At 41.1% G+C, this 57,671-nt stretch carries 53 protein-coding genes (1 of these 53 running past the window's edge); 27 read left to right on the top strand and 26 right to left on the bottom strand.

What is annotated here, in order from left to right; all coding sequences use genetic code 11:
* On the bottom strand, positions 1-1,236 hold the 5' portion of the coding sequence (locus RMY32_RS25470) for a hypothetical protein (protein WP_322710988.1). 81 nt of this gene lie to the left of the window's left edge; only the first 1,236 of its 1,317 coding nucleotides appear in the window; the start codon lies at positions 1,234-1,236; its stop codon lies off the left edge, out of view.
* Between the two features lie 465 nt (positions 1,237-1,701).
* Here RMY32_RS25470 and RMY32_RS25465 point away from each other — a divergent pair, with 465 nt between their 5' ends.
* A complete protein-coding gene (locus RMY32_RS25465) occupies positions 1,702-1,926 on the top strand; it encodes a hypothetical protein (RefSeq protein WP_322710987.1) in 225 nt (74 codons plus the stop codon).
* Between the two features lie 766 nt (positions 1,927-2,692).
* A complete protein-coding gene (locus tag RMY32_RS25460; RefSeq protein ID WP_322710986.1) occupies positions 2,693-2,839 on the top strand; it encodes a hypothetical protein in 147 nt (48 codons plus the stop codon).
* 92 nt (positions 2,840-2,931) lie between these two features.
* Here the strand turns inward: RMY32_RS25460 and RMY32_RS25455 are convergent, their stop codons facing one another.
* A complete protein-coding gene (locus RMY32_RS25455; RefSeq protein WP_322693734.1) occupies positions 2,932-3,267 on the bottom strand; it encodes a hypothetical protein in 336 nt (111 codons plus the stop codon).
* Between the two features lie 439 nt (positions 3,268-3,706).
* Between RMY32_RS25455 and RMY32_RS25450 the strand changes: the two genes are divergently transcribed.
* Positions 3,707-3,844 (top strand): DUF29 family protein, encoded by a 138-nt coding sequence (locus RMY32_RS25450; protein WP_322711004.1) that lies wholly within the window; start codon positions 3,707-3,709, stop codon positions 3,842-3,844.
* A 616-nt stretch (positions 3,845-4,460) separates the two neighbouring features.
* Positions 4,461-6,128, top strand: coding sequence for an MBL fold metallo-hydrolase (locus RMY32_RS25445; RefSeq protein ID WP_322710985.1), 1,668 nt, complete (start codon positions 4,461-4,463; stop codon positions 6,126-6,128).
* 99 nt (positions 6,129-6,227) lie between these two features.
* On the opposite strand, the gene RMY32_RS25440 is transcribed toward RMY32_RS25445, so the two are convergent.
* From RMY32_RS25440 to RMY32_RS25400, 9 genes are all read right to left on the bottom strand, one after another.
* Positions 6,228-6,539: a DUF6679 family protein gene (locus tag RMY32_RS25440; RefSeq protein WP_012408115.1), complete on the bottom strand. Its 312-nt coding sequence runs from the start codon at positions 6,537-6,539 to the stop codon at positions 6,228-6,230.
* A 573-nt stretch (positions 6,540-7,112) separates the two neighbouring features.
* Positions 7,113-7,331, bottom strand: a complete 219-nt coding sequence (locus RMY32_RS25435) for a hypothetical protein (RefSeq protein ID WP_322693731.1) — start codon at positions 7,329-7,331, stop codon at positions 7,113-7,115.
* 269 nt (positions 7,332-7,600) lie between these two features.
* Positions 7,601-8,389, bottom strand: coding sequence for a Nif3-like dinuclear metal center hexameric protein (locus tag RMY32_RS25430; RefSeq protein ID WP_322710984.1), 789 nt, complete (start codon positions 8,387-8,389; stop codon positions 7,601-7,603).
* Between the two features lie 39 nt (positions 8,390-8,428).
* Entirely contained in the window at positions 8,429-9,178 is a 750-nt protein-coding gene (locus tag RMY32_RS25425) for a hypothetical protein (RefSeq protein WP_322710983.1), read from the bottom strand.
* Positions 9,179-9,472: 294 nt separating this feature from the next.
* A complete protein-coding gene (locus tag RMY32_RS25420; RefSeq protein ID WP_322693728.1) occupies positions 9,473-9,886 on the bottom strand; it encodes a secondary thiamine-phosphate synthase enzyme YjbQ in 414 nt (137 codons plus the stop codon).
* 141 nt (positions 9,887-10,027) lie between these two features.
* Entirely contained in the window at positions 10,028-10,213 is a 186-nt protein-coding gene (locus RMY32_RS25415) for a hypothetical protein (protein WP_322710982.1), read from the bottom strand.
* 13 nt (positions 10,214-10,226) lie between these two features.
* Positions 10,227-10,532 (bottom strand): class I SAM-dependent methyltransferase, encoded by a 306-nt coding sequence (locus RMY32_RS25410; RefSeq protein WP_322710981.1) that lies wholly within the window; start codon positions 10,530-10,532, stop codon positions 10,227-10,229.
* A 183-nt stretch (positions 10,533-10,715) separates the two neighbouring features.
* Positions 10,716-11,807 (bottom strand): glycosyl transferase, encoded by a 1,092-nt coding sequence (locus tag RMY32_RS25405; RefSeq protein WP_322710980.1) that lies wholly within the window; start codon positions 11,805-11,807, stop codon positions 10,716-10,718.
* Positions 11,808-11,878: 71 nt separating this feature from the next.
* On the bottom strand, positions 11,879-13,072 hold the full coding sequence (locus tag RMY32_RS25400; protein WP_322710979.1) for an aminotransferase class V-fold PLP-dependent enzyme: 1,194 nt from the start codon (positions 13,070-13,072) through the stop codon (positions 11,879-11,881).
* Positions 13,073-13,095: 23 nt separating this feature from the next.
* On the opposite strand from RMY32_RS25400, the gene RMY32_RS25395 reads away from it, so the two are divergent.
* From RMY32_RS25395 to RMY32_RS25380, 4 genes are all read left to right on the top strand, one after another.
* The gene (locus RMY32_RS25395; protein WP_322710978.1) at positions 13,096-13,284 is read left to right on the top strand and encodes a hypothetical protein; all 189 of its coding nucleotides are present in this window, start codon (positions 13,096-13,098) and stop codon (positions 13,282-13,284) included.
* 274 nt (positions 13,285-13,558) lie between these two features.
* A complete protein-coding gene (locus tag RMY32_RS25390; protein ID WP_322710977.1) occupies positions 13,559-14,923 on the top strand; it encodes a histidine phosphatase family protein in 1,365 nt (454 codons plus the stop codon).
* A 467-nt stretch (positions 14,924-15,390) separates the two neighbouring features.
* Positions 15,391-16,698: a dihydroorotase gene (locus RMY32_RS25385; RefSeq protein ID WP_322710976.1), complete on the top strand. Its 1,308-nt coding sequence runs from the start codon at positions 15,391-15,393 to the stop codon at positions 16,696-16,698.
* A gap of 177 nt (positions 16,699-16,875) precedes the next feature.
* Positions 16,876-16,974, top strand: coding sequence for a hypothetical protein (locus RMY32_RS25380; protein WP_322710975.1), 99 nt, complete (start codon positions 16,876-16,878; stop codon positions 16,972-16,974).
* Between the two features lie 145 nt (positions 16,975-17,119).
* Here RMY32_RS25380 and RMY32_RS25375 read toward each other — a convergent pair whose 3' ends face one another.
* Entirely contained in the window at positions 17,120-18,217 is a 1,098-nt protein-coding gene (locus tag RMY32_RS25375; protein ID WP_322710974.1) for a DUF6745 domain-containing protein, read from the bottom strand.
* Positions 18,204-18,497 carry a hypothetical protein gene (locus tag RMY32_RS25370; RefSeq protein ID WP_322710973.1) on the bottom strand — a complete coding sequence of 98 codons (294 nt, stop codon included), beginning with the start codon at positions 18,495-18,497 and terminating at the stop codon, positions 18,204-18,206. Before RMY32_RS25370 ends, RMY32_RS25375 begins: the two co-directional genes overlap by 14 nt.
* A gap of 514 nt (positions 18,498-19,011) precedes the next feature.
* On the opposite strand from RMY32_RS25370, the gene topA reads away from it, so the two are divergent.
* The 4 genes from topA (at position 19,012) to RMY32_RS25350 (ending at position 23,786) form a co-directional block, all read left to right on the top strand.
* A complete protein-coding gene (topA, locus tag RMY32_RS25365) occupies positions 19,012-21,663 on the top strand; it encodes a type I DNA topoisomerase (RefSeq protein WP_322710972.1) in 2,652 nt (883 codons plus the stop codon).
* A 413-nt stretch (positions 21,664-22,076) separates the two neighbouring features.
* Complete coding sequence (locus RMY32_RS25360; RefSeq protein ID WP_322693718.1) at positions 22,077-22,217, top strand: hypothetical protein; 141 nt, start codon at positions 22,077-22,079, stop codon at positions 22,215-22,217.
* A 19-nt stretch (positions 22,218-22,236) separates the two neighbouring features.
* Positions 22,237-22,686 carry a type II 3-dehydroquinate dehydratase gene (gene aroQ / locus RMY32_RS25355; RefSeq protein WP_322710971.1) on the top strand — a complete coding sequence of 150 codons (450 nt, stop codon included), beginning with the start codon at positions 22,237-22,239 and terminating at the stop codon, positions 22,684-22,686.
* Positions 22,687-22,844: 158 nt separating this feature from the next.
* Positions 22,845-23,786: an ADP-ribosylglycohydrolase family protein gene (locus tag RMY32_RS25350; protein ID WP_322710970.1), complete on the top strand. Its 942-nt coding sequence runs from the start codon at positions 22,845-22,847 to the stop codon at positions 23,784-23,786.
* A gap of 106 nt (positions 23,787-23,892) precedes the next feature.
* On the opposite strand, the gene RMY32_RS25345 is transcribed toward RMY32_RS25350, so the two are convergent.
* A complete protein-coding gene (locus RMY32_RS25345; protein ID WP_409883965.1) occupies positions 23,893-24,027 on the bottom strand; it encodes a hypothetical protein in 135 nt (44 codons plus the stop codon).
* Here RMY32_RS25345 and RMY32_RS25340 point away from each other — a divergent pair.
* The gene (locus RMY32_RS25340; protein WP_322710969.1) at positions 24,016-26,712 is read left to right on the top strand and encodes an HD family phosphohydrolase; all 2,697 of its coding nucleotides are present in this window, start codon (positions 24,016-24,018) and stop codon (positions 26,710-26,712) included. The genes RMY32_RS25345 and RMY32_RS25340 overlap by 12 nt on opposite strands.
* Before the next feature lie 101 nt (positions 26,713-26,813).
* Here the strand turns inward: RMY32_RS25340 and RMY32_RS25335 are convergent, their stop codons facing one another.
* Positions 26,814-27,470, bottom strand: a complete 657-nt coding sequence (locus RMY32_RS25335; RefSeq protein WP_322710968.1) for a TetR/AcrR family transcriptional regulator — start codon at positions 27,468-27,470, stop codon at positions 26,814-26,816.
* A 332-nt stretch (positions 27,471-27,802) separates the two neighbouring features.
* On the opposite strand from RMY32_RS25335, the gene RMY32_RS25330 reads away from it, so the two are divergent.
* Positions 27,803-28,756, top strand: coding sequence for a Rieske (2Fe-2S) protein (locus RMY32_RS25330; RefSeq protein WP_322710967.1), 954 nt, complete (start codon positions 27,803-27,805; stop codon positions 28,754-28,756).
* Between the two features lie 70 nt (positions 28,757-28,826).
* Complete coding sequence (locus RMY32_RS25325) at positions 28,827-30,188, top strand: cytochrome P450 (protein ID WP_322710966.1); 1,362 nt, start codon at positions 28,827-28,829, stop codon at positions 30,186-30,188.
* Here the strand turns inward: RMY32_RS25325 and RMY32_RS25320 are convergent.
* On the bottom strand, positions 30,179-31,210 hold the full coding sequence (locus RMY32_RS25320) for a hypothetical protein (protein ID WP_322710965.1): 1,032 nt from the start codon (positions 31,208-31,210) through the stop codon (positions 30,179-30,181). The genes RMY32_RS25325 and RMY32_RS25320 overlap by 10 nt on opposite strands.
* 240 nt (positions 31,211-31,450) lie before the next feature.
* Here RMY32_RS25320 and RMY32_RS25315 point away from each other — a divergent pair, with 240 nt between their 5' ends.
* Entirely contained in the window at positions 31,451-32,026 is a 576-nt protein-coding gene (locus tag RMY32_RS25315) for a Uma2 family endonuclease (protein ID WP_322710964.1), read from the top strand.
* A 117-nt stretch (positions 32,027-32,143) separates the two neighbouring features.
* Here the strand turns inward: RMY32_RS25315 and RMY32_RS25310 are convergent, their stop codons facing one another.
* The 3 genes from RMY32_RS25310 to RMY32_RS25300 form a co-directional block, all read right to left on the bottom strand.
* Positions 32,144-33,379, bottom strand: a complete 1,236-nt coding sequence (locus RMY32_RS25310) for a DUF445 domain-containing protein (RefSeq protein ID WP_322710963.1) — start codon at positions 33,377-33,379, stop codon at positions 32,144-32,146.
* 145 nt (positions 33,380-33,524) lie between these two features.
* Positions 33,525-34,229, bottom strand: coding sequence for a bifunctional demethylmenaquinone methyltransferase/2-methoxy-6-polyprenyl-1,4-benzoquinol methylase UbiE (ubiE, locus tag RMY32_RS25305; protein ID WP_322710962.1), 705 nt, complete (start codon positions 34,227-34,229; stop codon positions 33,525-33,527).
* 84 nt (positions 34,230-34,313) lie between these two features.
* The gene (locus RMY32_RS25300) at positions 34,314-35,270 is read right to left on the bottom strand and encodes a response regulator (RefSeq protein WP_322710961.1); all 957 of its coding nucleotides are present in this window, start codon (positions 35,268-35,270) and stop codon (positions 34,314-34,316) included.
* Positions 35,271-35,575: 305 nt separating this feature from the next.
* On the opposite strand from RMY32_RS25300, the gene RMY32_RS25295 reads away from it, so the two are divergent.
* The 4 genes from RMY32_RS25295 (at position 35,576) to RMY32_RS25280 (ending at position 41,714) form a co-directional block, all read left to right on the top strand.
* Positions 35,576-36,664 (top strand): RuBisCO accumulation factor 1, encoded by a 1,089-nt coding sequence (locus RMY32_RS25295; RefSeq protein ID WP_322710960.1) that lies wholly within the window; start codon positions 35,576-35,578, stop codon positions 36,662-36,664.
* Positions 36,665-37,270: 606 nt separating this feature from the next.
* The gene (gene aqpZ / locus RMY32_RS25290; RefSeq protein ID WP_322710959.1) at positions 37,271-38,044 is read left to right on the top strand and encodes an aquaporin Z; all 774 of its coding nucleotides are present in this window, start codon (positions 37,271-37,273) and stop codon (positions 38,042-38,044) included.
* Between the two features lie 240 nt (positions 38,045-38,284).
* A complete protein-coding gene (locus RMY32_RS25285; protein WP_322710958.1) occupies positions 38,285-40,738 on the top strand; it encodes an ATP-dependent helicase in 2,454 nt (817 codons plus the stop codon).
* A gap of 253 nt (positions 40,739-40,991) precedes the next feature.
* The gene (locus tag RMY32_RS25280; protein ID WP_322710957.1) at positions 40,992-41,714 is read left to right on the top strand and encodes a hypothetical protein; all 723 of its coding nucleotides are present in this window, start codon (positions 40,992-40,994) and stop codon (positions 41,712-41,714) included.
* Between the two features lie 184 nt (positions 41,715-41,898).
* On the opposite strand, the gene RMY32_RS25275 is transcribed toward RMY32_RS25280, so the two are convergent.
* Together RMY32_RS25275 and RMY32_RS25270 are read right to left on the bottom strand one after the other, a co-directional pair.
* Positions 41,899-42,066: a transposase gene (locus RMY32_RS25275; protein WP_322711003.1), complete on the bottom strand. Its 168-nt coding sequence runs from the start codon at positions 42,064-42,066 to the stop codon at positions 41,899-41,901.
* Between the two features lie 102 nt (positions 42,067-42,168).
* Entirely contained in the window at positions 42,169-44,910 is a 2,742-nt protein-coding gene (locus RMY32_RS25270; RefSeq protein WP_322710956.1) for a pentapeptide repeat-containing protein, read from the bottom strand.
* Positions 44,911-45,373: 463 nt separating this feature from the next.
* Here RMY32_RS25270 and rpmI point away from each other — a divergent pair, with 463 nt between their 5' ends.
* The 6 genes from rpmI (at position 45,374) to RMY32_RS25240 (ending at position 50,286) form a co-directional block, all read left to right on the top strand.
* Positions 45,374-45,571 carry a 50S ribosomal protein L35 gene (gene rpmI, locus RMY32_RS25265; protein WP_094350284.1) on the top strand — a complete coding sequence of 66 codons (198 nt, stop codon included), beginning with the start codon at positions 45,374-45,376 and terminating at the stop codon, positions 45,569-45,571.
* Between the two features lie 19 nt (positions 45,572-45,590).
* Entirely contained in the window at positions 45,591-45,947 is a 357-nt protein-coding gene (gene rplT / locus RMY32_RS25260) for a 50S ribosomal protein L20 (RefSeq protein WP_322710955.1), read from the top strand.
* 12 nt (positions 45,948-45,959) lie between these two features.
* Positions 45,960-46,778 (top strand): transporter substrate-binding domain-containing protein, encoded by an 819-nt coding sequence (locus RMY32_RS25255; RefSeq protein ID WP_322710954.1) that lies wholly within the window; start codon positions 45,960-45,962, stop codon positions 46,776-46,778.
* A 97-nt stretch (positions 46,779-46,875) separates the two neighbouring features.
* Complete coding sequence (locus RMY32_RS25250; protein WP_322710953.1) at positions 46,876-47,400, top strand: tetratricopeptide repeat protein; 525 nt, start codon at positions 46,876-46,878, stop codon at positions 47,398-47,400.
* Between the two features lie 214 nt (positions 47,401-47,614).
* Positions 47,615-49,597 carry a primary-amine oxidase gene (locus tag RMY32_RS25245; protein WP_322710952.1) on the top strand — a complete coding sequence of 661 codons (1,983 nt, stop codon included), beginning with the start codon at positions 47,615-47,617 and terminating at the stop codon, positions 49,595-49,597.
* Positions 49,598-49,716: 119 nt separating this feature from the next.
* Complete coding sequence (locus RMY32_RS25240) at positions 49,717-50,286, top strand: peptidylprolyl isomerase (RefSeq protein ID WP_322710950.1); 570 nt, start codon at positions 49,717-49,719, stop codon at positions 50,284-50,286.
* A 72-nt stretch (positions 50,287-50,358) separates the two neighbouring features.
* On the opposite strand, the gene mutS is transcribed toward RMY32_RS25240, so the two are convergent.
* The 3 genes from mutS to RMY32_RS25225 form a co-directional block, all read right to left on the bottom strand.
* On the bottom strand, positions 50,359-53,022 hold the full coding sequence (gene mutS / locus RMY32_RS25235) for a DNA mismatch repair protein MutS (protein WP_322711002.1): 2,664 nt from the start codon (positions 53,020-53,022) through the stop codon (positions 50,359-50,361).
* A 222-nt stretch (positions 53,023-53,244) separates the two neighbouring features.
* Positions 53,245-54,060 carry a hypothetical protein gene (locus tag RMY32_RS25230; RefSeq protein ID WP_322710949.1) on the bottom strand — a complete coding sequence of 272 codons (816 nt, stop codon included), beginning with the start codon at positions 54,058-54,060 and terminating at the stop codon, positions 53,245-53,247.
* 620 nt (positions 54,061-54,680) lie between these two features.
* Positions 54,681-55,145, bottom strand: coding sequence for a tellurite resistance TerB family protein (locus RMY32_RS25225; protein ID WP_322710948.1), 465 nt, complete (start codon positions 55,143-55,145; stop codon positions 54,681-54,683).
* A 948-nt stretch (positions 55,146-56,093) separates the two neighbouring features.
* Here RMY32_RS25225 and RMY32_RS25220 point away from each other — a divergent pair.
* Positions 56,094-56,531: a hypothetical protein gene (locus RMY32_RS25220; protein WP_322710947.1), complete on the top strand. Its 438-nt coding sequence runs from the start codon at positions 56,094-56,096 to the stop codon at positions 56,529-56,531.
* A 208-nt stretch (positions 56,532-56,739) separates the two neighbouring features.
* Here the strand turns inward: RMY32_RS25220 and RMY32_RS25215 are convergent, their stop codons facing one another.
* Positions 56,740-57,075: a XisI protein gene (locus RMY32_RS25215; protein ID WP_322710946.1), complete on the bottom strand. Its 336-nt coding sequence runs from the start codon at positions 57,073-57,075 to the stop codon at positions 56,740-56,742.
* Entirely contained in the window at positions 57,063-57,479 is a 417-nt protein-coding gene (locus RMY32_RS25210; protein ID WP_322710945.1) for a XisH family protein, read from the bottom strand. The genes RMY32_RS25215 and RMY32_RS25210 overlap by 13 nt, the downstream gene beginning before the upstream one ends.
* Between the last annotated feature and the right edge of the window lie 192 nt (positions 57,480-57,671).

Genomic DNA, 57,671 nt, shown 5'->3' with positions numbered 1-57,671 from the left:
CTTTTCTAATTGGTTAATAATACTGTGTAACTGACTAATTACACGATTGCGATCCAAATTTTTGGGGTCAGTGGGAATTGAAGCTATTAAGCTTTCTATTTCTCGTTGTGCCATCAAGAAAGCCTGTACAGAATCTGCCTCAGCTTGTCGTCTTACTTTGACTTGACCCAAATTAGTCTCATAAGTTGCTAATAACTTTTGTGCTTGGGCATAGCCGACCAAATCTTCAGAAGAAATCTGTTTTAACCGATTAATGGCTTCTGACCATAAATTTTCTATTTGTTCCCATTCGCTGACTGTGTGCGGTGGATTTTGACCAGCTTTTGCAGCTTGCCAAGAAAATTGCTGCGCTGCGGTAATTAAAGTACTGACGCGTTCATTTCCTGCTGCTAATCCCACAACTTCTTTAAAATCACGCTTGTAGGCATCTAGTTGATTTTGAGCAGTTTTTCCGGCTAAGGTTTGTCCGGGAATCTCTTCTAACTTATCCAATGCTGAACGCCAAGCTGCGATCGCCGACTTTTTATCGGTTACTGTTGTAGCAATTTGATACTGCTGTTTTGCATTCAATAATGCTTGACTATTATCAGTGAGCAAGGTTTGAGCGTTTTTTTCTTGAAAAACCTTGGCTTCTAGTTGTCCTACTTGACGACGCGCTGCATTCAGACTGTAAACGCTGAACCGCCAGTCGTACCACCAATATTTGTATTCCGGCCAATCGTTAACTAACCCAACTGGCAAGTTATCCAAATGTGTTTTTGTCTGTTGCAGTTGTTGTTCACCCAACACTAAATCTGCTGCACTAGTGGGTTTTTCAATCAAGTATTCAGCTTGCTCAAGTGATACCAACGCCTGCCGATAGTGGTGTTCCATGCCCATGTAACTGGGTAGCAACAAAAAAGGCGCATTTTGCACCACACTCCGACGAATTATTGGGTAAGGCTGATTTGCCAGCCAAACCACACCTGCGGGAATACCGATAAGTATTGCTATCCATATCAATTTAGTACCTATACTTTTGTTGGGTTTGCTAGGTCTTTTTTGATGGGATATACTGCTAACCTGCCCCTGTGCTGCTATTTCCTGTTCTAATTCAGCCAGAGTTTTTGGTTGTGATGGTTTTGCTGGTTGCTTCAGCTTTGTAGGTTGTTGGCTGATTACAGATGGATTTATTCTAGAAACATTTTGAAAGTTATTACGGGAAAATTTTTTAGTAATTTTGTGTAAAAAGGTCATAAATAGATTCAGTGCTTAGTTTAGTATTCCCCAACTAAGCTCGAAATAAAAACAATACGTGGCTTTTTACAAAAGCTCCAAGGGTGCGATCGCTATTTTTTAGTACAAAAATACTATGAAATGGGGTACTCACAGGTCATATTGATGTGCAAGTTGAGGCAGAAATGGTAGACGTTGTGGCGCGATTGAGTCCAGTGTTGACGTTTAAGGCGTAGCTGCTAAATAAAAAGCCCCTGGTAAATACCAGGGGTATCCATCTTTATTCCCTCATATAGAATCGCATCTGTGAAGCTATAGTAAATCCGTATTGATGCAATAATTGCATATTAATGATGATTATTTTGCAATTGATGAGCTAGATCGGAATTTACTCAGTGGCATGGATGAGAGCTATATCTACGACGGTCACTGAGCGCAGCCGAAGTGCGGGTTGCGCCTACGCTTTTTGCAATCTCGATTCAAAACATGGGATTGTGTTCATTATCCCAACACTTGCGATCGCTCCAATTTCTGCCAGTATGTTCGCATTCAGATGCATTATCTATCCAAGGAATTGATGTAGAGTGGTACGAGTTTCCAATGGAAGCGAATAAGCTAGCACTGAATAAGGGTAATAATAAAGATAAAATTATTAATGTACCAATTGGTAGAGTGATTAAATATGTAGTCAGCAGTAAAATGTTGCTATGAGTTAAAATAAATGTACCTATTTTCTTGTTTTTTTGACGAGTTTTTAAGCTGGTTTTTGAATTCGAGAAATGCATAATACAACCCTATTAATACCAGTTTATATAACAATTAAATTTGATTTTTAAAAGCCAAGCTAACTCAGAGCAAACGCGATCGGGTTTTGCTCTCAGTATATTTAGCAAAAATCAAATATGAGTCTTATATAAGTATAGATTTTTACGTAAAAATATTATTCAGGCTATACACTCTGATGTCAAAGGTACAAGTGACGACTTCTTATAACCTTTAATTTTTCAGGGATAAAAAAGGTTTTTAATGAAAAAATATTGAAGTTGTGGCGATCGCTCTTACGTAAATTCTTGCAAATTTCACTTACATTCAGTTTAAACGATACAGCAGCAATGCTGGTATATCACTGGATATCTATATACAGCAGTTTTCAAGTTGGTGAAGTACATAAGCTAAGTCTATTACCCAGACAGAAAGAGTGTTTTACTTCTGAATTCTGATGTATCTGCATCTGATACCAAAATTTGATGTAATCCTGGCAGAATACAAGTAGCACTATTTCTTTTTTATGCCTAGAGACGATAAATTTGAAACTTCACAAAAGAGTGCATCTGCGATCGTTTGGTTATGAAGATTTTTTAACTGAACTAAAAACGCGAATTTCTAGCGCTCAGTTACGAGCCACAGTTGCAGTCAATAAAGAATTACTATTACTCACTCTTGGAATGATTCTATGCAAAAGTAAAAATAAGGTAATTTGCCAACAATCGAGCAGTTACAAGCTGAATTGGAAACGATTACTAAAATTGAATTAGGACTCGGTTTAAATGCAAAATTTGAGGGGAAAATAATTTATCCACTTGGAGAAACAGTAGACGAGCAAAACGAAATCAAGCAAGACTAACTTGACCAAAGAAAATGTGGTCAGCGCGAGACGCAAAGAAACGGAGAGAGTATTTAATAACTTCTCCGCATCTGTGCGTCTTCAACAAACAACTACCACCAAACTCGATTTCCATTTTCGTCAACTCGTGCTTCCCGAATTACGTCGGAAATTTCTTCAGCATCTTTAACGTGATGGAGTGCCTTCTTTTCACCATCGGGTTCATCGACAACGAAGTAAGTAGGTACTGTAATTTTGTCGCCTGTAATATCTGGTACATCATCAATAGCTGCCTGTTTAGCCTTCTCTTCAACTGATTGAGGCTTATCAGAAATTCTATCTCCTGGATTCGCGGTTAAGTTTCTTTCGTTCACATCTGGCTTTTCACGAGAATCCCGATCTTCGCTTACTGGTTGGTTAATTTGATTTTCTTGATTTTTATCACTCATGGCGCTTTCAGTTCTTAAAATATGGAACTCGACTAACAACAGCTTAAAAAATCAAGGGTATAAAGAGTTCTTTCTCTGGAGAGAGTTTGAGAATATATTTTGAAGAGATTTTCTGAGGAACATATCTTAGGTTATAGCCTAGCTCTGAGGTTTATAAATAACCTCCTACTCCAGAAATAAATAATAATTAAAAATTACAGTTCAGGAGTAGCTCTTAAAAAACCAATTTTATGAAAATGAACCCATAGCAAACACAAATTTACATTAATCCAAATGCGAGCGCTAATTTTTCTTAATATTCATTAGCTGGTTAACACTAAAGTACCTAAATTAGAAAGTAGCGATCGCGTCGTTCGCTTTCATCGCTACGATCGAGCGAGAAACTAGGAGTTGATCTGAGAAATGCCTAAGCCGCTATACTCACGATTTACAATTATGGATTGAGCAAACCATTAAACAGTTACAAAATCATGAATTTGAGGCCTTGGATATTGAGCATTTGATTGAGGAACTAGTTGATTTGGGTAAGGCAGAGAAAAATGCCCAGATTTTAGATGAAGATTTTTACGGACTGTAGACAATTGCTCGTTGTCATATTGCTTTACATCTAGATAGACAGCTTGACCGAAAAGTTCTACAATCTGACTGATTGTGGTAAATTTACCTATTGCCCAATCCATATAAGCATAGTAAAGATTTTCTAGTGATTCCGTTTGATTGCGGAAGCACTAAATTAATATAGGAAAGTCTTTGAGTAAAGGGCAGCAGACAAATGGATGTAAAGCTGATTTTAGCTGGATTAACAGTTATATTTACACTTTCGTGCTTATTTTTTGGCACTAAGAATGGATTCTATGATTCAGATAATTATCATGGTAATGGCTCCGCACATTGAGATAAATCTGTAGACGCTCGATCGGCTTACCGGAGGGTGAGTTGGCTAAGAGCGCTCAAAACTTGTAAAGGGAAAACAAACGGCAAACTCCTTGAGCTACTAGTTTGATGGCTTCTGGTTAGCCCACCTTTCCGAATCAGTGCGGGTTCGGTGCAGGCGTCCTCCCCAATCAAAAATCCGTATTCTCAGGGTGTAGGGGCGCACGATAAAACTTACCCCTAAGTCACAAAACCAAAATTTGTGTAACTTTTGGCTTTTGGGATATGTCCATGATGATGAGGTTTGAGGGGAGGAGAGCATGAGGGATAATCTATCGGCATCCTCTCGCGTAGATGGTGCGGAACTAGGTAGTGAATTAGAATGTTTCCCCTATAGTGTCCAGCATGACAATGAGGGCGTGTGTTTGTTGGTGAAAATGGGCCCACACCGCATTCTATTGGACTGTGGTTTTGAGGATATTTCATCGCTGGCTAAGGGTCTGACTAAATCGGGACGTGGAACTAGTTCGCCTCTACCAGCAGATTTAGTTTTGATTAGTCATGCCCACCCAGATCATGCTAAAGGCTTACTGGCGCTGCATACAGCTTTTCCCAAGTTACCGATTTATGGTAGTGAGGTAACTAGCAAGTTACTACCGCTGAATTGGGTAGATGAAGACCCTGAGAAAATTTCCCAATTTTGTCATGCCTTGCCATTGCGATCGCCTGTGGAATTCCAAGATGGTTTGGTGGCAGAATTATTTCCTGCAGGACATTTACCAGGAGCAGTAGCAATTCTCCTTACCTATACCACCCAGCAACGTACTTACAAACTACTGTATACAGGGGACTTTTTCTTATCGAACTCCCGACTAGTAGAAGGTTTGCGTTTAGAGGAACTGCGGGGTTTAGATTTGGATGTGCTAATTATTGAAGGTAGTTATGGCACATCCCGTCATCCTCACCGCCGCAACCAAGAAAATCAACTAGCCGAGCGAATTAATCGAGCGATCGCTGACCATTGTTCTGTAATCCTTCCTACCCCGGCTTTAGGATTAGGTCAAGAATTATTAATGCTCTTGCGATCGCATCACCACTTCACCGGACGAGATTTAGATATTTGGGTAGATGGTGCTGTCGCCACTGGATGCGATGCATATCTTGAACTGCTACCCCATCTCCCCCCATCGGTGCAGAACTTCGCCCGCCATCAACCCTTATTTTGGGATGAACGGGTACGTCCCCGCGTGCGTCGTCTCCAACCAGAACATCGTCCCAGTGTAGGCAAATCACCTTGTATTGTCCTCACCGACTCGACATCTGATTTAGGCAAACACTGCCAATTAGACACCGGGCCTTGGCTGATTCTCCTGCCAGAAAAAATTGATATAAAAGTTAACAAAGAATATTTAGCGCCCAGTACTGTCGAAACTTATCTTTTAGCTCAACATAGCGATGGCCCTGGTACTACACAGCTAATTCATAATTTGCGACCCCAGCACGTCGTTTTTGTCCACGGTTCTCCTGCCTACTTGGCAGACCTGACTAGCTTAGAGGAGTTGCAAAACCGCTATCACGTACATTCCCCGGCGGCTGATACTTTAGTAGAACTACCCATCGGCGACACATTTTTACAACCAGCAGCACCAGAAACTAACTACGAAGGCGAACTGACAGAATTAGGAACAGTAATCACAATCACCCTACCGAATGTGATTACTGCCGATCCGCGTTGGCGGCAATTTGCTGATACTGGTTTAATCGAAGCTCGTTGGCAAGGAGAAGAATTAGTATTAAGGGGATTGTCTCAACGAGAACTGCTCAACCAGAACAGCGATCGCTATACCTGGGCAGATGTAGACTGTTGTGGTACTTGCCGACATCAAAGGGGGCAGCGGTGTTGGAATCCAGCTTCCCCGTTGTATAACTTTAAAGTAACTCTCGAAGGTTACTGTCCTGCTTTTGAAGGCTTGAATGATAGCCAATAGTCATTAGATGTTTTGTCCTTTGTCGTTTGTCCTTTGTCATTTTTGACCAATGACCAATGACTAATGACTAATGACTAATGACTAATGACTAATGACTAATTATTCTGGATTCGAGTCAGTGTAACGGTTGTGGATGCGCTCTGCTTCGGGACAATCTTCAGTCATCAGAGGTTCTACATTACCGCGCGGTACTGAAGCCAATTTTTGCGTTACAGCACCAATGCTCTCGAGGCGAACCATTTCTTCCCAAGAACAAACTTCGTCCTCTTCTTCTGTTTCATAGCGTAGGGTCACTAAATCTCCCTCTATGTCTATGATGCGGGCGCGTTCAATCCAGCGTTGCTGGTCCCGCAAGAAAACACATACCTCGCGCCCATCGCAACACAGTTGATAAATCTTGCGGTGTAGCATGTACTGTTTCTGCCTTTTTAAACAACGTAGTTAAACCTGTCAAAATCTGGGTTCTACCCCATTACATTACACCTTTAAGAGGTTTATTTCACCGTTTAGAACAAATGCGCTTCATAACCCAATCCCAAGATTTGCTTCTATTCAAAATATCAGGATCGTGTTGGGTCATAAATCAATGGTTGCTCCAACAATGAACTCAATCTCCCTCCAGCTTATTCTAGGGAATGTCTGCTTCTATAAAAGTCAAACAATTCGGTACCTGTCCTAACCAGGTTCATATTTGCTGCTGAGTCATTCTTATCATTATGTAATAAAGAATACTCCAAAACAATCGTTGATTGCGGTTGTTTAATTTGCCTACTTTTAATCATTGGCATTACTGGGAAGTCCGGGGACTTAGCTTTACTTTTACCCACTTGTATCTGATCTTAACTCATTCTCTTGCTGACCTTGATGCTTTTCAACAACAACACCCAAATAGTTTTGAGTTTTTCAGTCAAAAACCTGAAAAAAGGCAAGAGCGTCAGGGAAGAGTAGAGGAAAACACCATGAGAAAATCCTACTCCAGAAGTCTTAGGAGGATTTATGTGGTAAAGGAAATTCTATAAGCACGTTCGACGAGGATGCTTCTCGTTTAATTTTTCCGGCGCGAACTGCATCATATAGGGCTGCGAGTTCTGACAAATCCTCTGACTGATAGCATTTAGTGGCTAGCACCTGCTGGAGTAAACCCTCAGATTCAACACTAAGATATCCAGTTTGGAAAGCAGATGCGATAATTGTGCGAATCATCTTGATTAGGGCAGAATGAGCAAATTATTAGGTCTAGTGTGGAACATTTTCTTTTCTTGCTAATTGATATGAGACATTAATACTGTGTGATTAGTATTACGCTAAATCAGTGATTTATATCACAATATGAGTTTTGGATACTCTAATATTACACAGATAAAAAGGCAGAAAAATTTTCAGCATCAATGTTGAAAAGCTGATACTTAACAAAATTAAAATACAATAATTTTTTCGACAACCATCTACAAAATCCAATCAAACATCAGCAATCAAGCAAAAAACTGGCAGAAATCTTCATCTTTTTGACTTAATTGTACCCAGTCTAAGTTTAAAGACTGAAATTTTTGCACTAAGCGATCGCAAGCCGGACGTTCGGTAGCGTAATGTCCGGCATCGATTAAAATGAGATTGCGATCGCGGCTTTCTTGAAACTGATGGAATTTACAGTCAGAAGTTAGATAAGCTTGGGCACCTGTTTTGGCGACGGCTGAAATGTAACTAGCCCCCGAACCACCCAAAACCGCAACTCGTGAAATCGTTTCCTGTAAATCAGCACTTGGGGAAAAAATTAAATTTGGGGGAGAAAGTCGGGTTTGAATGGTTGCGAGTAATTCCTGTAATGTCAGAAATGGTTCTAGCAAACCAACACGACCATATCCTAATCCTGCTTGTGTAAGCTCTATGGGAGTAACTTCTTTTAATTCTAAAATCTGAGCTAAAACGTCAGCAGTCCCATCTTGCACTTGGTCAAAATTTGTGTGAGCAGTGTAAATACCGATATTATGCTTAAATGCTAACCGTACCATTTCAGCGATCGCTTCACCAGTACGTAAAGATTTGAGAGGATTAAAAATCAAGGGGTGATGGGCAAATATCAGATTAGCATTTAGAGCGATCGCTTCCTCCATTACCGCCAAAGTCGGTGTCAAGCACACCAAAACCCGTGTTTCTTGCTGCAAAACTCCTGGTTCAATTTGCCAGCCACAATTATCCCAGCTTTCACACCAAGCGGGATTAGCCCATGCTTCAAACCAATTAATTAAATCAGCAATTTTCATAATTATTTTCTTCAGCAATTTTTAATTTTTAATTGCTAATCAGTGTCTTTGTGGTTGAATATCTAATTTTAATGCTAATTGCTGGCGCATCTCCTGGAAAGGTCTATTCCATATAGGGTTAGCATTCCAATTCCATGCCGCTACTGGAATAAGTTGTTCCTCAGCAAGACAAGTTAGCAAACGGTATTCATCTTCTGGTTCACGAGAAAAAGTGAATGGGTTGCGGTAGCCCGTATCACATAGTTTATAAGATATTACCTGACCATGATTAATACGTTGTAAAAGTTCTTTACCTTTAGCAAGCAAATAATCAAAAAAAACCAGACTAAAAGGTTCTACATGTGCGCGATTGTGTGGCTCTTTTTGCACCCATCTTGCCCAATCAAAGCCATACATAAAATCATGAACATAACGGAAGCGCATTTCCGTTTTGTTGCCGAACATTTCTGTCAGACAAACCATCTTTTCACCAAAAGCTTTTAAGAAAGGAATAGCGCCCTCATCTGCATTTAAAGCCTGCCTAAGCATACTGCTTACCAGAAAATCGAAATCCCAAAAGATGTTTTCTGGAAAGTTTTGCAATTGAGTGCGGACTATGCTTTCGAGAGTTTCTTGAATAGTTGTGATAATTTGAATGTCTGTATTTTGTTTTGTAATCGAATTTCCTAACTCTGCAAAGCTGGTAATTAATGTTTTTTTGGGACTCAGTGACAATAATTTAACAGACTGCTGGGCAAGCATTTCATCAATAACCTGAAAAGTATTAGTTGGTGTTAGTTCTTGCTTCATAGTAATAATAATAGCCCAGCATCTGACACTAAATATTAGTCTATCTCGGCATCAGCGGATTTTTTAATAATCACAAATAAACTTAACTTTTTGATTTACAAATATACACGCACGAATTATTTAAGGCATATCTGGTCAATTTTGCATCAATAATTGTCATGAGAAATTTATCAAGGCGATATTTTTTTAATGCATATCACCGTGATTTTAGGAGATTATATCCAAAATGTAGACAGTATAACCAGAGTATTTAAACTCTACAAAACCACACCTTCAATCCAACTTGAGAATCGGCTATCCAGAAATGTGAACAACCAATTCTCTGGAATGACTGCGCTGGCGGTGTTCCCAAATATAAATTCCCTGCCAAGTTCCTAGTACTAAGTGACCGCGATTAATGGGGATATGTTCAGAAGTGTGGGTGAGTGCAGTACGAATATGTGCTGGCATATCATCGGGCCCTTCTGCATCATGGATGTATTTGCCTGATTCTGGCACGAGTTTTGCCATAAAATTAGCTAGATCCACAAGAACATCAGGATCGGCATTTTCTTGGATAACCAAACTAGCTGAAGTGTGGCGCAAAAATAAAGTACAAAGACCAGTTTCTACTCCCGATTCTGCAACTATAGCTGCAATTTTTGCGGTGATGTTTTGAAAAGATTTGCCAGTAGTAGAAATTCGGAGTAACTTTTGGTAGTGAGTCATGTGGAATACTGAAATTAAGGTATTATAAGCATATTAAACAAACTGTTCTTGCGATCGCCACACGACTCAACTATTATTAAAATTGACATCCGCTCCAAATATCCTGCCAATTAAAAATATTTACTAACAACAAATAATCTGTTAATTGACAATTTTAGTTGCGTCTACTTCTAATCTCACTACTGGTGGAACATATATAAAACCCATGCGATCTGAAGGATAAATTTCCAAGTATGTTTTGGCTATCTCTTCAACAAAGTTTTGTTGTAAAGCTTCTGGTATCCTGGCGGTAAAGGGAAACAAGATTGTTCGGATAAACCCATTCAATCTTTCCTTTCCTTCAAAAACTCCCTTTGTTGTTAAAATTCAAATTTTTTGCATCTGCAATTTGGAAACTAAGGTTAGGAAAATAACTTGGAGAAAAGTTTTTTTGAGCAAAATCAATCATTTCTGAAGAATTGTCAATACCTATAACTGAACCATTAGGTATATAACTGGCAATATCAGCAGTGACTTTTCCATCTCCACACCCAATGTCCAAGATACTTTCATTTCCTTTTAAATTAAGTTTCACTATTGCCTCTTTTGCCCATTTTTGTTGGTCGGAAGAATTTTTGCAATAATCCTCTGGATTCCATTTGTCCATAACGATAGTTCTCCTTGTGAGTGATAAGCAGTAAGCGATCGCCCGCGCCTTCATCCTGCTCAAAATGAGGTATGAAAAGCAAATTAACAGTTAAATTTATAATAAGTCGATTGAGGTAATTTCGGCGGTCACAACAGTTAAGATATATTAGTAATTTATCAATCTTTTATATTGTGATAAATATTATCTGCTATCTTTATTATGGCAATAATTGATAATAGCTTGAGCTATAGTTTCATTACCATCTTTAGCAATTGGTTGAGATTGCCTTGGAGATTGGGGTAACTCATAAAGAAAATCCCAAGTCCCTTGAAAAAACTCAGATGGGGTGATGATTTGATGCTGATTATTATTAGTTATGCCTTCTACTATAAAAGTTGCTTCGGCAAAGTCTTCACGCGGTATAGTGACAATTGGTACTCCTAGTATCGTGGCTTCCGAAAAAGTACTGTAACCAGGTTTAGAAACGACTCGCCCACAAATAGGCATAAAATCTACAGGGCGGTATTTGTGGTCATTAATTTTCACTAAATTAGGTAAATCAGGGGCAGATCGATCGAATACGATAAATTGCCAATCTGGAAATCGCTGTAAGTTATCATAAGGAATTTGCTGTAAACCTAACCCGCCAAAGGTTAACAAAATTGTTTTTTCGACTGGTGCAGTTATTCCCCAAAGAGAACGTAAATCATCAGCAGAGTGACGGGGGAAACCGCCTGTTAAGCCGACATCTGTGATATTATTAAAAGCTGGCATTGGTTCGTGGAAAGGAAGACGAAACAGGCGATCGCACTTTGAATACCAATCACTAATCCAATCTGCAACTGCGGTAAATTCGCCTCCCCAATCTCGGTAGATAAAGTCCCAACCGAAGTTACTCATCATCCAGCAAGGAATATTTGCAGCTTTGGCAAACCCAGGAGCGAGGAAGGGAATATCTGCCAAAATAAGATTAACGCGATTTTGGCGGATAAAATTCACTTCTGAGGCAATCAGCGAATTTTGATGCTTCTGAATATCCAGTAACTTTTCTAAAGTCGCTACTTTATCCATTGTCAAACTATCTGTTTGCACCACACCCAAATCAAATGCACGAGGACGATAGATAAAATCGCCTTCTATATAGCACTCTAACAGCCAGCGTGGGGCAGTACTTACCACAATTAGCAGAACTTCTGGACATAACTTTTGAATTGTTGCAGCTACAGAAGCCGTGCGGGTAGCATGACCAAAGCCGTGGTTAGTTATCGCTAAGTATAAGATTGGGCGTTCCATTTTTAAGTTAGGAGTTAGGAGTTAGGAGTTAAAATCATAATTTATACACGCTAACTTACAACTGATAACTTTTAATTAATTTTGCAAAAATTTTGAATCGCCTCAATCAATTGGTCGATTTCCGATTCTAAAGTAAAGTAATGGACGCTAGCACGTATACAGCTAGGATCGGCAATTGTCCGAGTTAATATTTTTTGTGAGTCCAAAAATTGCACCAACTTCAAATGAGCTTGAGGCTGATTATTTGCAAGTTGAAAAGAGACTATACCACTTTCAGGTGGAGAAGTTCGCAAACATTTAATATTGGGTAACGCCGTCAATTGTCGCCAGAGGTACTCGCTGTTATGACAAATTTGCTCATAACGTTCCTGTGACGTTCCCCATTCCTGATGAATTGCGATCGCTTCCTTCAAACCAAGATACAACGGATAAGCTAATGTAGATACTTCGTATCGTCGCCCATCTGGAAGCCAATCCACAGGTTGAGATTGACTATCTACAACAACACCATTCAAGCCAATAAATGTAGGTTTTAGGCTTTCTCGTGCTTCTGGCCGGACATACAAGCCGCCAGCACCCGCAGGGCCACATAACCATTTATGACCAGTGAAAGCATAAAAATCTACTCCCAATTCAGTCAAGTTTAAAGGCAATAAACCAGCAGACTGAGCAGCATCTATTAATAGTGTAGAATGATTATTTCTGCATACTTCGGCAATTTTGTCTAGAGGTAAAACTTGACCGGTATTCCAGAAAACATGACTCAATATTACTAGGCGGGTATTGGGGCGCAAGTGCTGGGCAATGATGGTTACAGGGTCGCCCTCATTTAAAGTCGCTTTTAAGGGACAAGTGGTAACTTCTACAGAGAATCTCCGCGAGATTTCTCGTGCTGTAGCAATTACGCCTGGATGTTCGCAGTCTGAGAGCAGTAGATGGTCGCCAGCACGCCATTCAATGCCCCACATGGCGATATTACAGCCAACAGTGACATTTTGGGTGAGAGTAATTGTTTGGCTTGGTGCATTTAATTCCAAAGCGATCGCAACTCTAGCGGCTTGAGTTTGAGGTGCTATCCAGCTAAACGCCTCATTGCCAAAGGGGCCTATTTGCTGAACATAAGCTTGAGTTTGGGCGATCGCATCCATTGCCCTTTGGGGCATGGGCCCTTGTCCTCCATAGTTAAAATAAGCCTTATTCCCTAAAGCGGGAAATTGCTCTCGATGACGATGCAGCTTGATTGGTGATGCAGAAATACTAGTCATAATTTACAAGGGATATCTGCTGTTTGCAGGCTATTGATATTCAAAAGTATTTTGACCGTTTCTCATGCCGACGTTACGGTATCCGCCCGACTGGCAATGCTGGATACAAGACTTCATGGATTACATCTTCGATCGTATTTCCGGCGATCGCACCCAGTCTATTATCAATAGTGAGTAATAATGACTCTCACGATATCCCTATTGATGCCTAGAATTGCCTCCAGTCTACCATCTACAGTCAAAGGATAGAACTATTAACAGATAAGAATGAATGCCCTGATGACAAAGATGGCTAGAATGCTTGTACTGTAAGGAGTCATTTTAACTCAGAGTATTACTTGGAGTAATTAGGAAGTAAGATAAATCTGAGCATATATTGAGCATTGAAAATGAGTATAAATCTATACTTTTAATGTGTAACTATGCACTTAATTAATTAATTTGAGCATTAATTGAGTATTTTTTGTAAAAATAAGGCTGAAGCTTTTGAAAAATAAAACTTTAAAGGTCATCATTGTGCGCCACGGTCAAAGCGGTTATAACACCGAGCGGCGCATCCAAGGACGCACTGATGCGTCAACATTAACCGAAAAAGGTCGTAAGGATGCAAGTCTAGTAGGCAAAGCCCTCAGCAATATCTTATTTAATACGATTTACAGCAGTCCCTTACAACGAGCGAAACACACAGCAGATATTATCCATAGTGAGTTAGCTACTCATGCTCAAAAATCTGCTGTAGTTCAAGTTTCTGATTTGCTACTAGAAATCGATCTACCTTTATGGGAAGGATTGCTGACTGCCCAAGTCAAGCAAAAATTTGCTGAAGACTACCGCACTTGGCATCAACACCCCGACGAACTGCGAATGTTCCTTAATGATGCAGAAGGAACAAGAGAACATTTTCCCGTTCTTGCTTTATACGAACAAGCACGGCAGTTTTGGCAAGAAATTTTGTCCCAACATCAAGGCGAAACCATTCTCATCGTGGGACATAACGGAATCAATCGCGCTTTGATTAGCACAGCGTTAGGAATCCCTCCTAGTCGCTACCACTCAATACAGCAATCTAACTGTGGGATCACCGTATTAAATTTTGCTGGCGGATTGGGCGAACCAGTCCAGCTAGAATCTTTAAATCAGACGCAACACACCGGAGAAACTCTACCTTCATTGCGACCGGATCATCAAGGAGTACGATTGTTACTAGTGCGTCACGGTGAAACCGACTGGAATCGCCAAACTAGGTTTCAAGGACAAATTGATGTCCCGCTCAACGACAACGGTAGACAACAGTCACAAAAAGCCAGCGAATTTCTCAAAGAAGTAGCAATTGATAATGCTTACAGTAGCACAATGCTGCGCCCTAAAGAAACAGCAGAGATTATCTTAAAACAACATCCAAATGTAAAATTAGAATTGCAAGATGGTTTAAGAGAAATCAGTCATGGTCTCTGGGAAGGAAAATTAGAAACAGAGATAGAGCAAGAGTTTCCAGGAGAATTGCAGCGATGGCGGCTGATACCAACGCAAGTGCAAATGCCTGAAGGGGAAAATTTACAACAAGTGTGGGAGCGCAGCGTTGTAGCTTGGCAATCAATTCTACAAGCAGCATCAAAGAATCAATTCAAAACTGTATTAGTAGTAGCTCATGACGCTACTAACAAAACATTGCTTTGTCACATTCTGGGTTTATCGCTGGAAAAATTCTGGAGTTTTCGTCAGGGTAATGGTGCAGTCAGTGTTATCGACTACCCTGCTGGAATCGATGGTTTACCAGTACTGCAAGCAATGAATATCACTTATCACTTTGGTGGAGGTGTACTAGATAAAACAGCAGCGGGAGCGTTGTGAGTCCTGTTAGCGGAAAGCTAAGGTTTAGCCCGTGCTGAGTTCTGAGTAAGAAGGAGTTAGAAAAAGTGAGGAGTGAGGAGTGAGGAATAAAGTTAGAAGCAATGACTGAAAAACAAATAACTTATCAGTAGCTAGACGTAAATAAATTAAAGTTTGTAGTAAGGACTTTAGTCCTATAATCCTTTCTTTGAGCGATGAATCGCTCACTACGAACTAGGATTTTACTTTATCCCTCTTCTGTCAGTCTCCGAAAACTTTTGCCATTTCTGAATTCTAAAGCTTTTGTATAGCAAGCGATCGCTAGATTATTTCCTAATAACAAATACAAGACCAATTTTTTCTAATAGTATAGCTTGTATTGGTTGCCTCATGAGGCTTCTAGCGATCGCCCTCGCGGAAAGTGACAGAAGAGGGTTATGTTTAATTATGCCTACCTACTTAACTCCTAACTCATAACTAAAACTTTTATGACTGAACTGCTGCAAAAAGTACGAGTAATTGATCCTGTTTCTGAAATCGACGAACTCTTTGATGTACTGATTGCTGATGGTTATATCCGAAAAGTGGCTTCGGACATTTCTGACATCAGTGCCGATACTCAAATCAGAGATTGTCAGGGATTAGTTCTCGGCCCTGGGTTAGTCGATTTGTACAGCCACTCTGGTGAACCTGGTTTTGAAGAACGGGAAACCCTCTTGTCTTTCTTACAAGCTGCTGCTGCTGGCGGCTTTACTAGAGTTAGCATTTTACCCGATACATCCCCAGTTATTGATAACCCTGCGCTTGTGGCACAGTTGCAGAAGAGGAGAGGGGGGACAAGGGGACAAGGGGGCAATTTTTCTCCCTTGTCTCCCCCCTCTTCCTTGTCTTCTCCTCTCCCCCTGCTTCATATCTGGGGTGCTATCACCGTAGATATTGCTGGGAAACAGATGACGGAATTGGCAGATTTAGCGTCTGTTGGAGTTGTGGGTTTTACTGATGGTAAACCTTTAGAAAATTTAGCGCTGGTGCGAAGAGTGTTAGAGTATCTCCAGCCGTTGGGTAAACCAGTAGCATTTTGGCCTAGCGATCGCCAGTTAACAGCCAATGGTGTAATCAGAGAAGGGACAAATGCTCTGCGTTTTGGTTTACCCCCAATACCCACCAGCGCTGAAACAACTGCGATCGCAGCTATGCTTGAATTGGTTGCAACCATCGGCACACCAGTTCATATCATGCGTGTTTCCACAGCTCGCAGCGTGGAATTAATTGCTTCAGCTAAAGCGGCTGGTTTACCCATCACCGCCAGCACCACCTGGATGCACCTTTTACTTGATACAAAAGCAGTTAAGAGTTATCACAGCAGCTTGCATTTAGATCCGCCTTTAGGTAATCCCAGTGATATGGCGGCGTTACGTACAGGGGTACGTGCGGGTGTAATCGATGCGATCGCTATCGATCACACACCCTACAGCTACGAAGAAAAAGTCCAAGCCTTTGCCGAAGCGCCTCCAGGAGCAATTGGTTTAGAATTAGCACTACCTCTTTTATGGCAATATCTCGTTGAAACTGAGGAATTTACAGCTTTAGAATTATGGCGGGCATTGAGTACCAATCCAGCAGAGTGTTTGGGAGAAAAAGTAAGTGCGATCGTACCTCATCAACCAGCGGAACTTACTTTATTTGATCCCCAGCAAACTTGGAAAGTCGAACGCAAAAGTCTTTATACACTGTCACAAAATACACCTTGGTTAGGACAACAGTTGAAGGGTCATGTTGTGCAAACCTGGTGTTAAAAAAACGCACTTAAAACCACTCAACAGAACGCAAACAAGCCGAAGCACAATTGTGGCAAACAAATGAGCAGCTTGCTAACGCCAATATGGAACTTGCCCGTGTCACTCGCCTCAAAGATGAATTTCTTGCAAACATAGAGCCATCAACTGCGAACACCTCTCAATGCGATTTTGAGTATGTCAGAGGGCTTACAAGAAAGTGTATTCGGCTCCATTAATGAAAGACAAGTAAGAGCGATCGCCACTATTGAGCGTAGTGGCAGACATTTACTATAACTAATCAATGACATTCTAGAATTGGTATATCAAGTTACTGCATTTAAAAATTACAGTATGCCCTTTCTGCTAACGTGACATCTAGCATGAATGGATTGTCATTACCTTTTTGAACAATTTCTAAATGGGGAAGTCCTTTAAGTAATTATGTTTGCACACCAAATTCTTCTGGATCTACATCCCAATTTACCCAGCAAATCGCTTCACGCGCTGAGTTTATATTTGGTGGAACTCGCAAGGCGTGAATAAACCCTGTGCTAGGGCAAGTCATTTTTAATAAATAAATCGGCTCGATATCCACATTTTTATCAATTCTTAATAGTGTATATTCTTGCCAGTTGTCTAATTCAATAGCTTGTAGTTCTTGGCAAATTCTGGCGTAACCAATACCCTGAATTAATACTCGCCGTAGTTCGGCATTTTCTTCTGTTAAAAGCCAAGTAGCTTGCCATTGCTGCGGGGGGATTTTACCGTATTTTTCAGGCAAGGTTACGCCATGATAGGAGTACAAGCTATATCCATCGGTAAATTCAATGGCAGGTTCACCTTCAGCGTGAAGGCGGTTTTGATTATCGAAGCGTAGGTGAAGGGGGCGATCGCATACTATACAAGTATATTTACCTGCGAAAATCCAGCCGCACTCTTTGACTACTGACTCAAAGGAATTCCATTTAACTCGATCGTACACACAATTCAAAACCGAAATACAAAAATCTTTGAAACTTGCACCGCAAGCTAATATTTCATATTCAATGCAGTCATCCTTGGCATTTTCTACTTCAAGTTGTAGTTGACTTTCCAGTTCTCTATCTAATTCGCTCCACAATTCCCAGCAATGGTTACAATTATTTATACTAATCTCTAGTTTCGTTTTTAATTCAAACCACAGTAGAGTATCAAGTTCGCGATCAATTTGTTTATATAATTCATCTTCTAGGTCGTTACATACGTTTGCAGGCGGTAGTTCATAAATACATAATTCCCCCCACAGATCCCAACCATCCCAATCGCTACCACGTTCTTGTGATAATTTGCTTAAAGTAGTTATCAAAGCAGCATTCGGGCTATCATAAAAAACTATCTCAGGTTCTTCCATACCAATCAAAACATAAGTAGCTTTGACCGCTTCCGCCGCTTTTTTACGATCAATTCGCTCAGTTGAAAGTGCGATCGCTCTCCACTTTTCTCGATAAACTGGAATTAAAGCCTCTTGCTCAGGTGTTAACTTTTCAATCAGCGACATAACGCCAACCTTCAGGCTCGTATTCTCTTTGTATTCTTACTATCCAGTCACCTTGGGGAATTGAAATAGCTTTATGCTCCTCATGAGCTAGCAATGCTGATTCAGAAAACACACGTAAATAGAGTGTGCTATCTTTCTCGTATAATTCTGCCTTGCCTTCAATAATTTGATGTTTATGACCCGTAACTTCGCCTTCTGCCAAAGTTAGATGAAGTATTTTTTGTCCTTCAACCTGCTGCACAGGCAGTAAGATAACATCACCTTGACGAATTGGTTGCATGATTTTGCTTTCCTGACATAAGTATAAATGCTATTTCGCTTTTGCTCTCAAGTTTGATTTAATTTTGGCACAAGCTCTATTAAAGTCGGGCATTGGGCATTGGGAATGGGGAAAGGGTAAGGGGTAAGGGGAAAAAGGGAAAGATTAAATTTATTCCTTTTCCCTTTAACCTTTAACCTTTTTCCCTGCTCCTCTGCTTTCTCATCTCCCATTCTCTATGCCCTATGCCCCATGCCCCATGCCCAATTAAAAGATATTTTGAAAACTGTAGTCGCCAATTATGCGTTAGATAAGTTAAAGATTGAAGTAGCTGGCTGGAAATTCAGACCCAGCGTACCCTCATTTATCCTCTGGGATAGACTGGGCAATAAGTTCAGCGAATTTTCTCCCAAGCAGGCAGTTTATGTGAGGATTAAATCACCGCCCTAAGCGTGACCTTTTATCTTGACAATTTGTAAAAGTTACCTCAATTTGACTGTTTAGCTTAGTAGCTCTTGTTTTTATTGAAATTTCCATGTCAACTCTCGTCATCGTCGAATCTCCAACCAAAGCTCGTACCATTCGCAACTATCTGCCATCAGGCTATCGGGTGGAGGCGTCTATGGGTCATGTGCGTGACCTACCCCAGTCGGCTAGTGAAATTCCCGCTGCCGTCAAAGGGGAATCATGGGCACAGCTAGGGGTAAATGTGGACGCCGACTTTGAACCGGTATATGTTGTCCCGAAAGACAAAAAGAAAATTGTTACCCAGCTCAAAGATGCCCTCAAGGATGTAGATGAACTGATTCTGGCAACGGACGAAGACCGGGAAGGTGAAAGCATTAGTTGGCATTTATACCAACTACTGAAGCCGAAAGTTCCGACTAAGCGGATGGTGTTTCACGAAATTACCCAAGAGGCAATTAAAAAAGCTCTGAAAGACTGCCGCAATATTGATGAGCAGTTGGTTCGCGCTCAAGAAACGCGGCGGATTTTAGATCGGCTGGTGGGCTATACCCTATCTCCCTTGCTATGGAAAAAAATCGCCTGGGGATTATCTGCTGGGCGAGTGCAATCTGTAGCCGTGCGACTTTTAGTCACTAAGGAACGCCAACGCCGCGCTTTCCGTGAGGGTACGTACTGGGATTTGAAAGCTAGTTTGTCAAAGGAAAAAACCCCCTTTGCTGCCCAGTTGGTAACACTGGGAGGAACCAAAATTGCTAACGGCAGCGATTTTGATGCCGCAACCGGACAAATTACCGCAGGTCGTAATGTCTTGTTGCTCAACGAAGAACAAGCGGTAGCCCTCAAGGAACGCCTAACTGGAAAAACCTGGAATGTTAACGACATTGAAGAACGCCCAGTGACGCGCAAACCGTCGCCACCGTTCACCACTTCAACGCTGCAACAAGAATCTAACCGAAAACTGCGTCTCTCAGCCCGTGACACGATGCGGGTTGCCCAGAATTTGTACGAGCAAGGGTATATTACCTATATGCGGACAGATTCGGTGCATTTGTCAGACCAGGCGATCGCAGCTGCTCGGAGTTGTGTAGAAAAGCTTTACGGTCAACAATACCTCAGTCCCCAACCCCGGCAATACACCACCAAATCCAAAGGCGCACAAGAAGCGCACGAAGCAATTCGTCCAGCAGGTAGCACCTTCCGCACCCCCCAAGAAACTGGTTTGGGCGGTCGAGAACTTGCCGTTTACGATTTGATTTGGAAGCGGACTGTTGCTTGTCAAATGGCTGATTCCCGGCAAACTCAAATTACCGTGCAATTGCAAGTCGAGGATGCTGGATTCCGTTCTTCTGGCAAACGGATTGAATTTCCCGGATACTTACGTGCTTACGTCGAAGGTTCAGACGACCCAGAAGCAGCACTGGAAGACCAGGAAGTAATTTTACCAAATCTGAAAGTGGGCGATCGCCCCGATTGTACAGAGCTAGAAGCAGTTGGGCACGAAACCCAACCGCCAGCAAGATACACCGAAGCAACTTTAGTGAAAACCTTAGAAAGCGAAGGTATTGGTCGTCCCAGTACTTACGCCAGCATCATTGGCACCATCATCGACAAAGGTTATGCCCATTTAGTGAGTAACGCTCTTATTCCTACCTTCACCGCTTTTGCCGTCACCGACTTGCTGGAAAAACATTTCCCGGACGTTGTCGATCCCAGTTTTACCTCGAAGATGGAGCAAACCCTGGATGACATTGCCACAGGTGAAGCGAAATGGCTACCCTACTTGCAGCAATTCTATCTGGGAGACAAAGGACTGGAAACACTGGTAAAAGAGCAGGAAAGTCAGATTGATGCCACCAAAGCTAGGACTGTAGAACTAGAAAATTTAGATGCCAAAGTCCGCATTGGTAAATATGGCCCTTACATTGAAGTCGAAAACGGTGAGGGGGTGATCACTGCCTCAATTCCCAAAGACTTGACACCAGCCGACCTCGACCCCAAACAGGTAGAAGTATTGCTGCGGCAAAAAATCACAGGCCCTGACCAGGTAGGCCGCCATCCCGAAACTGGCGAACCGATTTATGTGAAAATTGGTGCTTACGGCCCTTATGTGCAATTGGGTGACAAAACCGACGAAAACCCCAAACCGAAACAAGCCTCCCTACCTAAAGGTGTTACCCCAGAAACCGTTACCCTGGAAATGGCTGTTGGTCTATTGGCACTACCCCGGACATTAGGAGTTCATCCAGTTACTGGCGGCAAAATTCAAGCAAGTTTGGGACGCTTTGGCCCTTATGTGGTTCATGACCAGGGTAAGGAGGGGAAAGACTACCGCTCCCTAAAAGCTGCTGATAATGTATTGACAATTAACCTAGAACGTGCATTAGAACTGTTATCCGAACCCAAAAAGGGGCGCAGTTCCACCAACAGCAAGTCAAAGGCAGCCTTACGCGAATTGGGTACGCATCCAGAAGATGGAGAAACAATTAACATCTACGATGGCCCCTATGGCCCTTACATCAAGCATGGCAAAACTAATGTCAGTATCCCAGAAGGTCAAACGGTAGAAGATGTAACCCTGACGGCGGCGCTGAACTTGTTGGCAGCTAAGACATCGACCGGAAAATCGACTCGCAAAACGAGTAAATCAACGACTTCCAAATCTAAGTCAACTGCGAAATCATCAACAACCGCTGCAAAGAAAAAAAGTACAGAAGGCTAGTGCTAAGTCAAACAATTTTGGATTTTAGATTTACGCTAGCGTAGCGTTAGCGACAAAGGCGTGTCTTTGAGATTTATTTCGCCCATAACGGGCAAAGCATGAATCTCAAAATTCTCTTAATCCAAAATCTAAAATCTAAAATTCATACTCAATAGTCTATCTAAAGTCCGATTTTTAACTCTTGACCCTTGATATCCATCCTTGATAGGATACAGTTCATTAGGTTCAGGTGTGATACTCTAAAAAGTAAGGGAAAACACAACGCTAAATTTTAGAAGTGGCTTATGTCCTAAATGCGGGCCCAAATGCGGGATTGTGTATCAGCCTGATTGGAAGCCAGAGGTGCGAAAGTATGTTTTTTCTGCGTACCTGTTAATCAAAAATTGAGGTAGTATCTCAGGAGCGATCAGTTCATGGACTATATAGAAAAGGTGCTGGAAAAGCTTAAGGAATTAGCTCGTAGGTTAATTGAAAACCTATTAGGGCCAGAGGCTGAACCGGAACCGGAACTGATTCCGATTCCTGTGAACGATCGCTCTCGCCGTCGCCACTAACCTCACAGTGGTATCGACGTTGCAATCCTTAAGTATTCTGGCACTGCATGGGCCAAACTTAAATTTGCTAGGACAGCGAGAACCAGGAATTTATGGTTCGGTGACACTAGCTGAAATTAACCGCCTGTTAGAAGAAGAAGCATTCAAATTACAGGCGAAAGTTTTTCCTTTGCAGTCAAATCATGAAGGAATTTTGGTAGATAGTATTCATGGCGCGTTAGGGCAACATCAGGGAATTCTGATTAATGCAGGAGCATACACCCACACAAGTGTGGCCTTGCGAGATGCGATCGCTGCTGTTAACTTGCCCACAGTGGAAGTACATCTAAGTAACATTTACCGCCGGGAAGAATTTCGCCATCATTCTTATATCGCCCCAGTTGCGATCGGGCAAATAAGTGGTTTTGGGGTTCAAAGTTACTTATTGGGCTTACAAGCTTTGATAGATCATTTAAGAGTTAGGAGTTAGTAGAGACGCGATTAATCGCGTCTGTACAAGAGTTAGGAGTTAGTAGAGACGCAATTAATCGCGTCTGTACAAGAGTTAGGAATTGGCAGTAAAGTTAGGAATTAGCAATCTCTCATTAACTCCTCACTCCTCACTATTCACTTTTAACTATATAATTCATGCGTTATTCTCCTATAAGTCGGTTTAAAGGGACTTTACTCGGAGCATTCTTGGGAGAAAGTTTAGCTTCTGGTGGTAAAGTACAGTTTGAGAGTTCCCTAGATTTAGGCAGAATGGCGGTTCTGGGTATCCAGAGTTTGATTGCGCTGGGTAGATTGGATTTAGATGATTGGATAGAGCGTCAGCAAGAAGAATCTCTTCATTTAGTAGCAACTGATGACATCTCGATAAAAATAATTATTGCTACATTACCAGTAGCCCTGTTTTTTCACGAAAATCCGATTAAACTGCGACAAAACTTGCTGCGTGTGCTGAAAATCTGGGAGGATGACCCAGTAATCAGGGATGGAACGCTAGCAGTAGGATATGCGATCGCTCTTGCCTTAACTGAAAAACTTGACCCTCTAACTCTTATCCCACAAACAATTTCTTTTATCGGCGAAACACCAACATCAATACCAAAAAAATTATTAAGAGTTCAGAATTTATTAGAGCAAGGAGCCGGATTATCAACGACCCAAGCTGAGTTTGCTAAGGAAGAAAAACTTAGTAACACTATTGCTATGGCATTTTACTGCTTTTTGAGTACCTTAGAAGACTTTCGCCTGACAGTTTTACAGGCTACTCACGATCGCAATTCTCAGCAAAATGCTACGCTGCTAAATTCAGAGGCTACAGGTGCAATTACTGGTGCTTTGTCGGGAGCATATAACGGAATAGGCGGAATTCCGGTAAATTGGCAAGTCTTGCTCTTACAGAGGAATTCTCCAGTATGGGGACTAACTAGCTTTTCTCAAGTGTTAGAATTGACCGATGCATTTGTGGGGGTGTGGTCAGGAGTGTATAATCTTACCTTAAACCCAAAAGAGTTAACAGAGGAGGGATGTGAGGTGGCTTTGCTTTCAGTTTACGCAGCTCCTCGCGTTATTCGGTCGCGTTAATCTGAAATTAACCAGATCGGGGGTTAAAGCTAGGCAAACTTCCGCCACAGTTGTATTAATTTCATATACTAAAATTTTTCAGTAAACCCTTGGACTGATTCTGTAGCTAACTATTGTGGTAAATCAGCAATAAAAAAGCCGCACCATCTAGTTGCAACCGCCGCAGATCGAACTTTCCTGATGATTGTCTTTTTTGAACTATCAAAGTCGGCAATTGCAGGTAGAGATAATGAAAATGCATCAATTTTTGCAGTTCTTGAACCAGCAATTGACTCACTGGCGGCGACAGTACAAAACACTACGCCGTAAAGGAAAGTTAATGAGAAGTCCCAAAGGTAAAACCCATAGAAGGGAACTTCTAAGGACTATGCTCAAGAATGTATTTCTGTTTTTATCAAAAACCAATAAGAAAAGCGAACGCCGAAAACAAGAAAGAGCGCTAAGGTCAAAGGCACAATCTGTCAAGATTAAGAGTAGTATTTGTACAGTCGGTTTAGATTGGGCATACAAACAGCGTTACTCGGTGATTTTGGCGATCGCTGTAGTCTCCCTCACAGGTATTATTGGGCATAAATTATACAATCAAACTCAACTCCAAGTAGGACATCCTGCACCCCAAACGATTACAGCGCCTTACACAGCTAGCATCGAAGATCAGAAAAAAACTGAAGCCGAGCGCAAAGCCGTCAGCACAACCTCCTTACAGGTGTTGATGCTTAATGCGCGAATCAACGAAAAAATCAACGAAAATTTGCAACAACTTCTAGATGATGGCAACGAAATTCGCGCTGTTGCTGGAGCTTTTCCTTTTTTCGATCCTGTAGTTTTATCCATCTCTACCCAACGTTATCTCCGCTCTTGTTCTGAGTCGGAATGGCAAGCACTGCTATCGGCTGTAGAAAATAGTAAAAATCAGCAGCAAAAGAGAATCGGACAAACCACTCCAGCTACACCCAATCAGAAACGACAACCACGCATCACATCCAAATCTGATTCTCAGAGTCTAGAAAAGACACAGCCAGTAGATTTTTCTCAAAACACTGATTTTACTCAAGCTGTAGCAGAACTAGAATCTTACCGCCTCACAACTTCTGAGAAAAGCTTGTCCTTAGTGATTGCCAAGATTTCCCAAACACGTCAAAGATACATCCAAGCCACTACCAAACTTTTAAAGTTAGAGACTGTTACCCGCGAAGCAGTATATGAAGAATCTCTACTTTTGGATTTATCAGATGTGGAATGGGAAAAAACACAAATAGGAATCCATCAAAGTATAGAGCGGATTCTCGCCCAAGGCATTCCACAGGGACTGCCAAAAAATATCTTGCAAGATGCGGTGAGTTTACAATTACAGACCTTTGTACCAGAATCCGCTGAAACTTTGGCAAAGAATCTGTTGTTAGCTGTACTCAAGCCGAATCTGCAAAAAGATGAAGAACAAACCAAACAAAATGCTCAAAAGGCGGCGGCTGGAGTGCCACCCGTGATGGTGAAGGTACGGCAGGGTGAGGTGATTGTCAAAAAAGGTGCGCAGATTACTGCATGGGACTTTCAGGTACTGGAGCATTATTATTTGATTCGTCGGGAGGTAAAGTGGCAGGAGTTGGTGAAGTTGGGAGGTGTGATTGCGATCGCGATTGGCATTTTTGTCTGGGTAGAACGCCATATTGATTACGAATTGCGACAACGCGATCGCCTATTAGTATTATTGCTAACTCTAAGTGTGCCAGGAGTAATCGTCATCGGATTGCCCTATACCACCTGGAGCGCCCTTGGTTTATTGTTGGGAAGCTTTTACGGCCCCACTTTGGGGTTGACAGTTGTCGGCCTGCTGTGGCCGATATTAAGCATTAGTTTGGATATAAGCAAGGCTGCGCTTTTAGCTGGTGTTGGAGGAGGAATATTAGGTAGTTATATTGCCCAACGATTGCGATCGCGTGAAGAGTTGGCATTATTAGGCGTTGCGATCGCCTTAACTCAAGGTGGCATTTACCTGTTTGTTAAAATTTTAATTGGTCAAGTATTTGGTTCAATCTGGTATATTATCTTCCAAGAAGCCGGATTATTTGCTTTATCCGGCTTAGGCTGGAGTGTTATCGCCTTGGGTTTGAGTCCTTATCTAGAAAAAGTTTTTGATTTAGTTACCCCAATTCGCCTCGCAGAACTGGCGAATCCTAACCGCCCTTTATTAAAACGACTCGCTACTGAAACTCCCGGAACTTTTCAACATACGCTGCTTGTGGCTACTCTTGCTGAAGCTGCTGCCAAAGAATTAGGATGCAATGTTGAACTAGTCAGGGCTGGGACATTATATCACGATATTGGCAAAATGCATGACCCTCTTGGCTTTATTGAAAATCAAATGGGGGGGCCGAATAAACACGATACAGAGATTAAAGATCCTTGGAAGAGTGCAGAAATTATCAAAAAGCACGTAAGTGAAGGGTTGGTAATGGCGCGTAAACACCTTTTACCTACGGCGATTCAAGCTTTTATTCCAGAGCATCAAGGAACGATGCTAATTGCTTATTTCCATCACCAAGCCCAGCAAATGGCTCAGTCAGATCCAAGTTTAACTGTAGACGACGCAGACTTTCGTTACGATGGCCCAATTCCCCAATCACGGGAAACCGGAATTGTCATGTTAGCAGATTCTTGTGAGGCGGCACTGCGATCGCTGCAAGCATCGGCTAAATCTGTGGCAGAAAAGCGATCGGTTAAAGATGTCTCCACAGAACAAGCTTTAGCAATGCTAAATAATATCCTGCGTGCCAAGTGGCAAGACAATCAACTTGTAGATTCAGGACTAACGCGAGAAGAGATGTCACAAATTGCCCAGATATTTGTGGATGTTTGGGAGCAATTTCATCACAAACGGATTGCTTATCCGAAGTTGAAGGCTAGTAGCACTGGGCGGAATTCGTAATGCGATGTCTAAGACGGGCTACGCATATCTAATGCTTAAATTATTGCCACTCATAATATCCACAACTATTACTGGGAAAAAGTTTTCTTAATATTCAATCCCTAATTCTCACTACATCGCACACCAGCCAAGATAAAATTAACTGCTGCTTGAGTATGCTGCTCAATCATTTCTGGACTCAGTAGTTGCAAATCGGGTCTAGTATGTTTGATATTTTCGTAAGCGTTGAAGTACATATTACAAACCCCAATAATATGCAGGGTGGTGAAAAATGGATCGAGTTGACGGAAACAACCTTCCGCCATTCCCCGCTCTAAAATATTGATGAGATAGCTAAAATTTTCTTGCCAATTCCCCTCTTTAAAATACTTTCCCTGATTTTGGTTTGCTTCTTGGAACCAAAGCATTCCTCTATGCGGGTGAGCAGCTTCATAAGCGATCGCTTCTTTAACAAGCACCTTCAACGCCTCCTCTGGTGGGAATTGATCCAGATTTAGCTGCTCAAACCCTGCGTGCATCTCCACCGCCGGACGTTGCAGAACCGCTTGATATAGCCCTTCTTTGCTCTGGAAGTAGTAGTAAATCATCGCTGTGGTGACACCTGCACCTCTAGCGATCGCCCCTGTCCGCGCCCCTTGAAGTCCATTTCTGGCAAACTCCGCTTCCGCCGCATCAAGAATCTGCCTTTTCGTCGCTTCTGCATCGCGCACCTGACGCGGCTTTTTAGATGAGAATTTTGACTGCGTTGAACGACTCACATTGCTCCATCAGCATAACGAAAATATATTAACTAAAAACTTGGTTAGTAGTTGACATAGAAGATGAAATTTATTAAATTAATACTCACTAACTAAACAATTAGTTAGTTGCAAAATTGTCCATGCAGTAGGTGAAGTTAGCCAAGCATTTGCCCGGTAGTATTAGTTCGTCCATTGCAGACAAGACTTTAGTTATCCCAATTGACATTCAAAAGAGTGATGTAGAACAGGCTACACCAGCTTGTCTACAACTTTGAAGTTTCAAGATTGCGTTACCTTTTGCTAACGCATCTAGCAACTTTTCAAAAAATTATCAAGATTATGGAGAAAAAATGGAACCAATTTTACCTGGTGCGCCTTGGTTAATCGCGCACAAATCTATATTGGGAGTGAATAAACCAAATAAAATCACATTAAATGGACAGGATTATGTTATTTGGCAAAACCAAAAAGGCGAAGTGTTTGCCCTTGATAACATCTGTCCGCACATGCAAGCACCATTATCAGGCGGCTGGGTTTGTCAGGAAAAAGATACTATTACTTGCCCTTTTCATGCACTAGAATTTGATGGAAAAGGCAGACTACAGCAAGGAGATAAAAAAGACACTCAGCCAATTACAAAAGCATTAGAGTTAATTATTAGCAATGACTGCATCTGGACTTATGCCGGATTTGAGCCAAGATTGCCCATCCCAGATTTGCATCAAAAAATTGTCGATGAATACGAGTTCATTGGAGTAACTGGGGAAAAAAGTATTCAAGGTGAATTTTTGAGTAACTTAATGGTTAACTATGACTATAATCACCAAAATGGTACTCATAAAGAATTATTTAAAATTACATCTTGTAATGTAAGTAATTTTGAAGAAAAAGGATACTCTGCTACAGTCAAACAAGAACTAACAAGAGCCAACAACACATTAGGAGAAATTATCAAAAATCCTATTTTGGGAATCTTCCCGAAAACGCTTGCTAACACACTAGAATACGCTTTTCCTTCAACTACAGCTTTGTTGGCTAAAACCCCTATTGGTGATATTGCTCAAATTCATATTCTCTACCCGGAAACAGAAAAAATCACCAAGACATTTATTTTGATGTATGCCAAAGTCGTCAATCCTGTGATGAAATTTCTGTTTAAAAACTCAGTTTTACAAGCAGCAGCTACAGTTATTGAACAGGATACAGATGCAGTTGAAAGTTTGTATCCTCGACAAAAACCAAAAATCAGATTGCCAAATGAAGAGATTATGTTCTACGCAGAAAAACTCTACCAAAATTGGTAATTTGGATTTGCAAAGCCTAACTGCCCTTTACAATTAAACTGTAGCTAATTACTGCTGGAGGTACTCAAATATGCGGCAGCTAAAATCAGCCGAGGAAATGCCTGGTAGTTATGGCTTGCCCATCTTGGGAGAGACTTTAGAAATATTTCGGGATTTAGAACTGTATCTATGGCGAAGATTCCAGCAGCATGGTTCAGTTTTTAAAACGAGCGTTATGGGACGTAAACGTGCTTATTTAATTGGCCCTGATGCTAATCGGCTGGTGCTGGTGGAACAGGCGGAAAATATGTCGTCGCGGATTGGGTGGTATTTCTTAGAATCAACATTTGGCAATAATATTTTATTACAAGATGGGGAAGAACATCGCCTAACTCGTCGTTTAATGTATCCAGCATTTCACGGCAAAGCGATCGCTACATACTTCGATACGATCCAAAATATTGTGCAAGACTTCCTTAAAGATTGGGGACAGAAAACAATTCTTTTAAATTCTAGTTTCCGCCAGCTTACCCTGATGGTTGCTACTCGCCTGTTTTTGGGAAGTCAGAACAAGAGCGAAGTTGAGCAAACTAGTCAGTGGTTTACACAACTGCTAGAGAGCAGTATGGCAATATTCAAATTGAATGTACCTTTTACTTTATATAGTCGCGGTCAAAATGCTAGGGGTAAGTTAGTGGCTTTCTTGCGTCAAGCCATCGCCCAACGTATCGAGCAAGGTAACTTAGAAGAATCAAAAGATGTTTTGGGATTGCTGCTAGCAGCTGTTGATGAAGACGGCAATAAATTGAGCGAAGCACAGATAATCAACGAGGCCTTACTACTACTGTTTGCTGGACACGAGACGACAGCCTCCTTGCTCAGTTGGGTAATATTTGAATTAGGTAATCACCCAGAATGGCGATCGCGATTGCGCCAAGAACAATTAGCAGTTGTAAGAAATAATCCCCTTAGCCTGTCCCATCTAAAACAACTTCCAGATTTAACCAACGTCCTAAAAGAAGTAGAACGGCTGTATCCTCCGGTATATGCCTATAATCGTGGAGTCCTCAAGGATATTGAGTATGCAGGTTATAGCATCCCAGCAGGTTGGTTTGTGACTATCTCGCCGATGTTGACTCATCGTCTACCAGAACTGTATACCGATCCCGATCGCTTCGACCCCGATCGCTTTGCACCACCTCGTGAAGAAGATAAGAAATATCCTTTAGCATTAGTGGGTTTTGGTTATGGTTCGCACAGTTGTTTAGGCATGGAATTTGCCCAGATGGAAATGAAAATTGTGCTTTCCGCACTACTTCGCCATTACGACTGGACAGTAAAACCGGATTATTCTGCGATCGCTCCAGTTCGTCAGCCTTCTAAAGTTAAGGACACTTTACAAGCATATATTGAGCCTTTGGTGATCAAGCATTCCTTGAAGAGTCAAACATAAATCTTTGATGAAACAAATCGATTTTCTGCATCTAGCATGAAGTCATAGGTATTTAGAAAATAAGACTGCCACTTTTCAGGCTTTTGGCAAATTGCGAGTGGAAATCCTGCTAAATCAAACCATTGAATATCATCTCCAATTTCTACTGGTACTACTCTCCAATTTTTACTTGGAGCTTTGCTAAAATTCTTCAGCAAATTGACATTAATTCGGTTAGGAGCCTTGGGAATTGGTAAATGTCGTTCAACACTGGAATATGATTGTTCTACCCAATTTTTGATATTCACTGCATTAAGATATTCATTTGGTTCCGATTCTCTTTCGCTAATGTAGTGATAGTAAGTTTGCGCTAATTCTTCAGCTTGTTTACGAGTTGTTACATCTTCTGCTTTAGCAAGCAAGTATGCAGCTACTGGGTCTAAAGTTCCCCATACAATAAGTTCTTTCATCCAGAAAACAATCCAAGGTAGCCCAGTTTGTGACCAGTTTTCCAATGAAGATTCAACTAACTCGCCACCAAAAGCTTCATCTATTGCTAGTGCAATAATACTTCCTAACCCCCAGTTAAATCGATAACCAAAATTTTGGCTAATGTATGAATGCCATTTTGAAATTTGGCTTACGCTCGGTTTTTTAGGTGCTGTATGATGATCAAGCCACCAACGTAATATTTCATTCCAAGTAACATTTCCTGAGGTGTTGCTCAGTTTGAACTTCGATAAACTAGTTAAAATACTAACTATATTTTGAATATAATTAAAGCGTTCTTCTACTGTCCAAATGGCATAATCTCCACTCACTGCTAATTGTTCTTTAAGTCTAGGATAGAGATTTAAAAGCTGATTTGCATCACATGGTGGTAAACTAGTGCGATACAAACGCCGACGCTGTGACATATCTTTATAAATTTCTGTTTTCAGTGCCCTACCTCGCCTGATAAATAAATTTTCTAATCTTTCTTGTTCGCGGCTAGCGTAATGAGCAAAGCTTCGGTGCCAAATTTTTTGCAGTTGCTCCTCCAATTCATTAAGGCTTAAATCTTTAGCTGCTAACTGTTCAATTTCAACAATGGCAGATAGTAAAATACTATCCAGCGAATCTAAAGTCTCAAGAGCTGATGATTCTGCTTCAGAAAGATTATTGCTATAAGAAAGCGGTGCTGTTTGTTCCAGCCAACTTACAAAATTTTTGTCAGAAATAGATGGTCAATTTATGATGTTAACCAAGTGCTACGCTACAGTTAGCAAGATTAAGAGGCAACTATGACTGCCCTGATTCTGAACCTCAGCCCTACCATTGAATTAACAGATGAGCAGTTCTTCCAACTGTGTCAAAATAATCGAGATTTGCGACTTGAGCGCACGCCAGAGGGAGAATTAATTATCATGCCACCAACTGGATGGGAAAGCGGAAATCGAAATAGTAGACTTACACAGCGCTTAGGTAATTGGGCTGACGCTGATGGCACAGGTTTGGCTTTTGACTCCTCAACAGGTTTCAAACTTCCTAATGGTGCAAACCGTTCTCCCGATGCATCCTGGGTGAGCAGGGAGCGATTAGAAGCCCTAAATCCAGACCCCGACAAATTTCTACCGTTCGCTCCAGATTTTGCAGTAGAATTACGCTCTGCTTCAGACAGTTTAAAGACTGTACAACAAAAAATGCAGGAGTATATTGACAATGGTGTGCGTTTAGGATGGCTAATCGATCCGCAAAACCAACAGGTGGAAATTTACCGCCCAGGAAAGGATGTTGAGGTTTTGCGATCGCCTACTAGTTTATCTGGAGAGGATGTATTAGCTGGCTTTGTGCTTGATCTGGCGCAGATTTTGAGTTAGGCGATCGCTTTTGACTCATATCTCTTCTCAAAAGGCGATCGCTCAATTCCCCTCACTTCATAGTTTGACGAAATTGCAACTATAATTCGATCAAATTTTACAAATAAAAACAAAAAATTAATATTGACTTAATATTAAAAATACTGTCTGCAATAACCCGATAACAAAACCTAAAACACCACCTAAAATCACAATTGCCTGTAATTCATTCTTTACAATTCCCTCAATGGCAGCTTCTAAATCAGCCGCTGAAGTTGATTTTACACGGTCAACTATCACTTCATCTATCGACAAAATTGGAATAGCCTGTGCCACAATTGCTTCTAAATCTTTTTCCAAATACTTCTCTAAAATTAGAGCTAACTCTTGACTCATGACTTCTAAAGAAGTACTGACAACGGGTGAAGTACTAAGACGATTCAGCAGGACTACAGCAATATTTTGCCAATCAACAGAATCAGTTAATCCTTGTAAAAAATCGCTGCCACTGTTTTGCAGGTAATGGCGGACACTTTCGCGGGTGGTCTTTCGTAGTTGACGCACTGTCCCCATTGGCAAGTTTTGTAATGATAAATTTTGCAGTAATTTCCGAATGCGATCGCGAATTTGCAAATCTTGAGTCAATTCCTGCAAGCGAGTATTAGCAACCTCTTTTTCATCCAAACAAAAAGTTCGTAGCCGTGTAAGAGTATTACGTAAGCCAAACAAATTTGCTACTACCCAATAAGTTCCACTGGTTTTTTCGCGGAAGCCTTCATCGATAATTTGAATCGTACGATCTGTCAAAAAATCAACTATCGTTTGGCGTAAAAGATCCGGCGGTAAAACTACTTGCAACAACCAATCAGCAAGCCGTGTAGCTTGTTCTTCACTCAGTTGAAATTCCAGCAATATCTGGTCAAAAATTTGATTTATCTGCGCTTCTAAAAAATCTTCACGCCGCGCTAAAACCTTAAGCAACCGTGGCAAAGATTCTCCTAATAAATCCCGCAAAATTCCCGCTACAATTTTGGCACTTTTCTCGTTTTTATCTGTTTTGATTTGTTCAATTGCTAACCGCAACAACCAAAGAATTGCTGATTGCACGCGTTCTGTTTGCAACAAACGCCGCGCCAGATTTTGCAATTCTTGCGGTGTCAAAAGTGACCCCATGATTGTTTTAGAAATGTTCAAAGCCAAACGTTCCTGGTTGCGGGGAATCAATCCAGGGGTGAAGGGTACTCTTCGTCCAGCAATATAAATTGCTTGATAAGGACGGAACAACATTTTGATGGCTATATCATTTGTGAAATAGCCAATAATTCCACCCAGTACCGGGGGAGACACATAAAGCCAAAGATGAGACCAGTCCAAGGGAAGAATTAAAAAAGTTAGGAATTTAAAGTTAGGAGTTAGGAGTTAACAGTAGAGACGCGATTAATCGCGTCTGTACAAGAGTTAAGAGTTAGGAATGATAAATTTTAAATGAGAATTTATCACTACTCATAATTCATAACTTTTAACTAATAACTCCTAACTTACTAAGCACTAGCACTCCCATCATACCGTTCGCAATGGGGTAGTGTGTGGCAACTGCAAAACCAACTTGATGAGCTAACTCTATTTGCTCTTTACCGATGGGAAAGCGATCTAAGCTGGGACTGATGTAAGCATATTCTTCTTTTAAGCCTAAATAATTGGCAACTGGTACCACAAAACCGTCCAGATACCACTGTTGAAAGGCGCGTAGCTGAGGATTACTCGGTCGATGAAAGTCTAAAATTGCGGCTTTAGCTCCCGGCTTCAAAACACGGTATAACTCTTGGAGACTGCGGGGAATATCTTTAACATTTCTTAAACCATAGCCCATTGTTGCAGCATCAAATTGGTTATCGTCAAAGGGTAAATTGAGGACATCAGCTTCTACCCAGCTGATAGCAGGTTTGGGGTACTGCTTTTGGGAGCGTTCTTTAGCGTTTTCTAGCAGGTTTTCGGAAAAATCCACTCCATACACCTGTCCTGTTGCTCCGATGCGCCGGGCCAAACGTAAAGCTAAATCACCACTACCGCAACACAAATCTAATGCAGTATCTCCTGGTTTAACTGCACTCCATTTTACTGCCATTTCCTTCCAGATTCGATGCTGTCCCAGACTCAACCAATCGTTCAACTGGTCATAAACTGGAGCAATACGGTTAAAAATGGACTGAATTTCGTTAGTCATTGGTCAATAAGTCATTAGTCATTGGTCATTAGTCATTTGTCATTTGCCAAGAATAAAGGACAAATGACAAAGGACAGATGACAACTACACAGTGGTTTGATGGCGACTACTACTAGTCAGAGCGATCGCTAGCAGTTGCGCTGATAAATTAATTAGCACCAATTCATCTTCTCGCAAAGTGCAAGGTTGTTTCCACTGTAGCGACAATACACCTAAAAGTTGATTGCGGTAGCTAATTGGGATAACTAAGTGTGCTTGCACGCCCGTATTTTGGTAGTGAATCGCATCAACTAATTTAGTGTCTTTAATTACATTTAAGGAAACTTGCATTTGTCCTGTAGCGATCGCTTCCCTGGTTAGTGGGTCAAGAGATAGCCAATTTTCTATTGTACCTGTATAGCTGTAAGTTCCTTGAGTTGCAACCAGAGTATTTCCATCTGTAAGTTGTAAAATACAGCCGTCTGCCCCAAAAGTTTCACTCACAGCCCTAGCAATGGGAGCGAGAGTTTCTTCTAGGCTAGAAGCGGCTTGAGTTACCTGTACCAAAACACTCAGCAACGCCATTTGAGCATGAGCGCGGCGTAATTCTTCTGTACGTTGCTTAAGCAAGTCGTAGGTTTCGGCTGCTCTTTGCACCACTGCCTTTAGTTCCCCTGGGTCCCAAGGCTTGGTAATATATTTGTAAACTTGTCCGGCATTAATTGCTTCTACCAAGTCTTCTATATCAGTAAATCCAGTGAGAATTATTCTTACTGTATCGGGAAACTGAGGTACAGTTTTGCTGAGAAATTCAGTCCCTTTCATTTCTGGCATCCGTTGATCGGAGATAATCACTGCTACCTCCCCTTCTGCTGCCAAAACTTGTAGAGCGTTCACCCCACTATCAGCTTTCAGAACATTAAAGTCACGTCGAAATGTGCGATAAAGTAAATCGAGATTATCTGGCTCATCGTCAACTACCAGTATTTTCAGCTTTTTTGGTCGTTCGAGAGTCATAACTTGAGATTGGACTTTATCAATTTCGAGATTGGGTTTATCCATAAGATTTTCCTTTAAATATTCACTCTCTTGTTATATTCCATACCAAGTTTAGTTGAGAATAGCCGAAGATCGCCAAGGGTTTATACGGAGTTATTTTGCATATTTGAGAACGCTAATAGTGAGCGCTACAGAGGAAATTTATCTGTCCAAATATCTGAAAAAATGTTCCACTAGAAAAACTAACTAAATCAGCAAAACTATGGCAGTTTTGATCGTGGATGAGGTGTAGGTCTGGGTATAGATTAGAATAATACTTGCTCATGAGGTGTTAATTAACCTCTCAAGTTGAAGCTTGCACTCCGATTATGACTGATCTACCACCCAACACTCAGAATCCCGAAGATAATGCTACAAACGATGTAGCACAAGAGTTACTCCGAAAGCTGAGGCAAAAACAAGGCAACTGGGTGGAATGGGGAGCCGCGATCGCCTCGTTGCTAAAAATCGGTTACAACCCCCAAGAAATCTTTGAAGCGACTGGATTTGAGCCGATTCAACAAAACCAGGTGGTTGTTGGTTCTCAAGTTTACAATTCTTTGGAAAAGTTTGGAGTATCGCAAGAAACGCGATCGCACTATACTACACGTGGCAGCGATGTTTTATACGAGTTACGTTTACTTACTCAAGAAGAACGCGCCGCTGCTGCCGAACTGATCTTTGTCCATAATGTTGATGCTGATGAGGCACGGGATATAGCAAAAGCAATTAAAGAGTTCTCCTATTTCCGCACTTTACCAGAAGGGTTTTCTGCTCATCCTGGAGATGCGGTTGCTCACCAAGTTTGGAAACTGGCACGCCAAAATGCAGATTTACAACAGCGATCGCGCCTAATTGCCAAAGGTTTGCGTTTTGCTCATACGCCAGGTGCAAGGCAAAAAATCGAACAGCTACTAACTGATTTTACTACCGTCCCTCAGCGTCCAGCGCCAATTTTACCGTTTTACCGCCTGGAATTTGAAGAACAGTTACCCCGAATCTTACCCGTGGTTGGCGAGTTGCCATTATCACGCCAAGACTTGCAAGCTGTGCCCATAATGACAGAAATTGAACCATTTCGGATGGTCAAGTTTTCTGGAGAGCAAGCTTGGGTTCCCTTACCAGGTTGGCAAGTGCTATTGGCGGCAGAAGATCCAGTGGTGATTTTAGCGAATAGCGATCGCTTCCCCATCCAAACCCAAAGCCAAACAGGGCCAGTCTTAGTTGTCATAGATCGTGCCCAACGAGAATGGGATGCCTCTAGCTATTTTGTCGTTGAAAATGGTGGTGAATTAGATTTTCAATGGTTTGAAACTGAGCCAGAAATTCCTCTATTAGGACAAATTATTATCATTGTGCGTCCTAAGAGAATTCTGGATGAAGAATTAACTAAGGATTCATGGCAGATTGACGAATAAATTCAATTTTAGACGAGCTAACTGCGTAACACTCCTACGCCTGAAGGTGTGGGAGTGTTGAAAATTAAACTAACTAAAGCAAAAATCTCAACACGATTGAGTTAATGAAAATCGGAGGTTGGGTTGAAGAGCTAAACCCAACATTTTTGGTCATTTGTTGGGTTTGTCTTAATACCATTACTAGATTAGCAAGCTACGCAGTTTACGGTTTTTGAAGCTAAAACCAACCGTATTGCAACTTCTAGCGGTTATCGATTGTATGAGAATACCAAAGCCCTTACTGTAAAATCATTTCAGCAAAACTTTTGTATTTCACTCATCTGCATACCGCTATATGAGATGAAAATTATTAAAAAATTAAGTATTTTTCTGGTTATTTTAAATTTTACTGTATTTTCATATTTTATCACCACAATTAACTATTGAGAAAAAAATTCCGATTTTTTTCAATTTAGTTTCCTCACAAAATAAAAGCAATAGATTTTCTGTTGACAGCTTAGTTTCATCACAAAATAAAGGCAATAGATTTTCTGTTGACAGCAATGACTTAAACATTGTGTAACGTAACTATTACTCATTTGTAACGGAACAAGGAATTTTCCAAAAATGTCTCTCACAAAACGTTGTCTGGCAGAATTTATCGGCACATTTTGGCTTGTTTTAGGTGGCTGTGGTAGTGCTGTTTTAGCCGCAGCCTACACAGCAGATGCTGCAAAAATCAGCGAAAATACTTCTTTTCCATTGGGGATTGGATTAGTAGGTGTATCTTTGGCATTCGGGCTTACTGTCCTCACAGGGGCTTATGCTCTTGGTCATATTTCTGGCGGTCATTTCAATCCAGCTGTTTCCTTTGGACTGTGGGCAGGTAAACGCTTTCCGGGATCTGACTTACTACCTTATATCGTCTCTCAAGTAATCGGTGCAGTTGTTGCTGCGGGCATTATCTACCTGATTGCTAGCGGCAAAGCTGGATTTACCCTAACTGGCTCCAATCCACTGGCTACCAACGGTTACAGTACTCATTCTCCAGGTGGTTACACGCTGTTTGCTTGCTTGCTTACTGAAGTTGTAATGACTTTCATGTTTCTGCTAATTATTCTGGGTGTAACTGATAGCCGTGCTCCGAAAGGATTTGCACCACTGGCAATTGGTTTTGGACTCACTTTAATTCACCTAATTAGCATTCCTGTAACCAATACCTCAGTTAATCCTGCCCGTAGTACTGGAGTTGCTCTATTTGCAGGTGTAGAACTCTTTTCACAAGTCTGGCTATTTTGGATAGCTCCGATCTTGGGGGCTATTTTAGCAGGATGGTTGTACGTAGCCGTCTTTAGTGAATCAAGTGTGGATGAACGGCAAAATATCAAAGAACTAGTCTAATTTTCTTAACAATCCCCTTACTGAACAAATTAACTAAGCGTTAGCGTTAATATCTTCAGTCAGGGGATTGACATCATATTTCTGATATAGCTCGTGTCTTAGAATAATTAGGGCAAAAACAGTGGAGTAATTTATTTAATAATTTGGGATTAGAATCACCGAAGATTATTCATATCTGTGGTTTGGGAATTAAATTCAATATCTATTTAAAATTATTTAAAATATATAATTTAATATGTTATGTCCGACTCTAAATTTACTACCCCTGTTGTTCAAGAATTACTTGACTCAGAATTATCTGAGCGATCGCCTATTCCTTCTTTGCAGGAGAAGATTCTCAGAATCCGCAACAGTCTCCGCCCCGGACAGCAGCAAATGGCTGATTGGCAATCTGGGCCTTTGGCGATTTCAGCCGTTCCTGGTGCAGGCAAATCTACCGGAATGGCGGCGGCGGCGGCGATCGCGATCGCCCGTCAATATGAGCGTTCATCCTCCCGCCGTCAGTTGGTAGTCGTTACTTTTACTCGCTCTGCTGCTGCCAATATTAAAGCGAAGATTCGTAAATTTTTAAGAGATGATTTATCTCTACCTCAAACAGGATTTTTTGTCTATACCCTACACGGTCTAGCGTTGAACATTGCCAACCGCCATTCTGATTTGTCAGGTTTGCAGTTAGAAAATGTCATATTAATTACACCAACCCAAAGTCACCGCTTTATCAGAACTGCTGTAGAACAATGGATTGTAAATAATCCAAATGTATATTTGCGGTTATTGGAAGGTCATCAATTTGATGGAGAAGAAACAGAAAGGTTGCGTCGTCAATCAGTGCTGCGAACAGAAGTATTACCAGAATTGGCTAATACGGTAATTCATGAAGCAAAAAGTTCTGGAATATCGCCAGAATTGTTGCGGGAGTGGAGTAAGCAAACCACAGATGAATATGCAATTTTAAGTGTAGCGGCGGGATTGTACGAGCAATATCAAAACTTGATGCGATCGCGTGATTTTATCGATTACGACGATATGATTTTAGCCGCACTGCGCGTTTTAGAAAACGACAGTGCCCGTCACATCGAGCAAAACCAAATATTCGCCGTCTTTGAAGACGAAGCCCAAGATTCTAGCCCCCTACAGACGCAGTTGTTAGAAATTTTAGCGAGTAATAGCGAATATCAGCGAGAGAATTCCCCACTCTTAACTCCTAACTCTCCACTCCTAACTCCTAACTCTCTACTCATCACTCAGCACTCAGCACTCAATTTAGTCCGAGTTGGCGATCCTAACCAAGCGATTAACTCTACCTTTACTCCAGCCGATCCGATTTATTTTCGGCAATTTTGCGAAGAGTGCGATCGCATCGAACGATTGGCAACGATGGATCGAGCTGGTCGCAGTACTAGAATTATCATTGAAGCCGCTAACTTTGCCCTCAAATGGATCAATAATCAGTGGTTAGCAACAACCAAAACTAACAACAAACAACAGATTCCTGACAACCGACAAGTACCATTTCGCTTACAGACAATTCACCCTGTGGAAGTTGGCGATCCGCAAGCTAACGCCAACCCCGCACCCGTAGGACGAGGATTAGAACTTTATACCCCGCGTGATATTCATCACACCGTTGAATTGTTATCTCAAAGAGTAATTGAGTTATTTAGTGAAGATCCAACAAAAAATAGTGCCGCGATTTTAGTCCGAGAAAATCGTCAAGGACGATGGTTAGCAGAAGCTTTGACACCTCTGTGCAAAGAGCATAAAATTACACTTTACGATGTGGGAGAACGCGATCGCCGTTCCCATGTCCCCCAAGAGATTTTGGCATTATTGCAATTTTGCGATCGCCCCCACTCCCCCGATTACCTCAAAGCAGCCCTAGAAGCATTAGTACAGCGCCAATTAATTCCTACCCAAGACCTCAACGCCCTTGCTAGTCTGCCAGAAGAGTTTTTGTATCCTGGCCCCTTAGCAGCACCACAGCCAGAAACAGTACAAAAAGCTGCCCGCTTGTGTCGCAGCTTGCTCCGCGCTCGTTTGGAATTGCCTCTTTACCAGCTAATTTCCTTTCTTGCTTTGACTTTAAATTATGACCAAGCAGAATTGGCAACCGCTGATAAACTTGCAGAACGGGTAAACCAGCAGATAGCTGGCAATAGTTCGATGGGGGGAATGCTATCAGCTTTAAGTGAAATTGTTAGTTCCGAACGGTTTGAACCAGTGGAAACCGAGGATTCGGAAGAACGTTATACCCGTCGCGGTCAACTGACGATTATCACTATGCACAAAGCCAAAGGTCTAGATTGGGACTATGTATTTCTTCCCTTTCTCCACGAAAACTTGATTCCTGGCAGATTTTGGGTTCCTCCCCAAAGCCAATTTTTAGGCGACTTTACTTTATCAGAAGTAGCTCGTGCTCAAATTCGCGCTACTCTCCACGAAGAATCTATCATACCGGATGTTAGTCAAGCATGGGAGGTGGCAAAAAATTTGAAAACATCTGAAGAGTATCGTTTACTCTATGTGGCCATGACACGAGCAAAGCTGCTGTTGTGGATGTCTGCGGCGCAGAAAGCCCCTTTTACTTGGAGTAAACCAGACAATTTACAAGAACAAGCACCTTGTCCAGTGTTTCCAGCATTAAAACGCCAATTTCCTGAATGTGTGGTGAATTTAGCGGTAATGAGCAAATAAGTATCAGGAATGGGGCATTGGCCAAACAGGGCATGGAGAAGAGACAAGGTAAACAAGGGAGACAAGGGAGAGACTTGTTCAATAATTCCCCCTTGTCCCCCTTGTCCTCCCTGTCCCTCTTCCCCTCTTGCCCCTCTGCTTTCCTTTCCCCCACTCCTTAATAAGGAAACTGAATTGAGAGTGCAACGTCAAACAAATTATGATTGCAATTGCAATATTATCTGTTCAATTTTTAACAATCAATACATAGTATATGAAATCCATCATCCAAGCATCTGCCGTAATTAAGAATACCTTCCAGTCACCTAGAGGAATTTTCTTGACGCTAGTGTTGACAAGCTTGCTATCTTGTGGATTTGGACTTTTTGAAAACAATTATGCTGGGGCTATACCTCGCTCAGACGGCATTAAACTATCCCAATCGCAAGCAAAGGAGTTGCCGAAAGCGATCGCTAATAAAATTTTAGGAGATGCATCTTTCCGTTCCGGTGTACGTAAACGGGAATTAGAGATTACCCAAGTCACATCGAAAACCTTTGGTAATCCCTGTGAGTTCAAATTTGGAGAAGTTTGTACTAGGGAATACAACCCCATTGAAGGCTGGGAAGTAGTTGTCAAAGTCCGTCAAGATTCGTGGACTTACCATGTAGATAAATCTGGAAAGCAAAGAATTTTAGATCCGAAAGTGAGTACTTCACAAACATTGCCCAAGGCGATCGCAGATGCAATTTTGAGCGATGTCTCAAACCGTTCTGGGGTGGAAATTACTGATTTAAAAATTACTCAAACTACACCAAAAACCTTTGGAAATCTCTGTCAATTCAACTTTGGCGAAGTCTGCACCCAGCAGTACGACCCCGTAGAAGGTTGGGAAGTGATTGTCAAGGTTAAAGAGCAATCTTGGATTTATCATGTGAATAAATCCACTTCGCAAATAATTTTAGATCCCAAAGCCAACACCACTGAAAAAAGTTAAATAATCAATGGTTTTGGTTTTTTCCCATATCCTCATTCCGTGCTTTGACCATCACAGCACGGATATAGTCATTTTTTCTATCTAAGCTTCCGGGGTACTCCCGCCACAGTCACAAACTTGGGGGTGACGGGGGATAGGAGGGATGGCTGAGTGGGGTTCAATGCCCCCGAAGCCAGCAATTATTTTAGTTGTCGGGGCTGCTGTGTTTCTCAACGTAAGATTTAAGTTCTTCAAGGGTAACGCCTCCGCACGAAGCAACGAAGTATGCAGCTGTCCAAAATACTGGTTTGTTGTAAAACTGATTAACCAGTAAACTTTTGAAACCTTTCAGAATAGTATAAGTATTATTTATGTAAGTAGTACTATCTAGCACTTTACAGTACGTAAGTTTGATTAGCGATCACTCTTCTCTTAAAAACTTTTTGGTTTAATGTTTACAGGTTGTGCTACTAGTTCAAGCAGGAAAAATTTCGTCGCCAGTTTTATTACGAAAGTTAGGTTCAAGAATCGCCTGTTCAAGAATCGCCTGTTCAAGAATCGCCCCTTTAAGAATCGCCCCTTTAAGAATCGCCCCTTCAAGATTCGCCCCTTCAAGATTCGCCCCTTCAAGATTCGCCCCTTCAAGATTCGCCCCTTTAAGAATCGCCTCTTTAAGATTCGCCTCTTTAAGATTCGCCCCTTTAAGATTCGCCTCTTCAAGATCCGCCCTAAAAAGAATTGCCCCTTCAAGAATCGCCCCTTTAAGATTCGCCCATTCAAGAATCGCTAAATTAAGTTCCACATTTTTCAAATTCGTATGAGCTAAGTTTGCTCGGTATAAATCTTTTATGTCTAAAGTACACGTTTCAAGATTAAGAAAGCTGAGACAATCAAAAACAAGTATATTTTTAGGCCCAAATCGTTGACCTTGTAATCTTGATATCAAGCTTCCAAAAGCTTCATGAGAATGCCATACAATATCTGAAATTGTTTGTGTAACTCTTGCACAAGCATTTAAGAGAGCAATAATTGCTTCCTCAGCATTTCGTGACTGTCGCATTTCTTCATAGAAATTAGGTCTTTCTTTTAATCCTTCCATTGGCATTCCATTTGCCAACATAAATTCAATTAAACGGCATAATGTCTTTTGCCAATCAGCAATTTGTGAAGGATTTTGTACGTAAATTATTCTAATTTCGTCACAAATAAAACGAAACAGGTATTCATCCATCGCCGATGATCCACACAAAGTCGCCCAGTTAACCAATGCTGTTCGTTCGTCACATCCTTTACGGAAGTTTTGCTTACGTTCTTCTAAATCTTCATGAATTAATTGGAGTCCTTGCACAATCCGTTTGGCTGCTAGATACTCACCAAAACTTTTATGAGTAAATTCAAATGTTTTCTCACTTTGCCTGACTCCTCCACTCTCCCGGAAGTAAAATGCTGTTAACAAACGAGTAATACTGGCTTTAGAATCTTCATTAAAACTATCTTGAAAACGGTTTAAAATCTCTCGCATACCGCTGTTGTCACAATGGTTTTCAATTTCTCTAACGGTAGTAGTTCTACCGTCTCCGTGCCAACAAGCAAGAGCAATTTCTTCCAAAACACCAAGAAATTCGTCTTTTGTTATTCCCTCGATTAAACGATATCCATGCTTTTCATAACCACGTTCATAAACTGCATCTAATAAATCAGCATAGATTACGTTTAAGTTACTGTCTTCTGTAAACTTTATTTTACTTCGTTCAAAGCTCAAAGCCACCAAATAATTTAGCAAAGGTTGAGATGTAATTTCAAGTAAATTGTTTTTATCTAAATCTTTAGGTAATCCATTATATCTTCTTCCTTTCGCCTTACCATAATATTGCCACCATATCTGTCTTTGATCTTGCTTTAGCAGATTTTGCTTATCAACGTAATTACCATCCTTTGTTTCTTCTTGGATTAGATATGGCAGAATATGCAGAATTTGCTGTGGTTTTCTAAATTTGCTGTGATTGGCTTGTACAACTAATTCTCTTCCGGTAATTAAAACCTGCAAACAACGAGTTTTGTCATGATTAAATTCCCTTACTTTAATCCTAACTTCCTCCACAAACTCTTTAGCTGCCTGTTCAGCAATTTTACCCTGCATAGATAGCTCATCTAACCCATCAAAAATTATTAATAAGCGTGAATCACCGTTATTCAAATCTAAAGGATTATGAGATAAAAAACCATCAACCTGAACAAACTCTCCTACAGATTTTGTTATGTCGCCTTTAAGATTAAATAAGTGAAGTGGAATATAAAGAACTCGTATTAGCTCCATTTCCACTACTTGTGCAGCAAATATTTTTGCAAAAGAAGATTTTCCGCTACCAGGGCCACCACTAATCAAACGTATGGCATCATCAGGATTAGCTAGATGCAACCAACCTTCTAATTCATTTCTCAGAGGAATAACAATTCTTTCATAAGTTTTCCCATCATTGATGCTTGAATCTAATCTTTGTTTTGATGAATAATCGATTTCAAGCTCGTAATAACCTCGCAGAGGTACATAAACATCTTTTAGGCTAAAAGCCTCTAGAAACATGGGTTCTACAATTTTCTTTTGTAGCCAAGCCTGATAACGCAACCATCCTTGCTCTACTTTATTCGCTTGAGTAAATGGCGTATCTAGAACTTCTTTAATAACAGCATAATCTTGGTTATGTGTTATCCACTGAGTATTTAAAGCATTAACAAAGTAAGTAGGAAGACGATTACTAATACTCTTGGCTTCAATTTTTTTATCAGTGAAGGTTCCCAACCAATTACAAAAGCCATTTTTAGCTGATTTTACAATTGATAAATCTGTCGGACGTTTAAAAAAGTCGTCATCTATAACTAATTCCTCGCTCTTAAGAGTAGAATTAAGTTGCTTGTATAAATCTTTAAGATTATCTGGCTTCGTAACCAACAGTTCTTTATTTTCATCTAATAAATTCTGCATCGCCTGCATCAAGGAACGGATAATTAGCAACCCAGCTATTTCTCCTGGTTTGCTATCAAGTCCCAGAGAACTAAGAATTTCTACGCCATTTTCAGCTAAATCATCCCACTTGAGAAAAGCACCATTAATAGCAGCTTTGCTCAAAGACGTAATAAGTTCTTTCGGTTTTACATTTATCTGTTTCTGTAAGACTGATGTGGGTTTCTCAACTTTAATTCCTGTTTCGCCAGACATAGAGCAGTAAGTAAATATAGGTATAATTTGACAATAAGCAATTAATTTTTATACATTCTATCGTTTTTTCGGCGTGCGGAGGCGTAAGACAGCTATGCTATTACATCTCGGTTAAGAATTAAGCAGCACTGGCTCAATATCTAAAACCCAATTACCGAAACAGCCTTTCGCTTCTGCTCTGGCGTGATCTCTAGATAACGCTGCAACGTCCCCAGATCACTGTAACCAGATATTTCTTGAATAGTTCTTAAAGGTATCCCGGCGTTAGCCTATGAAGCAGAAAGTCTCTTTTGTGAATCTGAGATACTCCCGCTAGATTGCAAGCAATCTAGCGGCGAGAGTTGTCACAGGTGAAATTAATTCGATCTAGAGCGATCGCCGTTGGCTAAATCCTTTATTTAATTGCAGTTATAGCAATTTTAATAGTATATAATAATGGATCGTGTCGAATCAAAGCTAGACCATGCCTAAACTAAAGACTCGTAAAGCCGCGGCAAAACGATTCCGTGCCACTGGTAGCGGTAAAATCGTCCGTCGTAAAGCGTTCAAAAGCCACCTTTTAGAACACAAATCTTCTGACAAAAAACGTGGTATGCGTAAGAGTGCGCTTGTACACGAACGCGATGAACTTAATGTGCGCTTGATGCTCCCATATTTGTAAGTATTTTAGGAAATAAGTTATGACTCGGGTAAAACGCGGTAATGTAGCTCGCAAACGCCGCAATAAAATTCTCAAACTAGCTAAAGGTTTTCGCGGTTCCCATTCAACTTTGTTTAGAACTGCCAACCAACAAGTGATGAAGGCGCTACGGAGTGCCTACCGCGATCGCAAAAAGAAAAAGCGCGATTTTCGTCGCCTCTGGATTACTCGCATCAATGCTGCTTCCAGACAACACGGCTTGAGTTACAGCCAGTTTATTGGTAACTTGAAAAAAGCTGATATCCAATTAAATCGCAAGATGTTGGCGCAATTGGCAGTCCTCGATCCAGCTAGTTTCGGCAAAGTTGCACAATTGGCACTTCAAGCTAAAGGATAAAGGTGGTGAGGGATGTATAACAGATGTAACAGACGGCAAGCAATTACTCGGTTACATCTGGTATTATCCGCCACTATATTTTGGATTTTTTGCTTTTCTCTAGTGGGGACGGGATTAACTGCATCTGCTGCGGAAATGTCAGAAATTCAGCAGCGGGGCTATTTAAATGTTGCCGTGAAAGATAACTTGCGTCCCTTGGGATTTAAAGATGACAACGGGAATTTGCAAGGCTTAGAAATTGACTTAGCCAAGCGTTTAGCATCTGACTTGGTTGGTGGTAAAGCCGAAGCTGTAAAATTTCAATCTGTAGCGAATCGCGATCGCCTTTTTGTAGTCTTAGACAAGAAAGTTGATTTTGCGATCGCTAGAGTCACAGCAACCGAGTCACGCGCCCGCGTAGTTAGCTTCAGCGTTCCCTACTATTTTGATGGCACTGTATTAATTACAAAAGATGCATCTGTGCAGCAGTTGAACGATTTAGCAAAACAAAAAATTGCCGTACTTTACAACTCCAGCACCATTCCTCAAGTGCGATACTATCTACCAAACGCCGAGTTAGTAGGAGTAAATTCTTATCAAGAAGCGCGAGAGCAAATAGAAAATAATCTCGCAATAGCCTTTGCCGCAGATGCTAGTGTTCTAAGCGGCTGGGTACAGCAATATCCTCAATATCGGTTACTGCCAACTAAGTTATCAACTGAACCCTTATGTGTAGTCATGCCCAAGGGATTGCAGTACGATGAATTAAGACGAAATGTGAATCAAGCGATCGCTCGTTATTTAGAAAAAGGTTGGCTCCAGGAACGCTCTCAATATTGGGGTTTACCGTAAATTGGTCATTTGTTATTGGTCATTGGTCATTAGCGAATAACAAAGGACAAATGACAAATGACAAATAACAAACTTTATAATATTTCTATTTGCAGTAATGGATAACAGTCTAGCCGTTGTTTATCTCTCAATTTTGGTGGTAATACTCACACTTGCAGCCGTGGGTGTTTTTCGCCAGATTTTCAAAACTCGCAAGGTTGAAGGCTCTTTTGCCAAGTTGCGAAAGAAGTTAGAGAAAGAAAAGGGTACGACTCAAGAATATTATGAGTTAGCCAGTATTTATTCAGAAAAAAAAATGTATTCTCCAGCGATCGCGCTATTTCAAAAAGCTCTCAAAGCTGCTGAAGAAGAGGGAGAAGAAAATATCGCCCCTATCTACAACGGACTGGGCTATGTTTATTTTACCCAAGAGCAATATGATTTAGCAATTCGTCAGTACAAAGAAGCTCTTAAGTCTAAACCAGACTACGTGACAGGATTGAATAATCTCGGTCATGCATACGAGAAGAAGAAATTAAATACTCAGGCGTTACAAGCTTACGAAGAAGCACTTAAATTTGCTCCAAATAACTCTATTGCTAAACGTCGTGCTGAATCTTTACGTCGTTTGGTTTCTGCGTAAATAGGGGACTGGGGAAGGTGGGGCCCCCTCTGGGGATAAAGGGTAATGGGGATTGGGTATTAGAAAAGATTTCTTCCCAGTCCTTGCTCCCCAGTACCCAGTTCCCAATCCCTAACTATTAACAAATTAATTTCGCTTTAGCCTCTTAATTTATCGGTTTTCAATCTTAGGTTTGGAAATAGATAACTATAAGTCTTTTGTAAAAATGTAAAAGATGATTAAGCGGTTAAAGCGTTTTTTATGGCTAGCTATTGCCATCATTGTTGTCATTTCTATCTCAATCGGATTAATGGAAACATTGACGGCTCAACAGTCTTCGATTTTCCATCCTCTCACTTCACTAACTGAGGTAGAAATTAACACAGCTGTTTCGGTCATCCAAAGAGAAAAAAATTTGAGCGAAATGGCAGCTTTTCCTCTTATTGCTTTACAAGAACCAGATAAAGAAGAAGTTCTAAATTTTACACCTGGTAAAGTCTTTGGGCGAAAAGCTTTTTTGGTAATCTATGAACGTTCACAAAACAAAACCTTTGAAGGAATTGTCGATCTCAAAAGCAAAACCTTAAGTTCTTGGAAAGAAATACCGTCTGTTCAACCTGCGATCGCTAATTCAGAATATGAACTAGCAACTCAGGTAGTTAAAGCCGATCCCCGATGGCAAAAAGCAATGCAAAAGCGGGGAATTACCGATTTCGAGCGAGTTAAAATCAGTTGGTGGGCACCAGGAATTCTCAGCCAACAGGAAGAAGCAACAGGTAATCGTCTTTGTCGCGGCTTATCTTACTACAAAGGTAAAGGCTGGAACTATTACAGTAGTCCGATTGAAGGAGTTTTAGCAACAGTCAATTTAAATACGGGTCAAATTGCCAGTTTTGTTGATAGAGGAAATGTGCCTTTCTCTCAAGAAAACTGGGATTACGATCTCAAATCCTGGGGTAAATTACTGTCACCACTTAAAGCATTAAAAATACTCCAACCTAATGGTAGAAGTTTCCAGATCGAAGACAATGAAATTAGTTGGCAAGATTGGAAGTTTCGCTATTCAATGCATCCTCGTAATGGATTAATGCTTTACCAAGTGACGCACAAAGACGGGGAAAAGATTCGACCAGTTTTATACCGCGCTAGCCTTTCAGAAATGGTAGTACCTTATGGCGATCCTCAGCCTACTTGGTCATTTAGAAATGCCTTTGATGTTGGAGAATACAACTTAGGTTTACTAGCAAATACGATGGAATTAGGTAAAGAAATTCCGGAAAATGGCTTGTTGTTAAATGCTGTATTTGCTAATGAGCAGGGAGAACCTTATCAAATACCAGGGGTTATCGGTATCTACGAACGCGACAACGGAATGCTGTGGAAACATTATGAATATAATACTCAGCGTAATGATGTCCGTCGCAGTCGAGAATTAGTGATGAAGATGACGGTAGCCATTGATAACTATGATTACAGCATCAATTGGATCTTTCACCAAGATGGGACTTTAGAAGTCCAAAATGAATTAACGGGTATTGTATTGGCGCAGGGAACGGCTGCCCAAAAGCAATCTGATGATGATTCTTATGGTCGATTAATTGCTCAGAATATCTTTGGAGTAAATCATCAACACTTTTTCAATTATCGCTTAGATTTCGATGTCGATGGTCAGGTGAATTCTGTGATGGAAATGAATGTGAAAGCTTTGCCGATGGATGAGAAAAATCCTTTAGGAAATGCGATCGCACTTGCAGAAACCGCACTAGCCGAAGAAACGGCCGCTGTGCGCGATTTGAATATGAAAAGCAGTCGGGAATGGATGATTGTTAGTGCAGACAAAAAGAATGCTCTCGGTGCTGCACCTGGATATATGCTGATGCCTGAAGGAAACTCGATATTTTTCCCTGTGGAAGGTTCAAAAATCCGTCAACGGGCAGAATTTGCAACTCATCACCTCTGGGTAACAAAATATAAACCTGCTGAACTTTATGCTGGAGGCGATTATCCGAACCAAACGAAACCCGGACAAGGTTTACCGAAATATATTGCAGACAATGAGTCTTTGCTGGGTGAAGATATTGTACTGTGGTACACAATGGGCGTAACTCATATTCCGCGATCGGAAGATTGGCCTGTGATGCCTGTTCATCGAGTTGGCTTTAAGTTAGTCCCTAGAGGATTCTTTAGCCGTAATCCAGCGATAAATTTGCCTGAGTAAAATATTTGTTGGCTCAAGTTTCCTGCCTTCAGGTTTTTTGTTATGTCTAAAGGCGGTAACTTGAATGCTGATAAACTTATATAGTTCAAACACTGGCACTGCTTAAAATAGGATATCTAATGAACTTTCCAGAAATTAATATTCCCGGTGATGGAACACTGCACGCTCGTTTAATTACTTCCTTGGGTGAGATTGTAGTTCGTTTGGAAGAAGAGCGAACTCCCAACACTGTCAAAAATTTTGTCGGTCTAGCAACCGGAACAATCGACTGGAAAGACCCGAAAACAGGTCAATCTGGTAAGGGAACTCCAGCTTACGATGGCGTTCGCTTTCATCGGGTCATCCCTAATTTTATGATTCAGTGTGGCGATCCTCTGAGTCGTTATCTAGATACAGCCAACCGATGGGGTACTGGTGGCCCGGGATATCAATTTGAAGATGAGTTTCATCCTGAATTGAGACACACTCGTGCAGGTATCCTGTCGATGGCTAATGCCGGACGCGGTACTAATGGTTCGCAATGGTTTATTACAGAAGCACCAACACCTCACCTTGACAACAATCACAGTGTTTTTGGTGAAGTTGTCCAAGGTCTAGATGTAGTTAGCAAGATTGCGAATGTGCCTACAACTAGAGATCGTCCAAATCAAGAAGTGGTGTTAGAAAAAGTAGAAATTTTTCGGCAGTAATTAACACCTCGGTTTGTAGTAAGCACTTTAGTGCTTAGAAAATAAGGACTAAAGTCCTTACTACAAACTTGCTTATCCATCAAGATTTTGCAGCCCCATCGCAATCTTACTGTGTTTTTCAATTTGCCCCATCACTTGTTTTGCCCGTTGAATAACTACGGCTGGTAAACCCGCCAATCTTCCCGCTTCAATTCCATAAGACTTATCAGCACCTCCTGGTTGAACTTGGTGCAAAAAGATAATTTGGTCGGGTAATTCTTTCACCGTCACTTGATAGTTAGCCACATTCGGGATAATGCTAGCCAGTTCGTTTAACTCGTGATAATGCGTGGCAAAAATTGTGCGCGATCGAATATCCACTGCTATATATTCTGCCACCGCCCAAGCGATGGAAAGACCATCAAATGTTGCTGTGCCGCGACCAATTTCATCTAATAGTACCAGCGACCTAGATGTGGCATGATTGAGAATATTTGCAGTTTCATTCATCTCTACCATGAACGTAGATTGACCAGTTGCTAAATCATCTACTGCACCGACACGGGTAAAAATGCGATCGCATATTCCCAATCTGGCAAACCTCGCGGGTACAAAACTACCAATCTGCGCCATTAACTGAATCAATCCTACCTGACGCAAATAACAACTTTTACCACTGGCGTTTGGCCCGGTAAGAATAATTAAATCGGGATTGTCATTTGTCCTTTGTCCTACCCTGCGGGAAGCCGCTAGCGCGTCTATGTCATTGGTCATTTGTCCTTTGTCATTGGTCATTTGTCCTTGGTCATCTGCTAATGACTCTTGACCCAATTGCGTTGAATTCGGCACAAAGAAGCCCGCAGGTAAAGACTGTTCCACCACTGGATGACGACCATCAACAATGTTAAGCTCCCTCCCTGGCAATATTTCAGGACGACAGTAACCTTGATGTACCGCCAATTCAGCCAAACCACATAAGACATCCGCCGCCGCAACTGCACGAGATAAATTGCGAATTACTTCCGCCTCTTGTGCTACTTCTTCTCGCAATGCTGTAAAAATCTCATATTCCAACTGATTTAAATCTTCTCGCGCCGTCAAAATTCGGGCTTCTCGTTCCTTTAAATCTGGGGTGATGTAACGTTCCTCATTGGTCAAAGTTTGCTTGCGAATATAGTTAGCGGGTACTTGGTCGGCTTTGGTGCGAGAAATACTGATGTAATAACCAAAGGTTTTGTTAAATCCTACCTTGAGGGTGGAAATTCCTGTCTTAGCTCTCTCATCAACTTCCAAATTGGCAATCCATTGCTGGTCTGCTTCTACAGTCGCTTTTCTTTCATCCAACAAGGGATTAACACTGGGGCGAATTAATCCACCTTCTTTGATTAGTATGGGTGGCGACTCTACAAGATGCGCATGTAACTTTTGTGCTAATTCTTCCAACACACTTGGGACTTTCTGCAAAGCTTTGAGAAAGGGAGAACGCGTCTCAACTACTAAGTTGGATAATTCCGGTAAACGTGAGAGGGAATCTGCCAAAGCTACTAAATCTCTAGCATTAGCTGTACCAGAACCCGCCCTTCCTGTGAGGCGTTCTAGATCGTAAATTTGCTTTAACAAATGCCGTAAATCTTGACGCAGGGGCGTATTTTCCATCAATTCTTGGATGGTATCTTGTCGTGCCCGAATGCCTTTAATATCGAGTAGGGGTTGCAACAACCACCGCCGCAGAGCACGCCCACCCATTGCTGTACTCGTTTTATCTAACGCCCAAAGTAGGGAACCGTGAAAAGTTCCATCCCGGACGGTTTGGGTAATTTCTAGGTTACGGCGGGTTTGATTGTCAACAATTAGGTAGTCGGTGACAGTGTAGCTGCGGAGTCTTTGAAGGGTGACAGGGTTTTCTTTTTGGGTATCTTCCAGGTATTCCAGAAGACCACCAGCCGCACGAACGGCGAGGGGAAGACGATCGCAACCGAGTCCTTCGAGCGATCGCACCTTAAATTTCTGCAATAATCTCGGTTTAGCTTCTCCTTGAGAAAAGGGAAGTTGCGATCGCAAACTATAGCAAAATGAGGGTGGCAAACACTCAGGTAGATGTGGCGAAGTTTCTCCCGGACGCAGCAAACTACCCAAATCGGGCGCATTTGTCGGTACTAACACCTCTGAAGGTTGCAAGCGCATTAATTCTTGGGTCAAATGTTCTAAATCGCTACCTTGAGTGGTAAGAAATTCACCTGTAGAGATGTCTGCATAAGCTAAACCCCAATGATTTGCGGCAATTACTACTGCTGCTAAGTAATTATTGCGACTGGATTTGAGCATTCCTTCTTCTAGCAAAGTGCCAGGTGTCAGAATGCGCGTTACTTCCCGCCGCACCAATCTCCCAGCAGCTTCAGAAGCATCTTCCACTTGGTCGCAAATTACTACTGCATAGCCTTTTTCTACTAACATCGTCGCGTAGCGTTCCCAAGCGTGATGCGGAACACCAGACATCGCCACCCGTCCTTGTTCGCCAGCTTGCTTACTAGTGAGAACTAATTCTAATTCTTGCGCTATTTTTACTGCATCTTGGAAATAGCATTCAAAGAAATCTCCTACCCGATACAGCAATACCGCGTGAGGATATTTATCCTTCGTCTCGACATAATGCAAGTACATTTGACTTAGCTTACTGCGATCCACCTGTAGATGGTCAGAAATAAAAGTACTTGCATCGGGCTTGGTAGATGGAGTTTCGGAGTGAGAGGCGGTCATAGATGCTATCGAGTTATGCACGGAAATTCCCCAAGATCCGATGATAACGTGATGTGAAAGTTGAATAGCGATCGCTCAAGGATATTTTACCTTCACAGCAAATTGCAAGTTAATCAAGTCCAAAAATACCCCTCCCTAACCCTCCTTGATGTATTGGCTACGGTGTACACACAAGCCAAAATAGCTGATTAACTAGGTTTACGCACCTTAGAATTCAAGTTACTACAAATTGATTGTTGTTTTCTTATGATGTTTGCGTTTTAGTAATGCTGCCGCCCCCCAAACACTAATTGCCAGTGTACCCAATGCTGCCGAAGGTTCGGGGACAGAGACCACCTCAGATTCAAATGTAAATTTTGTTACTAAACCTATTGTGTCTAGCCCATCAGCATTAGCAAAGTTAGGATAAAAACTCCATTGACGCGATACGGAATCGGAATCTCCATTACTAATACTGATATTTTCTTGGGCATCAAACTGAACAGGCAGAAATATCATATCAGCTCCAACAAAATTTTTCACATCAAGTAATAAGTTACCTTTAGTTGGATCGTATAAAAATGGATTTTGTAAATTGATAACAATATCAAACTTTTTCGGGCCAAATACCGAACCTTCATCGGCACTGGAGAGTGATAAAGCTCCACTGAACACTGTAATGTTGTCTACCCCAACATTATCTGCAAAGGTTTTGCTCAAGTTATCAGGTGCGCTCTTTGTCGTAGAAAGGTTAATTAGGATACTAGAAACTGTCGATGAGAAAGCATTGCTAATGCCGAAATCGCTATCAGGACGAAAGGCAATTTGGCTAATTAGTTGAGGTTCAGATAGGGATGCAAATTCTGAAGCGCCAAAAACTTGCTGATACCGACCCTGAAAGTTTCCGATGAATGGCCAACTGTTGTTGCTATTACCCTCTGTAGCTTCTACTTCATTAGGAACAATAATTGCGGCCTGTGACACTCCTCCTGCGACTAAGGCAACAATTGCAGAGCTGGCAACAGCCATTGAGATTTTTTTGATCGCAGTTGCAACCATAATACTCCTCCTTACTTTACTATTTAGGACACATATAGCATTTTTCAGTCTAGTAAGGTACAGTAGCAACAATGGCTAAACCAATTATGAATATCATTGTACTTAATTAGACTGGGAAACATTATACAACTAATGACCCGAACTTGATATAGTTTCTAACTATTAATGCTTGATCGAATTAATTTTGATACAATGCAAAATTCCCAACTTCTTCATGAAGTCGGGAATCTGAACAACTAAATTCAAACAAAATTATTTCATATTCTAAATTAGCAACCCCAAATTAAAGATGGTAGATGACATCCTCACCGACAAGGGAGGCGCGGTGATTCTGGAGTGATAAGTAATGAGTAATGAGTAATGAGTAATGAGTAATGAGTAAATACCCATTTTTTCATCCACTCATTACTCCAAAATCATTACTTTAAAGCATTGCCTGAAGCACGGGGTTTCAAACCCATTTTTCTGATGACTGATACCAATTTGAAAAATGATTGCAACAGATGGAAAACTGAAACACTTATCAATGGAGATTTCACAATCCAAAATCTAAAATCGTTCGACTGAGCGTAGCCGAAGTCTAAAATCCAAAATGGTATGAGGTTGCAAGTCAAAAAATATTACTCCTCTTCCTCTTCTTCGTCTTCTTCTCCAAACACTGCGTCTATGAGTTCTTGTGCGCGTTCGTCTGAAATATTTAAGGCTTCTTGAAGTTCAGAGATATAATCTTGTTCGTTTTCGGGTACTTCTTCGTCAATCCCTACTACTAAGATAGCTGTGATGTATGCAGCTTCGCGATAATTTCTATTGGGTAAGGATTCGATAGACTGGGCGATTAAATCTTCTGGTTCTTCTTCTTCAATCAAGCTGACGACTTTTTCGGTCAATTCTTCAAAGTCTTCTTCAGAGTAATCTTCAAATAAGTCAACCCGACTGAGAAATTCACTCAAAGCATATTCTTCTTTGGAAGAAATACCTTCACCATCAGCCGCAGCAGAAAACAACCCAAGAATTGCGATCGCCACTTCTGGTTCTAGAGCAACTGAACTAACACTACAGCCTTTGGGCAACTTGCGTTTAGACATAATTATCCTCTAAAAGTTACGTGATATTTCAGGAAGTCATATTTTGCGGTTTATCATGCTTCCTCGATTTATGATTCCCAAAAGAATGCAAAAATATACATTGGGATGAATCTTTTTTTCATAAAAAATACGCAGAGAGTATATTCATCTGCGTATAAAAACGGCTAATTTTCCTGAAGCGATGAGATTTTTAGTACTTGTGTATGCTAAGTAAATTAAAGGGATATGGTGTACACACAAGTCTGAAATAGCTGAAAAACCCAAGTTTTTACCCTACCCTAACCCTCACGCCACTTGCTCCACTTGGGGAAACCCCAAGACCACAATGGCTCCCCGATGTATTGGCTACGGTGTACACACATCTCTAAAAATTTTACCCACCCAATATTTCTATTCAAGTGAAAGTTCCACACTGAGCAAATATCCCGCCCGGAACTTTAGTTCAGGGCTGATAAGCGAAAGTCTTCTTTTAGAGGACTAAACTAAATTTCTTGTTTAGTCTGTTTTAGAAGACTTTCGTTATGAGACTCGAAATTTATTCCGAGGCGGGATAGATACACTGCACCAACACTTGTGTATACACCGTAGCCTTATAAAGGGGGTAATTCGACTTGTGCGTTCGCAATTGTTGATTTGGAGTTCGCAATTGCTGATTTGGAGTTCGCAATTGTTGATTTGGAGTTCGCAATTGTTAATTTGGAGTTCGCAATTGTTGATTTGGCGAACGCAATTGTTGATTTGGAGTTCGCAATTGTTGATTTGGCGAAGGTAATTGCTGATTGCACTTATTCTCAAACAACAAATAGATATGGAAATGAGTAAAAATACAGACAAACTAGTAATTATTTCGTTGAAGTTTTAATGAAATCAATCCACAAAACTACCCATTTCAGGCAAAAGGATACTCCACTATGTTGAAAAAGTAATTATTAAAAAAAAGGATATCTCATGTCTTTAAGAACTCGTAGTTCTGCTGCTGTTGACAAAGCCCAACTTCGTCTCGCCTTGCTTAAATCCGTTGATGAAAATCTGGATTTAGGACATGGATTAAACATTGAAGCCTACAACCACCTCATCAATACTACCCGTGCAACCTTAGAAGCTCATAACAAGCTTGTATCCAATCTTGAAGAATCGCGTAAAACAATAATCCAGATGGATAAAGCCCTCTCCGAAATGTCTGAACGAATGCTAAGTGGAGTTGCAACTATCTACGGCAGAAACAGTATAGAGTATTCCAAAGCTGGCGGCTCTAATGGAAAAAGAAATAAAAAATCTATTTCAAAAGTTGCTCCAGTTGTAGCGGTTCTTTCCCCTGAACCGGCTCAAGCTGCAATTGCGAATGCGTCAACTAACGGTAAAAGCACAACTCCTTTGCTGCAATAATTCACTTTTTGCATAAATCTAGTGCGTTGTCAAGCATAAATTCGTGTATTAAAGTGGGGTTGACATAAGGAAACCCAACATGGATCGTGTTGTTGGGTTTTGCAAAGCCTCAACCCAACCTACTTTTAATTCATCTGAATTTTATAGTAGCGATGTCTACGACAGGCTACGCCTACGCCCTTGTCGAAGAATCTGCAATATCCTTTATTTAAGCCACTCCATATCCTGTGTACGGACGTTTATAAGGTGGCTGTAAACCCAACACAATATCGTCTTTTGGTACTCCCATTTCCAGAAGTTCTTGTGCTAAATCTATATCTGTCATATTATGCTGAATCCAGATTTTGTCATTTTTAATATCAAAATGAATGACACTGTGATAAATGCGACTTAAACCATTCCAACCTACACGCATCAACTGATAATGGTCGTGTACTGGATCAAATATTAATTCACTTTCAATCTCTTCACGCTGAGGTTTATACTCAGCGTGTTTAGTTAAAATAGTTTGGATATATTGGCGATATTGCTCTAGTTTGTCCATTCCACAATCATCTCCATAATTGGTTCATATATTATTAGTTTTAATTGATGTCGCCGCACCGCGATTTGAGCAAGTCTGGTCTGGAAAAATGTTTCATAAGCATCAACTGGAACAGCCAAATATAATTGACGTTCTGGTTCTTTTTCTTCGAGTGCAATTTGATAGTTCAGGAATTGTCCCAAAGCCGTATGGAAGTCGCTAACAGCAGAGTTACTCGCAAAACTTTTAATTTCCACGGCTATTTTTTCTCCTGCTCGTTCTGCTGCTATCAGCCTTTCTGCACCCAAATCTATTTTAAACGTCACTTCCTCAAATTCTATTTTTAGAGGATCATCGGTAACTATCCAATTTTCTTTCTGGAGTGCATTTTTTACCGCTTCATGAAATAAATCTCTAGCTGACATCAGTAAACAACTTTGTTCGTATTCTTAATATAACTGCCCGTATATTTTACCTAGTAACCCAAGTTGCGGGTTATCAAGCTGTGGGTACTTTGCACTTGAATAGTCGTGCGCTCGTTCAGGACGAAGTGGCGGTTGCACGTCGCGCAACCGCCACCTCAATTAACTCAAAAATACAAATACTGAATTAGATTA

Source organism: Nostoc sp. ChiSLP03a, from assembly GCF_034531215.2.
GTDB lineage: Bacteria > Cyanobacteriota > Cyanobacteriia > Cyanobacteriales > Nostocaceae > Nostoc.
This window is presented reverse-complemented; position numbering and strand designations above follow the sequence as displayed.

Excerpts from the sequence above, each read along its gene's own strand:
- RMY32_RS25350 (WP_322710970.1), top strand. The coding sequence starts at position 22,845 with ATGCGTTATTCTCCTATAAGTCGGTTTAAAGGGACTTTACTCGGAGCA.
- RMY32_RS25225 (WP_322710948.1), bottom strand. The coding sequence starts at position 55,145 with ATGTCTAAACGCAAGTTGCCCAAAGGCTGTAGTGTTAGTTCAGTTGCT.
- RMY32_RS25270 (WP_322710956.1), bottom strand. The coding sequence starts at position 44,910 with ATGTCTGGCGAAACAGGAATTAAAGTTGAGAAACCCACATCAGTCTTA.
- RMY32_RS25230 (WP_322710949.1), bottom strand. The coding sequence starts at position 54,060 with ATGGTTGCAACTGCGATCAAAAAAATCTCAATGGCTGTTGCCAGCTCT.
- RMY32_RS25245 (WP_322710952.1), top strand. The coding sequence starts at position 47,615 with ATGATTAAGCGGTTAAAGCGTTTTTTATGGCTAGCTATTGCCATCATT.
- topA (WP_322710972.1), top strand. The coding sequence starts at position 19,012 with ATGTCAACTCTCGTCATCGTCGAATCTCCAACCAAAGCTCGTACCATT.
- RMY32_RS25240 (WP_322710950.1), top strand. The coding sequence starts at position 49,717 with ATGAACTTTCCAGAAATTAATATTCCCGGTGATGGAACACTGCACGCT.
- RMY32_RS25280 (WP_322710957.1), top strand. The coding sequence starts at position 40,992 with ATGAAATCCATCATCCAAGCATCTGCCGTAATTAAGAATACCTTCCAG.
- RMY32_RS25330 (WP_322710967.1), top strand. The coding sequence starts at position 27,803 with ATGGAACCAATTTTACCTGGTGCGCCTTGGTTAATCGCGCACAAATCT.
- ubiE (WP_322710962.1), bottom strand. The coding sequence starts at position 34,229 with ATGACTAACGAAATTCAGTCCATTTTTAACCGTATTGCTCCAGTTTAT.
- RMY32_RS25370 (WP_322710973.1), bottom strand. The coding sequence starts at position 18,497 with ATGCAACCAATTCGTCAAGGTGATGTTATCTTACTGCCTGTGCAGCAG.
- RMY32_RS25215 (WP_322710946.1), bottom strand. The coding sequence starts at position 57,075 with ATGGACAAACTAGAGCAATATCGCCAATATATCCAAACTATTTTAACT.
- RMY32_RS25315 (WP_322710964.1), top strand. The coding sequence starts at position 31,451 with ATGACTGCCCTGATTCTGAACCTCAGCCCTACCATTGAATTAACAGAT.
- RMY32_RS25400 (WP_322710979.1), bottom strand. The coding sequence starts at position 13,072 with ATGACTAGTATTTCTGCATCACCAATCAAGCTGCATCGTCATCGAGAG.
- RMY32_RS25445 (WP_322710985.1), top strand. The coding sequence starts at position 4,461 with ATGAGGGATAATCTATCGGCATCCTCTCGCGTAGATGGTGCGGAACTA.
- RMY32_RS25420 (WP_322693728.1), bottom strand. The coding sequence starts at position 9,886 with ATGACTCACTACCAAAAGTTACTCCGAATTTCTACTACTGGCAAATCT.
- RMY32_RS25405 (WP_322710980.1), bottom strand. The coding sequence starts at position 11,807 with ATGGAACGCCCAATCTTATACTTAGCGATAACTAACCACGGCTTTGGT.
- RMY32_RS25425 (WP_322710983.1), bottom strand. The coding sequence starts at position 9,178 with ATGAAGCAAGAACTAACACCAACTAATACTTTTCAGGTTATTGATGAA.
- RMY32_RS25455 (WP_322693734.1), bottom strand. The coding sequence starts at position 3,267 with ATGAGTGATAAAAATCAAGAAAATCAAATTAACCAACCAGTAAGCGAA.
- RMY32_RS25295 (WP_322710960.1), top strand. The coding sequence starts at position 35,576 with ATGACTGATCTACCACCCAACACTCAGAATCCCGAAGATAATGCTACA.
- RMY32_RS25410 (WP_322710981.1), bottom strand. The coding sequence starts at position 10,532 with ATGGACAAATGGAATCCAGAGGATTATTGCAAAAATTCTTCCGACCAA.
- rpmI (WP_094350284.1), top strand. The coding sequence starts at position 45,374 with ATGCCTAAACTAAAGACTCGTAAAGCCGCGGCAAAACGATTCCGTGCC.
- RMY32_RS25285 (WP_322710958.1), top strand. The coding sequence starts at position 38,285 with ATGTCCGACTCTAAATTTACTACCCCTGTTGTTCAAGAATTACTTGAC.
- RMY32_RS25220 (WP_322710947.1), top strand. The coding sequence starts at position 56,094 with ATGTCTTTAAGAACTCGTAGTTCTGCTGCTGTTGACAAAGCCCAACTT.
- RMY32_RS25255 (WP_322710954.1), top strand. The coding sequence starts at position 45,960 with ATGTATAACAGATGTAACAGACGGCAAGCAATTACTCGGTTACATCTG.
- RMY32_RS25375 (WP_322710974.1), bottom strand. The coding sequence starts at position 18,217 with ATGTCGCTGATTGAAAAGTTAACACCTGAGCAAGAGGCTTTAATTCCA.
- RMY32_RS25380 (WP_322710975.1), top strand. The coding sequence starts at position 16,876 with ATGTCAGAGGGCTTACAAGAAAGTGTATTCGGCTCCATTAATGAAAGA.
- rplT (WP_322710955.1), top strand. The coding sequence starts at position 45,591 with ATGACTCGGGTAAAACGCGGTAATGTAGCTCGCAAACGCCGCAATAAA.
- RMY32_RS25250 (WP_322710953.1), top strand. The coding sequence starts at position 46,876 with ATGGATAACAGTCTAGCCGTTGTTTATCTCTCAATTTTGGTGGTAATA.
- RMY32_RS25340 (WP_322710969.1), top strand. The coding sequence starts at position 24,016 with ATGAAAATGCATCAATTTTTGCAGTTCTTGAACCAGCAATTGACTCAC.
- RMY32_RS25465 (WP_322710987.1), top strand. The coding sequence starts at position 1,702 with ATGGGATTGTGTTCATTATCCCAACACTTGCGATCGCTCCAATTTCTG.
- RMY32_RS25210 (WP_322710945.1), bottom strand. The coding sequence starts at position 57,479 with ATGTCAGCTAGAGATTTATTTCATGAAGCGGTAAAAAATGCACTCCAG.
- aqpZ (WP_322710959.1), top strand. The coding sequence starts at position 37,271 with ATGTCTCTCACAAAACGTTGTCTGGCAGAATTTATCGGCACATTTTGG.
- mutS (WP_322711002.1), bottom strand. The coding sequence starts at position 53,022 with ATGACCGCCTCTCACTCCGAAACTCCATCTACCAAGCCCGATGCAAGT.
- RMY32_RS25385 (WP_322710976.1), top strand. The coding sequence starts at position 15,391 with ATGACTGAACTGCTGCAAAAAGTACGAGTAATTGATCCTGTTTCTGAA.
- RMY32_RS25300 (WP_322710961.1), bottom strand. The coding sequence starts at position 35,270 with ATGGATAAACCCAATCTCGAAATTGATAAAGTCCAATCTCAAGTTATG.
- RMY32_RS25345 (WP_409883965.1), bottom strand. The coding sequence starts at position 24,027 with ATGCATTTTCATTATCTCTACCTGCAATTGCCGACTTTGATAGTTCAA.
- RMY32_RS25430 (WP_322710984.1), bottom strand. The coding sequence starts at position 8,389 with ATGAAAATTGCTGATTTAATTAATTGGTTTGAAGCATGGGCTAATCCC.
- RMY32_RS25325 (WP_322710966.1), top strand. The coding sequence starts at position 28,827 with ATGCGGCAGCTAAAATCAGCCGAGGAAATGCCTGGTAGTTATGGCTTG.
- RMY32_RS25440 (WP_012408115.1), bottom strand. The coding sequence starts at position 6,539 with ATGCTACACCGCAAGATTTATCAACTGTGTTGCGATGGGCGCGAGGTA.
- RMY32_RS25435 (WP_322693731.1), bottom strand. The coding sequence starts at position 7,331 with ATGATTCGCACAATTATCGCATCTGCTTTCCAAACTGGATATCTTAGT.
- RMY32_RS25360 (WP_322693718.1), top strand. The coding sequence starts at position 22,077 with ATGGACTATATAGAAAAGGTGCTGGAAAAGCTTAAGGAATTAGCTCGT.